Source organism: Vibrio sp. bablab_jr001, assembly GCF_016464285.1.
Classification (GTDB): Bacteria; Pseudomonadota; Gammaproteobacteria; order Enterobacterales; family Vibrionaceae; genus Vibrio; species Vibrio fluvialis.
Window position 1 is genome coordinate 57,672 of record NZ_JACDWZ010000004.1, and the last position, 44,881, is coordinate 102,552.

The 44,881-nt window shown below is 49.2% G+C and carries 39 protein-coding genes and 1 pseudogene (1 of these 40 running past the window's edge); 22 read left to right on the top strand and 18 right to left on the bottom strand.

Annotation, left to right across the window (positions count from 1 at the left end; genetic code table 11):
* From JIG40_RS00440 to JIG40_RS00480, 9 genes are all read left to right on the top strand, one after another.
* Nucleotides 1-160 carry the 3' end of a glycosyltransferase family A protein gene (locus JIG40_RS00440; protein ID WP_199464594.1) on the top strand. Its footprint begins 632 nt before the window's first position, so only the last 160 of its 792 coding nucleotides appear in the window; the start codon falls outside the window, past its left edge; the stop codon is at nucleotides 158-160.
* 8 nt (nucleotides 161-168) lie between these two features.
* On the top strand, nucleotides 169-738 hold the full coding sequence (locus JIG40_RS00445; protein ID WP_199464595.1) for an acyltransferase: 570 nt from the start codon (nucleotides 169-171) through the stop codon (nucleotides 736-738).
* Nucleotides 739-748: 10 nt separating this feature from the next.
* Complete coding sequence (locus tag JIG40_RS00450; protein WP_199464596.1) at nucleotides 749-1,885, top strand: NAD-dependent epimerase/dehydratase family protein; 1,137 nt, start codon at nucleotides 749-751, stop codon at nucleotides 1,883-1,885.
* Between the two features lie 24 nt (nucleotides 1,886-1,909).
* The gene (locus tag JIG40_RS00455) at nucleotides 1,910-2,944 is read left to right on the top strand and encodes a lipopolysaccharide biosynthesis protein (RefSeq protein WP_199464597.1); all 1,035 of its coding nucleotides are present in this window, start codon (nucleotides 1,910-1,912) and stop codon (nucleotides 2,942-2,944) included.
* On the top strand, nucleotides 2,919-3,875 hold the full coding sequence (locus JIG40_RS00460) for an SDR family oxidoreductase (protein WP_199464598.1): 957 nt from the start codon (nucleotides 2,919-2,921) through the stop codon (nucleotides 3,873-3,875). Before JIG40_RS00455 ends, JIG40_RS00460 begins: the two co-directional genes overlap by 26 nt.
* On the top strand, nucleotides 3,872-4,426 hold the full coding sequence (locus tag JIG40_RS00465; RefSeq protein ID WP_199464599.1) for a sugar transferase: 555 nt from the start codon (nucleotides 3,872-3,874) through the stop codon (nucleotides 4,424-4,426). Before JIG40_RS00460 ends, JIG40_RS00465 begins: the two co-directional genes overlap by 4 nt.
* 28 nt (nucleotides 4,427-4,454) lie before the next feature.
* Nucleotides 4,455-6,392 (top strand): nucleoside-diphosphate sugar epimerase/dehydratase, encoded by a 1,938-nt coding sequence (locus JIG40_RS00470; RefSeq protein ID WP_199464600.1) that lies wholly within the window; start codon nucleotides 4,455-4,457, stop codon nucleotides 6,390-6,392.
* Between the two features lie 386 nt (nucleotides 6,393-6,778).
* Nucleotides 6,779-7,894 carry a Wzz/FepE/Etk N-terminal domain-containing protein gene (locus JIG40_RS00475; RefSeq protein WP_348541330.1) on the top strand — a complete coding sequence of 372 codons (1,116 nt, stop codon included), beginning with the start codon at nucleotides 6,779-6,781 and terminating at the stop codon, nucleotides 7,892-7,894.
* Between the two features lie 147 nt (nucleotides 7,895-8,041).
* On the top strand, nucleotides 8,042-9,361 hold the full coding sequence (locus JIG40_RS00480) for an MBL fold metallo-hydrolase (RefSeq protein ID WP_199464601.1): 1,320 nt from the start codon (nucleotides 8,042-8,044) through the stop codon (nucleotides 9,359-9,361).
* Nucleotides 9,362-9,372: 11 nt separating this feature from the next.
* Here the strand turns inward: JIG40_RS00480 and JIG40_RS00485 are convergent, their stop codons facing one another.
* Entirely contained in the window at nucleotides 9,373-9,951 is a 579-nt protein-coding gene (locus tag JIG40_RS00485; RefSeq protein ID WP_199464602.1) for a uracil-DNA glycosylase family protein, read from the bottom strand.
* Nucleotides 9,951-10,877 carry a D-2-hydroxyacid dehydrogenase gene (locus JIG40_RS00490; protein ID WP_199464603.1) on the bottom strand — a complete coding sequence of 309 codons (927 nt, stop codon included), beginning with the start codon at nucleotides 10,875-10,877 and terminating at the stop codon, nucleotides 9,951-9,953. Before JIG40_RS00490 ends, JIG40_RS00485 begins: the two co-directional genes overlap by 1 nt.
* Nucleotides 10,878-10,949: 72 nt before the next feature.
* On the opposite strand from JIG40_RS00490, the gene JIG40_RS00495 reads away from it, so the two are divergent.
* Entirely contained in the window at nucleotides 10,950-11,555 is a 606-nt protein-coding gene (locus tag JIG40_RS00495) for a DUF416 family protein (RefSeq protein WP_199464604.1), read from the top strand.
* Between the two features lie 178 nt (nucleotides 11,556-11,733).
* Nucleotides 11,734-12,975 carry a mechanosensitive ion channel family protein gene (locus tag JIG40_RS00500; protein WP_165881415.1) on the top strand — a complete coding sequence of 414 codons (1,242 nt, stop codon included), beginning with the start codon at nucleotides 11,734-11,736 and terminating at the stop codon, nucleotides 12,973-12,975.
* Between the two features lie 53 nt (nucleotides 12,976-13,028).
* Here the strand turns inward: JIG40_RS00500 and JIG40_RS00505 are convergent, their stop codons facing one another.
* Nucleotides 13,029-14,105, bottom strand: a complete 1,077-nt coding sequence (locus tag JIG40_RS00505; protein WP_024374124.1) for a hemolysin family protein — start codon at nucleotides 14,103-14,105, stop codon at nucleotides 13,029-13,031.
* Nucleotides 14,106-14,456: 351 nt separating this feature from the next.
* On the opposite strand from JIG40_RS00505, the gene hupA reads away from it, so the two are divergent.
* Together hupA and JIG40_RS00515 are read left to right on the top strand one after the other, a co-directional pair.
* Complete coding sequence (gene hupA, locus JIG40_RS00510; protein ID WP_004728324.1) at nucleotides 14,457-14,729, top strand: nucleoid-associated protein HU-alpha; 273 nt, start codon at nucleotides 14,457-14,459, stop codon at nucleotides 14,727-14,729.
* Nucleotides 14,730-14,771: 42 nt separating this feature from the next.
* Nucleotides 14,772-15,464 carry a DUF1481 domain-containing protein gene (locus JIG40_RS00515; RefSeq protein ID WP_020332389.1) on the top strand — a complete coding sequence of 231 codons (693 nt, stop codon included), beginning with the start codon at nucleotides 14,772-14,774 and terminating at the stop codon, nucleotides 15,462-15,464.
* A gap of 78 nt (nucleotides 15,465-15,542) precedes the next feature.
* Here JIG40_RS00515 and purD read toward each other — a convergent pair whose 3' ends face one another.
* The 3 genes and pseudogenes from purD to JIG40_RS00530 all read right to left on the bottom strand — a co-directional run.
* Nucleotides 15,543-16,835 (bottom strand): phosphoribosylamine--glycine ligase, encoded by a 1,293-nt coding sequence (gene purD, locus JIG40_RS00520; RefSeq protein ID WP_158151549.1) that lies wholly within the window; start codon nucleotides 16,833-16,835, stop codon nucleotides 15,543-15,545.
* An 87-nt stretch (nucleotides 16,836-16,922) separates the two neighbouring features.
* Nucleotides 16,923-18,515: a bifunctional phosphoribosylaminoimidazolecarboxamide formyltransferase/IMP cyclohydrolase gene (purH, locus tag JIG40_RS00525; protein ID WP_020332387.1), complete on the bottom strand. Its 1,593-nt coding sequence runs from the start codon at nucleotides 18,513-18,515 to the stop codon at nucleotides 16,923-16,925.
* 121 nt (nucleotides 18,516-18,636) lie between these two features.
* A pseudogene (locus JIG40_RS00530) lies at nucleotides 18,637-18,762 on the bottom strand (phosphoribosylamine--glycine ligase); the annotation flags it as partial.
* Nucleotides 18,763-18,764: 2 nt separating this feature from the next.
* Here JIG40_RS00530 and zntR point away from each other — a divergent pair.
* Nucleotides 18,765-19,163, top strand: a complete 399-nt coding sequence (gene zntR, locus JIG40_RS00535) for a Zn(2+)-responsive transcriptional regulator (protein ID WP_020332386.1) — start codon at nucleotides 18,765-18,767, stop codon at nucleotides 19,161-19,163.
* 38 nt (nucleotides 19,164-19,201) lie between these two features.
* Here the strand turns inward: zntR and JIG40_RS00540 are convergent, their stop codons facing one another.
* The 10 genes from JIG40_RS00540 to JIG40_RS00585 all read right to left on the bottom strand — a co-directional run bounded on the left by JIG40_RS00540 (nucleotide 19,202) and on the right by JIG40_RS00585 (nucleotide 30,876).
* Nucleotides 19,202-20,842 carry a methyl-accepting chemotaxis protein gene (locus JIG40_RS00540; protein ID WP_158148005.1) on the bottom strand — a complete coding sequence of 547 codons (1,641 nt, stop codon included), beginning with the start codon at nucleotides 20,840-20,842 and terminating at the stop codon, nucleotides 19,202-19,204.
* 251 nt (nucleotides 20,843-21,093) lie between these two features.
* The gene (gene fis / locus JIG40_RS00545; protein ID WP_000462885.1) at nucleotides 21,094-21,390 is read right to left on the bottom strand and encodes a DNA-binding transcriptional regulator Fis; all 297 of its coding nucleotides are present in this window, start codon (nucleotides 21,388-21,390) and stop codon (nucleotides 21,094-21,096) included.
* A 23-nt stretch (nucleotides 21,391-21,413) separates the two neighbouring features.
* A complete protein-coding gene (gene dusB, locus JIG40_RS00550; protein WP_038130037.1) occupies nucleotides 21,414-22,382 on the bottom strand; it encodes a tRNA dihydrouridine synthase DusB in 969 nt (322 codons plus the stop codon).
* Between the two features lie 139 nt (nucleotides 22,383-22,521).
* Nucleotides 22,522-23,409 carry a 50S ribosomal protein L11 methyltransferase gene (prmA, locus tag JIG40_RS00555; RefSeq protein ID WP_032081850.1) on the bottom strand — a complete coding sequence of 296 codons (888 nt, stop codon included), beginning with the start codon at nucleotides 23,407-23,409 and terminating at the stop codon, nucleotides 22,522-22,524.
* A 138-nt stretch (nucleotides 23,410-23,547) separates the two neighbouring features.
* Nucleotides 23,548-24,891, bottom strand: a complete 1,344-nt coding sequence (gene accC / locus JIG40_RS00560) for an acetyl-CoA carboxylase biotin carboxylase subunit (protein WP_020431203.1) — start codon at nucleotides 24,889-24,891, stop codon at nucleotides 23,548-23,550.
* A 15-nt stretch (nucleotides 24,892-24,906) separates the two neighbouring features.
* Nucleotides 24,907-25,368, bottom strand: coding sequence for an acetyl-CoA carboxylase biotin carboxyl carrier protein (gene accB / locus JIG40_RS00565; protein ID WP_020332376.1), 462 nt, complete (start codon nucleotides 25,366-25,368; stop codon nucleotides 24,907-24,909).
* 61 nt (nucleotides 25,369-25,429) lie between these two features.
* The gene (gene aroQ, locus JIG40_RS00570) at nucleotides 25,430-25,879 is read right to left on the bottom strand and encodes a type II 3-dehydroquinate dehydratase (RefSeq protein ID WP_199464605.1); all 450 of its coding nucleotides are present in this window, start codon (nucleotides 25,877-25,879) and stop codon (nucleotides 25,430-25,432) included.
* Between the two features lie 366 nt (nucleotides 25,880-26,245).
* The gene (gene acs / locus JIG40_RS00575) at nucleotides 26,246-28,195 is read right to left on the bottom strand and encodes an acetate--CoA ligase (RefSeq protein WP_032081851.1); all 1,950 of its coding nucleotides are present in this window, start codon (nucleotides 28,193-28,195) and stop codon (nucleotides 26,246-26,248) included.
* A 215-nt stretch (nucleotides 28,196-28,410) separates the two neighbouring features.
* A complete protein-coding gene (locus JIG40_RS00580) occupies nucleotides 28,411-29,049 on the bottom strand; it encodes a 3'-5' exonuclease (protein ID WP_020332372.1) in 639 nt (212 codons plus the stop codon).
* Between the two features lie 3 nt (nucleotides 29,050-29,052).
* A complete protein-coding gene (locus tag JIG40_RS00585) occupies nucleotides 29,053-30,876 on the bottom strand; it encodes a DUF294 nucleotidyltransferase-like domain-containing protein (protein ID WP_199464606.1) in 1,824 nt (607 codons plus the stop codon).
* 208 nt (nucleotides 30,877-31,084) lie between these two features.
* Here JIG40_RS00585 and JIG40_RS00590 point away from each other — a divergent pair, with 208 nt between their 5' ends.
* Entirely contained in the window at nucleotides 31,085-32,266 is a 1,182-nt protein-coding gene (locus JIG40_RS00590) for a 3-phenylpropionate MFS transporter (protein ID WP_044364070.1), read from the top strand.
* A 112-nt stretch (nucleotides 32,267-32,378) separates the two neighbouring features.
* Nucleotides 32,379-35,813, top strand: coding sequence for a PAS domain-containing hybrid sensor histidine kinase/response regulator (locus tag JIG40_RS00595; protein WP_199464607.1), 3,435 nt, complete (start codon nucleotides 32,379-32,381; stop codon nucleotides 35,811-35,813).
* A gap of 43 nt (nucleotides 35,814-35,856) precedes the next feature.
* Here JIG40_RS00595 and gppA read toward each other — a convergent pair whose 3' ends face one another.
* Together gppA and rhlB are read right to left on the bottom strand one after the other, a co-directional pair.
* Nucleotides 35,857-37,350, bottom strand: a complete 1,494-nt coding sequence (gene gppA / locus JIG40_RS00600; protein WP_020431195.1) for a guanosine-5'-triphosphate,3'-diphosphate diphosphatase — start codon at nucleotides 37,348-37,350, stop codon at nucleotides 35,857-35,859.
* 7 nt (nucleotides 37,351-37,357) lie between these two features.
* Nucleotides 37,358-38,671, bottom strand: coding sequence for an ATP-dependent RNA helicase RhlB (gene rhlB, locus JIG40_RS00605; protein WP_199464608.1), 1,314 nt, complete (start codon nucleotides 38,669-38,671; stop codon nucleotides 37,358-37,360).
* 111 nt (nucleotides 38,672-38,782) lie between these two features.
* Here rhlB and trxA point away from each other — a divergent pair, with 111 nt between their 5' ends.
* From trxA to fre, 6 genes are all read left to right on the top strand, one after another.
* Complete coding sequence (gene trxA / locus JIG40_RS00610) at nucleotides 38,783-39,109, top strand: thioredoxin TrxA (protein WP_004728344.1); 327 nt, start codon at nucleotides 38,783-38,785, stop codon at nucleotides 39,107-39,109.
* Between the two features lie 197 nt (nucleotides 39,110-39,306).
* Nucleotides 39,307-40,566, top strand: coding sequence for a transcription termination factor Rho (rho, locus tag JIG40_RS00615; RefSeq protein ID WP_024374422.1), 1,260 nt, complete (start codon nucleotides 39,307-39,309; stop codon nucleotides 40,564-40,566).
* Between the two features lie 102 nt (nucleotides 40,567-40,668).
* A complete protein-coding gene (locus tag JIG40_RS00620; protein WP_199464609.1) occupies nucleotides 40,669-41,658 on the top strand; it encodes a hypothetical protein in 990 nt (329 codons plus the stop codon).
* Nucleotides 41,659-41,759: 101 nt separating this feature from the next.
* On the top strand, nucleotides 41,760-43,613 hold the full coding sequence (gene ubiD / locus JIG40_RS00625) for a 4-hydroxy-3-polyprenylbenzoate decarboxylase (protein WP_199464610.1): 1,854 nt from the start codon (nucleotides 41,760-41,762) through the stop codon (nucleotides 43,611-43,613).
* On the top strand, nucleotides 43,610-43,879 hold the full coding sequence (locus JIG40_RS00630; protein WP_020332361.1) for a 2Fe-2S iron-sulfur cluster-binding protein: 270 nt from the start codon (nucleotides 43,610-43,612) through the stop codon (nucleotides 43,877-43,879). Before ubiD ends, JIG40_RS00630 begins: the two co-directional genes overlap by 4 nt.
* Nucleotides 43,880-43,894: 15 nt before the next feature.
* Nucleotides 43,895-44,608, top strand: coding sequence for an NAD(P)H-flavin reductase (gene fre / locus JIG40_RS00635; protein WP_172571173.1), 714 nt, complete (start codon nucleotides 43,895-43,897; stop codon nucleotides 44,606-44,608).
* The last annotated feature ends 273 nt before the right edge of the window (nucleotides 44,609-44,881 follow it).

The window sequence follows — 44,881 nt, forward strand, 5'->3', positions numbered from 1 at the left end:
TGGGCTTTCTGGTAATCTATCCGCAATGTATCGAGGAAATACATACATTATAGATAAGCTGTATAAAAATAAAAAATTATCGAAACTTACATCTTTAATATTTAAGTTATTTTATTATTTCAAACACATTAGACGTATAACTATCGTAAAGTTACGGTGAAATTACTTATGCTATTTAAAATAAAATGGATGCTAAGTGCTCTGTTCTTGGCATTTTTTTTAAAAAAGATTCAGTTCCCTACTTATTTTTCTTTCCCTATTTTTTTTATGGGATTGAATAAAGTGTCAATAGGTAAGCGTGTGCGAATATTTCCAAATTCTAGAATTGAAGTACATGGGGATGGGGAGATAATAATTGAGGATAATGTTGCAATCGGCCAATCCTTTCATATAACCTCTGCATCACGGTTGGTTATTGGGAGCGGTACAGTTATATCAGCTCGTGTTTTTGTGACAAACATCGATCATGAATATGAACAAATTGGCACTCCTATCCTAGAGCAGAATAATAAAATTTCTCATACGCAAATAGGTAAAAACTGCTTTATAGGTATGGGCGTTGCTATTCAAGCTGGAACTACATTGGGTGACCATGTAATAGTTGGTTCGAACAGCGTAGTTAGAGGATGCTTTCCATCCTATTGCGTCATTGCAGGGGCTCCCGCAAAAATAATTAAGCGTTATGATCCAAATGATTCACTTTGGAAAAGAACTGACGCTTTTGGTAATTTTATTTAGGTATGTATGAATGAGTAAAAATATATTGATTACAGGTGGTGCTGGTTTTATTGGCTCTAATTTAGCACTGAGATTGATTGAACTAGGGCATGCAGTCACGGTTTTAGACAATTTATCACCCCAAATTCATGGTGAAAATCCTGAAGCTTCCCCACTGTATAGATCGATCAAAGGCAAAGTTAAGTTTATTCATGGGACTGTTGAATCTCGAGCTGATTGGGAGTCTGCTTTAGTCGATGTTGATACGGTTGTTCATTTGGCGGCAGAGACAGGTACTGGTCAATCTATGTACCAGATAAAAAAGTATTCAGATGTTAATATTGGTGGTAGTTCAATTTTCTTAGATTTAGTGACAAATACTCCACATAGTCTTACTAAGATAATAATTGCTTCTTCGCGTTCAATTTATGGGGAGGGAAAGTACCTCTGTCAGCAGCATGGTGTCGTCTACCCTACTGCACGAAATGAACAAGATATGAAGCTTGGGGATTTTAATGTTAAGTGTCCTATTTGTTCAAATGACGTTGAGTTACTAGCTACAGACGAGAATAGTAAAATTCATCCTTCTTCAATTTATGGCGTTACCAAGCAAGTACAAGAACAGATGTTTATGATAACAGGCAAGAGCATTGGTGTACCAACGGTATCGTTAAGATTTCAAAATGTTTATGGCGCTGGCCAATCTTTATCAAATCCTTACACTGGTATTTTGTCAATTTTTTCAACTAGAATAAAAAATAATAATGATATAAATATATTTGAAGATGGACTTGAAAGTCGCGACTTTGTTTACATTGACGATGTTGTTGACTCTATTGTTTTATCTATATTTAAAGAAGAGGCAAACTTTCAAGTTTTCAATGTTGGCTCCGGTGTTTCCACAGATGTTATTAAGGTTGCTACAACATTAAAAAATATTTATCAGTCAAGTTCCAATATATTTATTGGTGGTAATTTCAGGCTTGGAGATATACGTCATAATTTTGCTGATTTGACGTTGATTAATTCCAAGCTTGGTTTTGAGCCAAAAATTAGTTTTGATGCAGGGATAAAGAAATTTACTTCTTGGGTAAATCAGCAGGAAGTTAAGTCTGATTTATATGACAGTTCTATTGCTGAAATGAAAGAGAAAGGTTTATATAAATGATAGTTTTCTTGCTGGGTTAAATGTATGACTGAACTGTATGGTAAAAAGATTCTATTTATAAGCCCTATTTTTTTTGGATACCAAGATAAAATACGCAGTGAACTCATAAGTCAGGGGGCGCACGTTGATTTTTTTAATGAAAGACCTTTAAATTCCTCGATCGGAAAAATCCTTCTCAGATTGAAAATTAGCTTTCTTATCTCATTTTTCGTTAAGAGTTATTATGATCGTGTTATTAATTTTTCATCTGATAAAAACTACGATTATTTATTTCTGTTGATACCAGAAACTATTGATGAAAGCCATGTAAATAGAATTAAGTCTCTTAACCCTAATATTAAAGTTGTTATTTATATGTGGGATTCTATTCGTAATCGCCCTCATGCGAAAAGCTTGATCGATGTTGCAGATCGTTTTTGTACATTTGATCCTAAGGATTCTAGAGAAAATAATAGCATTTCTTTTGTTCCTCTATTCTATATAAATGATTATATACTTGATTCTTCGAATGAGAACAATCCTCATTATAACTCTTGTTTTATAGGTACTATTCACAGCGATCGTTTTTTTCTGATAAAAAATATAGCCAAGCAATTGAAGGCGTATGATAAACCAGATTTTCTATTTTTTTACTGTCCTAGCTACTTGCTCTTTGTATTAAAGAAAATTTTTACAACCGAACTTAACGGTGTTCCATTTAAAAGTATTTCATTTAAACCACTATCGCAGGCTGAGATACGATCTGTAATTGCAATGTCAAAATATGTCATAGATGTTGAGCATCCTATGCAAGTTGGTTTAACAATGCGCACCATCGAAATGATTGGAGCTAGGCGAAAGTTAATAACAACAAATGTAGATGTTAGAAACTATGATATTTTTAATACTAGCAATATCTGTTTTGTCGACCGAAGTGATCCAGTAGTATCCAGCGAGTTTACTTCATCTGAGTACAACGATTTGCCCGACAATGTTTATGAAAAGTATAGTATTCATAACTGGGTTTTGAGAGTGTTTGATATAGAGGGTCGATATGAATCTATTACTTACCGGTGCTAGTGGTTTTATAGGTGGTTATTTAATAGACTATTTAAATGAGCGTCCTAATTTTAATTGTATAATTTTAAGTCGTAGCCACATTGAGTTAGTTGACAATATTGTAAACGTTGATTTGTTAAGTGACTTTGATTTGCGGGATGTCCTAAGTGCTCAAGATGTTGTTATCCATATTGCTGCAATGTCGAATGCAAATGGGGTGGATGATAGCGTTGATCTGTTTAAGATGAATGTCGATGCAACTTTAAGATTGGCGGAACAATCTGCGTCAGCAGGTGTAAAGCGTTTTATTTTTATTAGTTCCATAAAAGTAAATGGCGAGTCAACTGCTCCTGATGAACCTTTTGGTACAAATGCACCCTTAACCCCAGAAAATTTGTATGGGGAAAGCAAGTTTCGTGCTGAGAATGGCTTAAAAAAAATTGCTTCTGAAGCGGGGCTAGATTTAGTAATTATTCGTCCTCCATTAGTCTATGGACCTGGCGTAAAAGCCAATTTTTCCTCGCTGATGAGCTTAGTTTCAAAAGGTATTCCACTGCCATTTGGTTGTATCACCCAAAACAAGCGCAGTTTGGTTTCTACAGATAATCTGGTCGATCTCATTATTACTTGTATCGACCACCCTAAAGCAGTAAATCAAGTTTTCTTAGTCTCTGACGATCATGATATTTCGACTTCTGAAATGGTGCGTGAAATGGCCATTGCTTTAAATAAACCCACTTGGCAGCTCCCAGTCCCCGTTTGGTGCTACAAGTTAGCGGGGAAACTCTTCAACAAGTCAGCGGTCGTGGATAGATTAACTGGGTCATTGCAGGTTGACATTTCTCATACGAAAGAGACATTAGGGTGGAAGCCACCCCAGTCTCTACGTGATGGCTTTAAGCAAACCGCTGAAGCCTTTTTACATTCAAAGAAAAACAGTGGTAAAGCATGATTCGTCTATTAGATTTTTTTGCAGCCTTTTTGGGCTTACTGCTCTTATGGCCTGTGTTGCTAATCGTCACCATTATTGGCTTGTTTGATACAGGCTCTCCAATTTTTATTCAAGAGCGCGTCGGGCGTAACAAAAAACCGTTTAAGTTGGTTAAGTTTCGTACGATGTCAATCAATACTCAATCAGTGGCTTCTCATCTGGCGAGAGCGAGCTCAATTACTAAGCTCGGCGCTTTTTTGCGTAAAACCAAGCTTGATGAACTGCCACAGCTCATTAATGTTTTGAAAGGTGAGATGAGTTTAGTTGGACCTCGTCCGAACCTTTTTAACCAAGAAGAGTTGATTGCGGAACGTGACGCTTTGGGAGTCTATGATGTCTTACCAGGGATCACTGGACTGGCTCAAATTCAAAATATTGATATGTCTACCCCAAGACTTCTAGCTCAAACCGACAAAAAGATGATTGATACACTGACATTGAAGGACTACTTTCGTTATATCCTCAAAACAGTAACGGGGAGTGGTGCTGGTGATGCAGTAAATAAAAAATAGACTAATTAGAAAGTGTGAAGCGATTATTATGGCTAGGCTGAACTTTATCTGGAATCTTTCGCGTGTAAATAAGCGCATCATCAGCGTTTTGGTGGATGCGTTTTTTATCATTTTTTCATTTTACAGTGCCTATTGGGTTAGAGTTGGGAATTTTGAGATCATTCACTCAGATACCATTCCCTATCTGCTTGGTTCTGTAGTTATTGTTACGATCTTGGCTTTTACGAAGCTAGGACTCTATCGAGCTATCCTGCGCTACCTCACTTTCCATGCTTTGGCGGTGGTGAGTGTAGGTACCCTAATCTCTACTGCGTCAGTTGCTATCGCCGCTTTCTACTTTAATGCGCCAGTCCCTCGTTCTCTCCCAATTATCTATGGTACTTTTTTGTGTCTGTTATGTGGTGGATCTCGTCTGATTGTGCGTGTATTGGTTTCTGGGATTAATGGCAAAGGTCGCAAAGTAGTACTGATTTATGGGGCGGGTTCGGCTGGGCGTCAACTCGCTATTGCTTTACGTAATTCAGAAAACTACAAGGTGGCAGGTTTTATCGATAATGATAAAACCCTTGAGAACACCGTGATTATGGGGATGCAGGTACATGATATTAGTCGTGCTGCTTACTTGGTTGAGAAGTATGGTGTTACACAAGTGTTACTTGCAGTGCCGAGTGCTTCTAGAGCGCGCAGAAAGAAAATTCTCGAATCATTGATGGAGTTGTCTGCTGAGGTACTGACTGTGCCTGACATGAAAGATATCGTCGAGGGAAAGGCGTCTATCGATCAATTGAAAGATGTGGCTATAGAAGATCTGCTAGGTCGTGATCCTGTTACACCTCAACAAAGCCTGATGGAAGCTAATATTTTAAGTAAAGTTGTCATGGTTACAGGTGCAGGGGGGTCTATTGGTTCTGAACTTTGTCGCCAAATTGTGCGGTATAAGCCAAAGGCATTAGTCTTATTTGAACTTTCAGAATTTGGTTTGTATCAAATCGATCGAGAGCTCAATCAGCTTATCCAAGATGAGGGGCTATCAGTAGAAGTTATTCCTTTACTTGGTTCTGTTCAGCGAATTAATCGCTTAATGGTGACTATGAAAAGTTTTAACGTACAGACCGTTTATCATGCAGCCGCTTATAAGCATGTACCTTTGGTTGAATACAATGTTGTTGAAGGTGTTAGAAACAACGTCTTCGGTACTTACTACACGGCTCAGGCAGCTATAGAGGCTGGTGTGGAATCTTTTGTTCTGATTTCAACAGATAAAGCAGTGAGACCAACCAATGTAATGGGCACGACTAAACGTATGGCTGAACTTGGTTTGCAGGCTTTAGCGGAACAGGAAAAGAGCAAAAGCAAAGGTACACGCTTTTGTATGGTGCGTTTCGGCAATGTGCTTGGTTCGTCAGGGTCGGTTGTTCCTCTATTCAAACGCCAAATTGAAGCCGGAGGGCCGATTACGGTTACTCATCCTGATATTATTCGTTATTTCATGACTATTCCTGAAGCTGCTCAGTTAGTGATTCAAGCTGGTGCAATGGGTAAAGGTGGTGATGTTTTTGTGCTTGATATGGGCGACCCCGTACGGATTACAGATCTGGCTGTGAACCTCATTCAGCTTTCGGGATTGGAAGTAAAGGATGAACAGCATCCTTACGGAGATATTGCTATAGAGTTTACTGGTTTACGTCCGGGTGAAAAGTTGTATGAAGAGTTGTTGATAGGGGATAACGTAGAAGAAACGGCGCATGAAAGAATCATGACGGCTAAAGAGCGTTATTTGACACTTGTAGAGTTTGAAAAACATTTGAATGACTTAGATAAAGCGTGCCACGAATTTAATCACGAACGTATTAGAGAACTGTTGCTCGAAGCTCCAACAGATTTTAATCCTACCGATGGAATTGGAGATCTTGTATGGTGCCGTTTACATGATGACAACCAAGTGGCCACTTCAGTTCTTTATTAGAGATGTTTATATCCATCTCTTGACCTATGCTTGAGTTGTTTTATCTTCTTTATGTATTGAGTTCTATATTTTTGATGGTGTCGATAAATGGCGCGTAGTCAGTATAAAGTGATAGCTAACAATTTTGATGTGCATTTAATTGTGTAATGGCTGATTTTAGGCAGTTAGTCAAATTAACTATTATATGGTAAGTTTTGTCTGTAAAGCCATAGATGATGAAATTAACTACACCATCCATGACGTTTTAGTTTTTCACCGATATATTGGTTTCACTATCTAAAAATATCATGAGAGCTCCACAAGCCATTCTTTACTTTAGATTACTGTGATAGAGTTATAAAAATTACCCGTTAATCGCAAATGTATTAATAACTAAAAGGTTTACTGTGTCTGAGCATCGCTTTTCTCAATTTCCTAACACTTCGCAACCCGTCGATGAAATCGATTTTAGGTATCTGTTCGCTGCACTATGGTCAGGTAAGCTCACCATCGTTGTGTCTACGTGTGTAATCGCGATGCTAGCCGCAGCCTACGCTTTAACGGCACAACAATGGTGGTCATCTACAGCCAAAATAGCTGGGCCTCAGCCACAAGATATTGCCGCATATCGACAACAAGTGAAACAGTTTCAACCGGTATTTGATATTTATCAAGAAGATGGGACAGTTCTTGTGAGTAAAGAACTTGATGACTTGATTGATTCGGAGATTCTATTTAGACGAGCTGTCGACGCCTATAACTCAAACAATAATAAGCGAGAGTTTTTAGATTCAAGCGAAGAGTTTCAACAGTATAAGTCCGCTATTGGTGTTGCGAACTCTGAGACTGATGAAGGAAAGGATGCGAGTCGTCGGCTTTACGCGACCTGGTTCGAAAAGATAGTGGCACAAGCTGAAGATAAAAAGGCAGAGCTGTCACCTTATAATCTGAGTTTTCAGTCAACTACGAAGGAAAGTAGTTATTCTTTACTTAACGAATACCTTGATGACATCAGCCAGAAAGAGCGAGAAGGTGCGCTAAACAACTTGCAAGCTATTGTTGCCTCAAAACGCAATGAGCTAGTGCAACAAAAGAAAATCCTAGAGTCACAAGCGAAGAACCGCCTTGAAGTAGAAGCCGAAAGAGCAAAGTATGCGTTAGATATTGCCAAAGCGGCAGATGTGACGACACCAATCCAGAGTAACAATGGTTCTGAAATTTTCTCAATAGATATGGGTACCAAGGCGCTATCAGAAAAAGTGAAGGTGCTGGAATCCATTAAGAACCTAAGCGTAATTGAACCGCGTTTGCAACAAATCGACGCTAAGCTGGATATGTTGAATAATCTACATATTGATCGCAATGTTAAGTTCCAAACGTTCCGCTTTTTGGAGAATGTTGAACAGCCTATTTCTCGTGATAAGCCGAAACGCGCTTTGATTGTTGTCTTGGGTACACTACTTGGTGGAATGTTTGGTATAGCGATAGTATTGATTAGATTTGCCTTCAGAAAAGAAAGCTGATTCGAAAGAGCAGAGATTGAAAGTCTCTGCTCTTTTCATATGTAAACTTGGTGCTATTTCTCATCTATTCTCCTCAGCGCTTTTCCTTCTTCATTTTCTGTGTCTTACTCCTAAATGTGTTTACTTTTAAAGACATGGGAGTAGGACATGCAACTCATACATCATGGTGGCAAACAGACGGTGACTGGTTCTTGTCATGAACTGGTTGTTGATGATCTGGCGATTCTTGTCGATTGTGGTCTGTTTCAGGGCAAAGATGTACAGGATATCGAACCGGATTTTCCGATTGAACACATCCAGGCGCTTATTCTGACACATGCGCACATCGACCATATCGGTCGGTTGCCTTGGTTGATTGCAGCGGGTTTTACCGGACCAATCTATTGCACACCGGCTACGGCAGAATTGGTTCCTCTGATGCTGGATGATGGTATGAAGTTACAATCCGGATTCTCGCGTGCGCAGCGGGAGGTGGTACTGGATAAGATTGACCACCTGATTGAGCCGATTGAATACGAACAGTGTTTTCGGATTGAGTCCGATTCCGGCGTCATGTTGCGGTGCCAGTTTGTACCTGCCGGGCATATTCTGGGTTCCGCCTATCTTGAAATTCAACTCCCGAATCAGGAAGTGATTGTCTTCTCTGGTGATTTAGGTCCGAGCAACACGCCGTTACTGCCCGATCCGGTGCCGCCAATGCATGCAGATTATCTGGTCATTGAGACGACGTACGGCGATACCCATCATGATGGCGTTGAAGAGCGCGCCAACAAATTGCGTGAAATCATCGATCGTTCATTGGCCGATGGTGGCACGATTCTCATCCCCGCCTTTAGTATTGGCCGCACGCAAGAGCTGCTGTTCGATATTGAGCAATTGGTGTATGAACATCAGATCAACGCTGATTTACCTATCATTCTCGATTCTCCAATGGCACAAAAAGTCACCGAGTCTTATCGTCGATTCAAACAGCTCTGGGGTGAAGAAGCCAAAGAGCGTTTAGAAATGCATCGTCATCCGCTGGCGTTCGATCAGTGTGTACTGGTTCAGGATTATCGCTCGCATGAAGCCTTGGTGAACCGACTGGCTTCGACCGGAGAGGCATCGATAGTGGTGGCCGCGTCCGGTATGTGTGAAGGCGGGCGAATTGTTGATTATCTTAAAGCGTTGCTTCCTGATCCTCGAACCGACGTTATTTTCGCTGGCTTTCAGGCTGAAGGGACTCTGGGGCGTGCCATTAAGCAGGGCGACAAAGTGGTGATGATTGAAGGGGAAGAGGTTGAAGTTAATGCTCAGATTCATGTCATGTCGGGTTATTCCGCGCACGCAGACCAGGATGATCTGCTGGCATTTATCGAAGGTATTGATGAGAAGCCAAAAGAAGTGCACCTAATCCACGGTGAACAAGAGGCCAAGCAAGCGTTCGCTCAACTGCTGCGTGACAAAGGCTACAACGTCATCGAATAACACCCGAACCGCTAGTGAGCGCTGAGCTGAGTATGGAAATGTTGGCGGATATACGTCACCACTTCTTCTTCAAACCACGGGTTTTTCTTTAACCACAAGGTATTGCGTGGTGAAGGATGCGGCAGAGGAATGTAGTGTGGCGCCCAGCGTTGCCATTGACGGACAGTGTCAGTCAGGGTGGATGGTTTATCTTTCAGGTAGTAGTTTTGCGCATACTGACCAATCAGCAGCGTTATTTCGATGTTGGGCAGTTGCGCCAGCACTTTCTGATGCCATAGCGGCGCGCACTCTTTACGTGGCGGCAGATCGCCGCTCTTACCTTTGCCCGGATAACACAGCCCCATCGGCATGATGGCAATCTGCTTCGGATTGTAAAACGTCTCTTTGTCCACGTTCAGCCATTGGCGCAGGCGATCGCCACTCGGGTCATTCCACGGTATCGAGCTTTCATGTACGCGAATACCGGGTGCCTGACCGATGATCAAAATCCGCGCCTCTTCATGCGCCTGAATCACCGGATTGGCACCCAGTGGCAGTGCGGGCTCACATACCCGGCATTGACGAACTTCTCGCAGCAGATCACAGAGCATCAGTACCCCTTGGCAAAATCAATGCGGTTATTGAGCTGGAAGCCATTGCGCCATAACGCGTAATTTTCGGCAAAGATTTCCACCACCTGATGCGGAAAGCTCAGCGCAGCAATGTGCGGCGTGACGGTGATCGCCGCATGTGTCCAGAATGGATGTGATTCGGCGAGCGGTTCAGCGACAAAAACATCTAAAAACGCGTGCTGAATATGACCAAGTTCAATCAGTGGAATCAGCTCATCTTCGACTAAGGTTTTGCCCCGACCGACGTTGAACAGCAGCGCCTGCTGGCAATGGCTCAAGGTCTCTTGGCCCAACAATCCAATCGTGCTTGGCGTATTGGGCAATGTGTTGACCACGATATTCGCCTGAGCGAGTGCGGCAGGTAATTCATTAATGTGATACGTCTGACTGAAGGCGCCTTGCTTGGGCGGAATGCCGGAGCTGTTGACGCCAATCACCGTTAGGCCAAATGCGGCAGCCACATCAGCCAGATGGGCACCGATTGAGCCCGTGCCGAGAATGGTCATCACCTGGCCAGTCAGCGATTGATATAAGTGCGGCTGCCACTGCGCATGCTGCTGTTGCTGCTGATAACGCGCGAAATGGCGATAGTGACCGATGGTGTAACCGAGCACGTATTCCGCGATTTGTTGGCCGAAGATGCCCTTCACGTTGGTGAGCTCGTAATCCTGGCGCAGTGCCGGGGTGATAAGGGCGTCGACGCCAGCGTAAGCCGATTGCAACCACTCTAAACGCGGAAATTCCTCCAGGCAGCGAGCGGCCATAGGCGGTGCGGCCAGTAACAAGTCTGCCTGACTGCGATCTTCGGTAATCACCAGATCGGGCAGCTGCAGCGCTTCAATGGCGTCGCGATAGAGGTCATTGTGCTCCGTTAAAATGTACAGCTGATGAGTGAAATTGTTCATAGATGCGCCTTTTTTCCCTGCTGGTTATCCAGTACACTTCCGCTGTCTTTATCCGCAACGAATTGAGTGACCATGTTACAGACATCAAATGGGTTACAGAACCCTTTGCAACTTCGCCTTGAGAAGTTTGAACCTTGGCAACAGATTACCTTTATGGCGTGTCTATGTGAACGCATGTATCCGAATTACGCCATGTTCTGTGAACATACCCAATTCGCTGAGCCACGCCGTTACCGTGAAATTCTCGACAGTATTTGGGAATTGATGACGGTGAAAAACGCCAAGATTAACTTTGAGCGTCAATTGGAAAAGCTGGAAGAGCTGATCCCGACCTCAGACGAGTTTGATCTGTACGCGGTTTATCCTGCGATTGATTCGTGTGAAGCGCTCGCAACGGCGCTGCATGGCCTGCTGGATCGCGATGATTTGTACGAATCGATGCAGAAAGTCAGCCAGATTTCGGTGCAAACCGTCGCGCAACTGGAAGAAGCGCAAACCGGTGAAACCATCACCAACGACAATCAGAAAGAGAACGAAGCCGTGTGCGAAGAGTGGGATGTGCAATGGGCCATCTACCGACCACTGCGTGAAGCAAGTGAGCGCGATATCGATCTGATCAAAGATCTGCGTCAGGAGCTGCGCGACGACTGCATCAGCAATATCGGCGTGTCATTGTAATATTTCCCAAGGCAGGAGACTCTCTCTTGCCTTTTCTTTATCCGTTCCCTTACCCACAACATCCTTCAGTCACCGCCTCATTGCGTCCGAATATTGTCATAAATTGTTGCCGCCGCAGTTCTGCAGTGCAGAATGCGTTACGATGCGTATCACGTTGTTCCCAATGCAGGAGTTAAACATGTTGCAGTCTCTGGAGACTTGGCTGAGTCAGTTTGGTATTGAGATGTCTCAGTTTCTTAAGATTTCAGAAGCATTAGGCTTAATTGTTCTGATTGCCGTAGTGGTGCATCTCGTATTGCATCGCGGAGTGGTCGCGTGGTTGAAACGACGCGCAGCCAAATCTGAGGCGGTGTGGCGTCATGCGCTGTTTGCCGGCAAGTTGTTCAGCCGGATTGCTTTGGTCATTCAAGGCATTTTGATTGCGGTTCAGACCAGCATGTGGCTGTCACCGGAGAGCGCAATCCGTGATTGGATTCTGACGTTGGTGGCGCTGTGGATCGTGCTGTTTGCCTTGCTGGCGATGTTTTCGCTACTTGACGTGGCGGATACGCTGCTGTCACGCACGCCGCTTGGCCGCAACATGCCCGTGCGCGGCATTGTGCAGAGTCTGAAGATCGTTTTCTTTGTGATTGCGGCGCTGCTGGCCACATCGATTCTGGTGGGTAAATCGCCGCTCATTCTGTTGAGTGGGGTCGGTGCTCTTACCGCGGTCATCATGTTGGTGTTCAAAGACCCGATCCTCGGGCTGGTGGCTGGAATTCAACTCTCGGCCAATAAGATGCTCAGCGTTGGCGATTGGCTGGAAATGCCGAAGTATGGTGCCGACGGTGACGTGATTGATATCAGCCTGACCACTGTGAAAGTGCAGAACTGGGACAAAACCATCACTACTATTCCCACTTATGCACTGATTTCCGATTCGTTTAAAAACTGGAAAGGGATGCAGGATTCGGGCGGGCGCCGCATCAAACGCAGCGTGCTGATTGACGCGACCAGCGTACATTTTCTGTCTCAGCAGGATATTGGCCATTTAACCCGGGCCAAGTTGCTGGAACCTTACATCAAAACCAAACTGGAAGAGATCACGCAGTACAATCATCGCCAGCAGTTTGATGAAGAGTGTCTGATCAACGGCCGCCGGCTGACCAATCTGGGCAGTTTCCGAGCCTATCTGGAGCGTTACCTGCGTGCGCATCCGGAAATCCATCAGCGTATGACGTTGATGGTGCGCCAACTGGCACCGACTCATGAAGGCATCGCGTTGGAGTTGTACTGCTTTACCAATACCACCGCGTGGGTCGAGTACGAGCGTATTCAGTCCGATATCTTTGACCACTTGTATGCCGTGTTGCCAGATTTTGGCCTGCGGGTTGCTCAGGCGCCGACAGGGCACGACTTCCGACAATTGCACGCGAACTAGCCAATCAAAAACGCCCCTCTTATCGAGGGGCGCTGTCTTTGCAAGCAGAGGGTTTATTTACGGTTCTCTTGCGGGTCATCTTCGTCACGGCTTTCAATCACACCGTGTTGCTTTTTCCAATTTTCCCAGCGTTCTGTCGCCAGTTTCTGCATGTCGGTGGTCTTATCGGCTTCATCGATAATTTCCTCACCGAGCAAGTGTTCAAACACATCTTCCAGCGTCAGCAGACCTTGTACGGTGCCATATTCATCCACCACTAAGGAAAGCTGCAGACGGTTTTTCATCATCTGAGCAAAGGCTTTGGGTAGGGTTTGAGTATTAAGTAACACATGGATCGGTCGCATCACAGCGCCAAGTTGTTGCTCGCCCAAGCCGCTTTGTTGCAGCTTGAACAGCTCTAAGCGATGCACAAAGCCGATGATGTTATCGCTGTCCTCACTATAGACTAACGGGCGGGAAAACGGCGTATCGCGGTGTTCAAGCAGGAACTCGTTGATGCTCAGTTCTGCATTAACACGAAACAGCACGGTACGCGGTGTCATGACCTGAGTGACGGGCACGTCGCTGATGGCCAGCAGGTTGTTGAGTATCTTCGATTCGCCTTCGGCCAGTTCACCACTTTCGTTGGCCAGCAGCGCCATGGCAGACAGTTCGTCACGCAGACGCGGCACTTCAATGTTGCGTGCCAGACGTTTGGTGATTTGCTGCGAGAACCACACAAACGGCGTCAAACACCACACCATCCAGCCAAGGATCACGGCGCTGGCTGGTGCGAGCTGGCGCCAATAGGTTGCACCAATAGTTTTCGGCACGATTTCAGACAACACCAGAATACCGAGCGTCAGCACGGCAGAGAAAACCCCCAGCCACTGGCTGCCAAAGACAACGGCGGCTTGCGCACCGGCGCTTGCGGCACCAATGGTGTGAGCAATGGTGTTTAAGGTCAGAATAGAGGCCAGTGGGCGGTCGATGTCGCCTTTCAGTTGGGCCAGTTTCTCGGCCGACGGGTGTGACTGCTGGCGGAGCTGGGCGAGATAGCTGGGCGTCAGGCTGAGTAAAACGGCTTCGAGTACAGAACAAATAAACGATACGCCAATCGCCACAGTGACGTATATCGTAAGCAAAAACATGCTGGTTCCTTAATGGTGTTATCCAACGATTAAACATTCAGATTGATGACGTTTTTCCGCAAAAAAGTGTGCTGGATTTGTTACGCATCGGTATTGATTGTGAACAATCTTATTTCCGAAACACCTTGATATATCAGGCTTAGCGGGTGTTTGACCGGAAATATTTGGAGACATTTTGCGTTAAAAGCAAGTCAGGCGCCTCGTTCAATCGGTAACAAATTGTGAGTTATTACTCATATTATGGTTAAAAGTACGTCAGAGAGGCACAAGTTACGCGACAAACCTTTGCCAGACGGGGCATTTATGCTTTAGAGTGAACTGAATTCGATAACCTATGAGAAGGGAAACCTAATGAACAAGACCCAATTAATCGACTTTATCGCAGAGAAAGCAGATCTATCTAAAGCTCAGGCTAAAGCTGCTCTTGAAGCTACTCTTGGCGCGGTTGAAGGCGCACTGAAAGAGGGTGACCAAGTTCAACTAATTGGTTTTGGTACATTCAAAGTAAACCACCGTGCAGCACGCACTGGTCGTAACCCAAAAACTGGCGAAGAGATCAAAATTGCAGCAGCTAACGTACCTGCATTCGTCGCTGGTAAAGCACTGAAAGATTCAGTGAAGTAATCTATACTACGCCGAGATATGTATCTCGGCGTTTTTCCCTTTATGAAAAAACTTCTGTTTCCTATTTTTGCGTTTGGCCTGCTGGCCGGATGCTCATCTTCTCTCCCGACGGCTAATCTCGAGCAAATTAATGACTACACGGGTGGTCAGAGTATGGGAGACGCCACCAGTTTCTATTGGTACACCGAACGTCAGAATCAACCCAGCAGCGCCGCCGACTATGTTTCGTCTGAACGCTTTGGCTGGTATCAATCCAGCTATCGCTGGGATGAAGGCCAGGTGCGAGAAGTGGTGCGTGAAGGCGTTCAGCCCAAGAACCAAACTTTAGTCCCTTATCGTGTGCAGCTGCGCTTCAATAAAGATGGTGAGGCGGTGTATCAGCAATACCGTGTCGACGGTAAAGTGCTGCCACTTAATCAGGATCAGTTGTCGCACTATCAGCAGCAGGCGAGTGCTCTGGCAGAGATGACCAAATCTCAGGATGCACAGGGTCTGGAATTGATTCAGGGTGTGTGGGATGGTGAGGTTTTCGAAACCTGTACCGGGCGAGAATATCGCAGGATTGAATTTAATCAAACCTTACCGAATTTTGTAGTCAACCGTCTCTCATCGCTCGACAGCTATGTCGCCTTTCTGGGCAAAATCCGTAACGACAAAGTGTATGTCGAAGAGTTACTGATGCTGGCTGATGATAACCACGACTGCATTAGTCGTCCGAATCTGATCAGCGAATAATCACGTTCTCATTTGAACGGACACTACGAATAGAAAAAAGGCGCCTAACGGCGCCTTTCTGCTAATCAACTTTGGAAGTTATTGGTTTTCCTGCTCGCGAGCGATCGCGCGGTAACCGATGTCGTTGCGGTGGAACATGCCATTCCAACTGATCTGTTTCGCCAGTTCGTACGCACGTTGCTGCGCTTCTGAAACGGTATTGCCGAGTGCAGTCGCACACAGAACGCGGCCGCCGTTAGTGACGACGTGGCCATCTTTGTCGGTGGTGCCGGCGTGGAACACTTTCTGACCTTCCACTTCAGTGGTTGGCAGGCCGGAAATGATGTCGCCTTTGGCGTAATCACCCGGGTAGCCGCCCGCGGCCAGTACGATACCGATGGACGCGCGCGGATCCCATTTCGATTCCACTTGGTCCAGTTTGCCGTCAATCGCCGCCAGACACAGTTCAACTAGGTCAGACTGCATGCGCATCATGATCGGTTGAGTTTCTGGGTCACCAAAGCGGCAGTTGTATTCAATCACTTTTGGCGCGCCGGTGCTGTCGATCATCAGGCCTGCGTATAAGAAACCAGTGTATGGGTTGCCTTCGGCCGCCATGCCTCGCACGGTTGGGTAAATCACTTCCTGCATCACGCGATCGTGGATTGCTTGGGTCACCACTGGTGCTGGTGAGTAAGCGCCCATACCACCGGTGTTCGGGCCGGTGTCTTGGTCGCCGACACGTTTGTGGTCTTGGCTGGTGGCCATTGGCAAAACGTTTTCGCCATCGACCATCACGATGAAGCTGGCTTCTTCGCCATCCAGGAACTCTTCAACCACAACACGGCTGCCTGCATCACCAAACGCGTTGCCCGCCAGCATGTCTTTGATGGCCTCTTCTGCTTCTTCCAGCGTCATGGCGACAATCACGCCTTTGCCTGCGGCCAGACCGTCGGCTTTCACGACGATCGGTGCACCTTGTTCACGCACATAAGCCAGTGCAGGCTCAATTTCAGTGAAGTTGGCATAAGCGGCGGTTGGAATGTTGTGACGCGCCAGAAAATCTTTGGTGAACGCCTTAGAGCCTTCCAGCTGTGCAGCGGCTTGAGTCGGGCCAAAGATTGGCAGACCAGCGGCGCGGAATGCGTCCACCACGCCAATCACGAGCGGCGCTTCAGGGCCAACGATCGTCAGCTCAATTTCGTTGTCTTGTGCAAAGGCAACCAGACCCGCGACATCTTCAACCGCAATGTTGACGTTTTGCAGTTTCGCTTCCAGCGCGGTACCCGCGTTCCCCGGAGCGATAAATACGGTTTCAATGGCAGGATTTTGCGCGACTTTCCAGCCCAGCGCGTGCTCGCGACCGCCAGAACCAATAATTAAAACTCGCATAAATGAATTCCTTAATTTTAAATTCGGATCTCTTAATCATTAGGAGCTCGGCCAAGCTGACGGGCTCCCAAGTGACGGCTCGAAGAATTAGTGACGGAAATGACGCATGCCAGTGAAGATCATCGCCATGCCGTGTTCGTCCGCAGCGGCGATCACTTCATCGTCACGCATTGAACCACCTGGCTGAATCACGCATTTGATGCCCGCTTCTGCGGCGGCATCGATACCATCACGGAATGGGAAGAACGCATCGGATGCCATCACGCTGCCAGCCACTTCCAGACCTTCGTCGGCAGCTTTAATACCAGCAATTTTCGCGGAATAGACGCGGCTCATCTGGCCAGCGCCAACACCGATGGTCATGTCGCCTTTGGCGTACACAATCGCGTTTGATTTGACGTATTTCGCGACTTTCCAGCAGAACAGCGCATCTTTCAACTCTTCTTCGGTCGGTTGACGTTGAGAAACCACTTTCAGGTCGCTTAGTGTCACCATGCCTTGATCGCGGTCTTGAACCAGCAGGCCACCGTTGACGCGTTTCACATCAAAACCAGTGGTCTTGCTGTGCCATTCGCCGCATTCCAGCAGACGCACGTTTTTCTTCGCTGCCACCACGTCAATCGCTTCAGCTGAGACGCTTGGTGCGATGATCACTTCAACAAACTGGCGTTCCACAATGGCTGTGGCCGTTGCTGCATCGAGTTCGCGGTTAAACGCAATAATGCCGCCGAATGCGGAGGTTGGGTCGGTTTGGTAGGCGCGGTTGTACGCTTCCAGAATGTCGCCGCCCAATGCCACACCACACGGGTTGGCGTGTTTGACGATCACACACGCTGGTTCTGCGAACTCTTTGACGCATTCCAGCGCAGCATCGGTATCGGCGATGTTGTTGTAAGACAGAGCTTTACCTTGAATCTGACGTGCGGTAGACACCGATGCTTCTTCTGGGTTTGCTTCCACATAGAAAGCCGCGTCTTGGTGGCTGTTTTCGCCGTAACGCATGTCTTGTTTCTTGATGAACTGTTGATTGAAGGTGCGTGGGAATTTTGATTCCTCATCGCCTTCTTTGTTCTCGCCGTAGCTCGGGACCATGGTGCCGAAGTAGTTGGCAATCATGCCGTCGTAAGCCGCGGTGTGTTCAAACGCAGCAATGGCGAGGTCAAAACGTGTGTCCAGCGTCAGTGATTGGTCGTTTGCATCCATTTCGGCGATCACGCGGTCGTAATCGCTCGCGTTCACGATGATGGTCACATCTTTGTGGTTTTTCGCCGCAGAGCGCACCATGGTCGGGCCGCCGATATCGATGTTTTCCACCGCGTCTGCCAGGGTGCAGTTCGGATTGGCCACGGTTTGCGCAAATGGGTAAAGGTTCACTACCACCATGTCGATTGGATTAATGGCGTGCGTGTTCATGACATCGTCGTCCTGACCACGACGGCCAAGAATGCCACCATGAACTTTCGGATGCAGCGTTTTCACGCGCCCGTCCATCATTTCTGGGAAACCGGTGTAGTCAGAGACTTCGGTTACTGCAATGCCTTGCTCGGCAAGTAGGCGAGCGGTACCACCAGTAGACAGGATGTCGACACCGCGCTCAGAGAGCGCTTTTGCAAACTCAACAATGCCAGTTTTATCTGATACGCTGATGAGTGCACGGCGAATTGGACGAGCGTTATTCATGCTTCCATTTTCCTTAAATTCACGGAGTTAATGACGAAAGATGTTTGCCAAAATTGTTCATGGGTGATGGCATAGCATCACAACTTGGCCAGTTTTGGTAAAGACCTTTTTCTCCAGGAGTTTGGATGGCGCGTATTCTAACCAATTTATTACAAAAGATCTCGCGCAATCGTTTGGCATGGGAAAAATAATAGCTAAAAACAGGTTTTTCAAGCGAAAAAAGTAACCAAAGAGTAAATAGGCACAATTATGTTTCAGATAGGTGAATTGGCGAAACGGTGCGGAGTTTCCACCGATACGCTGCGTTTTTACGAGAAAAATGCGCTGATCTCGCCAGCCGGTCGCAGCGATTCGGGTTACCGTTTGTATGATGAAGAGAATCAGAAACAGGTGAGTTTTATCCTCAAAGCCAAAGAGCTGGGGCTGAGTCTGGAAGAAATTAAGGAACTGCTTGAGATTCGGTTGGAAGCGACTGAGCACAGCTGCGCGGAGGTCAAATCGATTACTTCCGCTAAGCTGGCGTTAATCGATGAAAAAATTGCTGAGCTGACGCGTATTCGCAGCGCCCTGAAAAAAATCAATGATGCCTGCTGTGGCCATCGAGATGACGACGCCAGCCATTGCTCCATTCTGGCAGCGCTGGAATAACAAAGGGCCTTTCGGCCCTTTGAACTCATGACTTCCTGTTACACCTTAAACGTTGAGAAGCTGTGGATCAGTTGCTGGCCGTTTTCCATCAATAGTTCGCTGGCAGCCGCGACTTGCTGGGCTTGTGCGGCGGATTGAGTGCTGTGATCGGCAATTTGCGTCAGGTTGCGGCTGATTTCATCGGTGGCAAGCGACTGTTGGTTACTCGCCTCAGCAATGTGCTGATTGAGAGTCAGAATGGTGCTGACCTGCTGATCAATCGCATTGAGAACCTGCTGAGCCAAATCCGCTTGCTCTTGCGTGGCTTTCGATTGCTGCTGTGTTTGCTCCATCGACGCGCTCACATCGCGAGTGCGCTGCTGCAAGCTGGCGATGATCTGTTCGATTTCATTGGTGCTGCTTTGCGTGCGGGTCGCGAGTGTGCGTACTTCATCGGCCACCACCGCAAAGCCACGTCCTTGTTCACCGGCGCGGGCGGCTTCAATGGCGGCATTGAGCGCCAGTAAGTTAGTTTGCTCGGCGACGCCACGAATCACTTCCAGCACTGCGCCCACTTCTTCTGTTTCTCTGGCCAGAGCCTGAGTGTCGCGATCGGTTTTACTCAGCAGCTCAGACAGAGAGCCCATATAGCCGGAGGCTTTGGCGATGACATGACTGCCTTCCTGACCCTTGGCACTGGCAGTTTGCGCGGCTACTGCAGCTTCCTGCGCCGCATTTGCCACTTCCTGATTGCTGGCGTGCAGCTGGTTCATGGCCGAAGCAACGGTATCGACAGACTGCTGCTGCTCCATCGCTTTACCGGAGGCACTTTGTGCCACTTGCGTCAGCTCCTGAGCGCTGCCGGTAACACTCTCGGTGATTGGTGCGATGTCTTGAACGATATGACGAATCTTGCCGGTAAACTGGTTGAAGGCGCGTGCGATGCGCGACAGCTCGTCACTGCCGCTGGTATCGAGTTGACGGGTAAGGTCACCTTCGCCCTTGGCAATGTCTTCCATCGCATACAGCGTTGCCAGACAGGGTTTCGTAATGCTTCGACCGATGGTGTAGGCGAGGGTAAACATTACCGCAATGGCCATCGCCAGTTGTAGCAGCACGGTCTGCATCCGTGTCGCGACCAGCGCTTGCACATCATCAATATACACACCGGAACCGACCACCCAACCCCAGGGTTTGAACAGTTTGACGTAGGAGACTTTCTCGACAGCGACTTCGGCACCCGGCTTCGGCCACAGGTAATAGACAAACCCTTCTCCCTGGTCACGGGCGAGATTGGCCATATCGACAAACAGTGCTTTGCCGTTGGGATCTTGAATGCCAGATAAGGCTTTGCCATCCAACTGCGGTTTAAATGGGTGCATTACCATGGTTGGAGTCAGATCGTTGATCCAAAAGTAATCATCAGCACCATAGCGGGCACTGGCAATGGCCTGTTTGGCCTGTTGCTGCGCTTGTTGTTCGGTGAGGGCGCCACTGGTTTGCTGCTGATAAAAGTAGTTGAGCAAAGAGGTGGTGCTTTCAACCAGATGGCGGGTTTTGGTTTGCTTGGCATCCATCAGGTCATCCTGATAGTCCTGCACGAGCAGTGTGAATGGGATCAGCAAAAGTAATGTAATCGTACCACCCAGCAAGTAGAGGCGGGCGCGGATACTGATCTGACGCAGACTGGAAAAATTCATGAGCATCACTCCTTGTAATGCAGGCTGTTAAACAGAGGCGATGTTGTTATTGAAGAATTATTAATCGCACTGTGCACTGTAACAAAAGGAGGAAATGAGCGTAAATGAGACTTAAGGTGAACAATCAATAACTTGCAACTTGGGTCTTGTTTTCAACGAAATCATGGTGTGTTTGCATCAGAAGGCGTGCAGTTTGTAGGCAATAAAAAACCGAGCCAGAGGCTCGGTTTATAAAAAAGGGTCAGAACGTATTAGTTCATGCCGTATTTTTTCAGTTTCTTGCGAAGAGTACCGCGGTTGATACCCATCATCGTTGCTGCGCGAGTTTGGTTACCGCGAGTGTACTGCATGATGGTGTCCAGTAGTGGTTGTTCAACTTCAGCTAGAACTAATTCGTATAGTTCTGTCACTTCCTGACCATTCAGTTGAGCCAAGTAGTTTTTAAGAGACGCTTTAACTGAATCACGTAGTGGCTTTTGCGTGATTTGATCTTGTGAAGTTACGGTTGTTACTGTTAAAGCTTCTGAAGTCAGATTTTGTTCGAACATATTCGGTCTAGCTCTTCTCTTAATTATGATGCAACGTTATCAAAATAACCCTCTAATGCTTCGATTTGCATTGCTGCAAGGTCGATGGCATTGAAGGTACGGCGAAACTCACTTGCCTGTTCATGTTCTTTGAGATACCACCCAACGTGCTTACGCACGATGCGAGGGCCTAAATACTCTCCATAAAATTGATGCAGAGCGTTCACATGACCAAGCAGGATGTCTTTCACTTCCGAAGTCGGGAGATCAGGCATCGTGGTGCCGTTTTCCAAATAGTGTTGGATTTCCTGGAAAATCCATGGACGTCCTTGGGCAGGTCGTCCAATCATTAAAGCGTCAGCGCCGGTGTACTCCAGCACATGTTTGGCTTTCTCCGGAGAATCGATATCACCGTTAGCGATGACCGGAATTTGAATAGCCGCTTTGACCGCTTTAATGCTGTCGTATTCCGCCTCACCCTTGTACATGCAGGTACGGGTTCGCCCATGGAGCGCCAGTGCCTGAATGCCGCAGTCTTCGGCAAGTTTAGCGATTTGGACACAGTTTTTGTTTTCTGGGTCCCAGCCAGTGCGGGTTTTGAGTGTTACAGGAACATTCACTGCATTCACTACAGCTTTCAGGATGTCTTCAATGACATCCGGATAGCGCAGCAGCGCAGAACCGGCCAGCTTTTTATTCACTTTTTTCGCTGGGCAGCCCATGTTGATGTCGATGATTTGCGCACCGTTTTCAACGCTGAACTGGGCCGCATCGGCCATCAGCTGTGGATCGGAACCAGCAATCTGTACAGAGCGAATGCCCGATTCGCCTTCATGTACCATGCGGTTTCTGGACTTGTCTGTTTTCCACAGCGCAGGATTGGAGGACATCATTTCACTGACGGCCATCCCCGCGCCATAGCGGAGGCACAACTCTCGAAACGGTCTGTCGGTGACACCGGCCATCGGTGCAACGATGAGATTGTTCTTAAGTTGATAATTTCCGATTTTCAAAACGTCTTCACAGCTTCATACCAGCAAGGGCGCGCATTTTACGCATTTTTTCGATGCGTGAAAAGACTAATATTTGAGCATTTACAAAAACATTTTGTAAATGGTCTATTTTTCAGTCAATTAGCACGCAAAGTCTTATCTAGCCTTGCTTGCGACCCGTGATACGGCACCATTCTTCCTTCTCTTTGATAGGATCAACGTGCAGTTCGTCACGGTAGTAATCCGCCACATCTTCAGCTTGGGTGTTGAGGACACCAGACATCGCCAGCAGGCCGTCTGGTTTCATCAGACTCTTGATGACGGGTGAAAGTTCACGCAGTGGACCGGCCAGAATGTTAGCCACGACCACGTCAGCCACTAAGCCTTCAGGTTGGTTTTGTGGTAGGTAGACTTCGATTTGATCTTCGACGCCGTTGCGCGCTGCGTTGTCTTTCGACGCCAGCAGGGCTTGTGGGTCGATATCAATACCGATCACTTTCGCTGCGCCCAGCTTGATTGCCGCGATGGCCAGAATGCCTGAGCCACACCCAAAGTCGATCACTGTCTTGCCGGACAGATCGAGAGAGTCCAGCCACTCTAAACACAGCGCTGTGGTTGGGTGGGTACCAGTACCAAACGCCAGACCTGGGTCGAGCATAACGTTAACCGCATCTGGATCAGGCACATCGCGCCAGCTTGGGCAGATCCACAGACGCTGGCCAAACTTCATCGGGTGGAAGTTATCCATCCATTCGCGTTCCCAGTCTTTGTCTTCAATTTGCTCAACTTTGTAGGCAAAATCGTCCGCCAGCAGGTTACTGGCGCGAATTTGGCTCAGAACCCATGAGGTGTCGGCTTCGGCATCGTAGAGGGCAAGAACATCGGTATCGCCCCACAAACGGGTTTCACCCGGCAGGGGTTCAAACACAGGCGTATCCTTCGCATCCAGGAAAGTAATGGATAACGCGCCGGTCTCTTCCATCAACATGTCGCTGATGCGTTCAGCGTTTTCGTTGGTCGCGTTAAGTTTAATTTGAATCCAAGGCATTGCTCTTGCTCTCTTCAGTTCGTTCAATTGGCGCAAAGTGTAGCAGATTTGGCCCGTTTTTATAGGGCTAGTCCGTTTGAGCGTCGGGGGGAAACAAAAATGCCCACCGAAGTGGGCATTTGCGATAAGAAGACCGGGTTAGTGAATGCCCAGTTTTTTCTCCAGGTAGTGGATGTTGGTGCCACCGTGCTGGAAGTTCTCATCTTTCATAATGACTTGCTGTAGTGGAATGTTGGTTTTGATACCTTCCACAATCATCTCATCCAGCGCGTTACGCATACGTGCGATTGCGACGTCACGGTTTTCACCGAAGGTGATCAGCTTACCGATCATTGAGTCGTAGAACGCTGGTACGGTGTAGCCAGAGTAGATGTGCGATTCCCAACGAACGCCCATACCACCTGGTGAGTGGAAACGGGTGATCTTGCCTGGACAAGGCAGGAAGCGCTCTGGGTCTTCCGCGTTGATACGACATTCCATCGCATGGCCGCGGATTTTGATGTCATCCTGAGTGAACGACAGTGGCTGACCCGCCGCAATGCGCAGTTGCTCTTTGATCAGGTCAACGCCAGTCACCATTTCAGTCACTGGGTGTTCAACCTGAATACGCGTGTTCATTTCGATGAAGTAGAACTCGCCGTTTTCATACAGGAATTCAAACGTACCTGCGCCGCGGTAACCGATTTCGATACATGCACGAGTACAACGTTCACCGATGTACTTACGCATCTCTTCAGTAATGCCTGGTGCCGGAGCTTCTTCCACCACTTTCTGGTGACGACGCTGCATTGAACAGTCACGCTCACCCAGGTGAATGGCGTTGCCCTGACCATCAGCCAGAACTTGCACTTCAACGTGACGAGGGTTTTCCAGGAATTTTTCCATGTAAACCATGTCGTTGTTGAACGCCGCTTTCGCTTCTGCACGGGTCATGCTGATAGCATTGACCAGTTCCGCTTCGCTGCGAACCACACGCATACCACGACCGCCGCCGCCACCAGAGGCTTTGATGATCACTGGGTAGCCAATGCGTTTCGCGTGCGCTTTGTTTTTCGCTTCGTCATTGTCCAGAGGACCGTCAGAACCTGGTACACAAGGAACGCCTGCTTTCTTCATCGCGGTGATCGCTGACACTTTGTCACCCATCAGGCGAATGGTGTCGGCTTTCGGGCCTACGAAGATAAAGCCGCTGCGCTCAACTTGCTCAGCGAAGTCCGCGTTTTCAGACAGGAAGCCGTAACCCGGGTGGATTGCCACTGCGCCGGTTACTTCTGCTGCAGAAATGATACGTGGAATGTTTAGGTAGCTGTCGATGCCTTTCGCAGGACCGATACACACGGTTTCGTCCGCCAGCAGCACGTGTTTCAGATCGCGGTCTGCAGTGGAGTGAACGGCAACAGTTTTGATGCCCAATTCTTTACATGCACGAAGAATACGAAGCGCAATTTCGCCTCGGTTCGCGATGACTAACTTATCTAGCATAACTACGCGCCTCGATTATTCGATGACAACAAGTGGCTGGTCGAATTCAACTGGCTGACCGTCTTCAACAAGGATCTCGGTAACAACACCAGATTTGTCTGCTTCGATTTGGTTCATCATCTTCATCGCTTCAACGATGCACAGAGTGTCACCCGCTTTCACAGTTTGGCCCACTTCGATGAACGCTTTTGAATCTGGACTTGGAGAGCGGTAGAAAGTACCAACCATTGGAGAAAGAACCATGTGGCCCGCAGGAGTTTTAGAAGCTGCTGGCGCTTCAGCTGCTGGAGCCGCCGCAGGTGCAGCTACTGGAGCTGGCGCTGCGATTGGAGCAGGTGCTGCGTAATGAATCGGTGCAACCGGTGCGACACCGTGACGACTGATGCGTACCGACTCTTCACCTTCAGAAATTTCTAGCTCAGCAATGCCAGACTCTTCAACCAATTCGATAAGCTTCTTGATTTTACGAATATCCATTGTTTCTTTCTCTTTTATCTTGTGAGTAAGACAGCTCAAGTGAGCTGCAGAGTGTTTGGGGTTACTTTGTTTGCAGCGCGCGAATGGCCGCCGACAAAGCGAATTCATAGCCTTGTGCACCAAGACCGCAAATCACACCTTGTGCCTTATCAGACAAGTAGGAGTGATGACGGAACGGCTCACGAGCATGTACATTTGATAAATGCACTTCGATAAATGGAATAGCAACCCCCAGCAAAGCATCACGTAACGCCACACTCGTGTGAGTGAATGCTGCCGGATTAATAATAATGAAGTCCACCTTGCCGTATGAACGGTGAATGGCTTCAATCAGCTCGTATTCGCGATTTGACTGAAGATGTTCCAACTCAATGCCAGCGCTTTCTGCTTGTTGTTGTAGATTCGCTACAATTTGGTCCAAAGTTTGTGAGCCGTAGTGTGCCGGTTCACGTAAACCTAATAAGTTTAAGTTTGGACCATTTAAAACCAGAATGCGTAATTTTGCTGCCATTGTGTTGCTATCTCCCTTTATTATGTAGTTATTGCGAATATTCCCATATTATCGCTTATTCGACACAACTTTTTTGTCAAAAGTTCGCGGTTTTTATTAAATTGACCAAGATTATAGCTAATTCATAGCAAATGGCAGCAATTTACTGGTCTTATCACTTTGTTTGACTCTCGTAGCATCACGATAACATTTCTTTCGCGCGAAAACGGCGATAGAAGGATAGCGGCAGAGCAGACGGGGCTTTCTCCGTGCTGGTGCTAACGACAGAGGGCATTCAGTCAGGCTTTGGTGGCAGGGTAATAACGCGCAGAAACAAAAGCACCTTCCAGAGGAAGGTGCTTGGTCATCAAGAGATTTGCGGCAGAGTTAGGCTAACTGTGCTTTCTCGGCAATCAGTTTGTCGACCACACTTGGATCGGCGAGGGTGGAGGTGTCGCCCAGATTGCTGGTATCACCCGTGGCAATCTTACGCAGAATACGGCGCATGATCTTACCTGAACGGGTTTTTGGCAGCGCGTCTGTCCAGTGCAGCACATCCGGTGTGGCGATCGGGCCAATCTCTTTACGCACCCAATCTTTCACTTCTTTGTGCAGCTCTGCGCTTGGATATACGCCATCATTGAGGGTGATGTAGGCATAAATCGCCTGGCCTTTAATATCGTGCGGCACACCCACCACAGCGGCTTCGGCAATCTTATCAAACGCTACCAGAGCGGATTCGATTTCGGCGGTACCCATACGGTGGCCAGAGACGTTCAGTACGTCATCCACGCGGCCAGTGATCCAGTAGTAACCATCTTCATCACGGCGCGCGCCGTCACCGGTAAAGTACATGCCTTTAAAGGTCGAGAAGTAGGTCTGTTCGAAACGTTCATGGTCGCCGTACACAGTACGCATCTGGCCCGGCCATGAATCGAGAATGACCAGATTACCTTCTGCTGCGCCGTCAATGACTTCGCCCATGTTGTCGACCAGGGCTGGCTGCACACCAAAGAACGGACGTGTCGCCGAGCCAGGTTTCAGCGCGGTTGCGCCTGGCAGTGGCGTGATCAGAATGCCACCTGTTTCGGTTTGCCACCAGGTATCGACGATCGGTGATTTTTCATTACCGATGGTTTTGTAGTACCACTCCCACGCTTCCGGGTTAATCGGTTCGCCCACTGAACCCATAATGCGCAGACTGCTGCGCGAGGTACCTTTCACGGCTTCATCGCCTTTCGCCATCAGGGCGCGGATCGCGGTGGGTGCGGTGTACAGAATGTTGACTTGGTGTTTATCGACCACTTCGCTCATGCGCGCCGTGCTCGGGTAGTTCGGCACACCTTCAAACAGAATGGTTTTTGCGCCGTTCGCCAGTGGTCCGTAGATCAGGTAGGTGTGACCGGTGATCCAACCCACGTCCGCGGTACACCAGAAAGTTTCGCCTGGCTGGTAGTCGAATACGTATTTAAAGGTCATGGTCGCGTAAACCAGATAACCGCCAGTGGTGTGCAGGACACCTTTTGGCTTACCGGTTGAGCCAGAGGTGTACAGAATGAACAGCGGATCTTCCGCTTTCATCTCTTCTGGCGGGCAGATATCAGAGGCTGCAGCCACAGCATCGTGCCACCAGACATCGCGATGTTCGTGCCATGCGACGTTGCCGCCAGTACGTTGGAAGACGATCACTTTGCTGATCGTTTTCACTTCCGGGTTGGTCAGTGCTTCATCGACGTTTTTCTTCAGTGGCACGGCACGGCCGCCACGCACGCCCTCATCGGCGGTGATCACAATCTTGGAATCCGAATCGATGATGCGGCCCGCCAGTGCCTCTGGAGAGAAGCCACCAAACACCACGGTATGAACGGCGCCGATGCGGGTACATGCCAGCATAGCCACAGCCGCTTCCGGTACCATCGGCATGTACAGACACACCACGTCGCCTTTGCGTACGCCCTGAGCTTTCAGCGCGTTAGAAAAACGGCACACTTCACGGTGCAGTTCTTTGTAAGTCAGCGTTTTATCATCGGCCGGGTCATCACCTTCCCAGATGATGGCGACATCGTCGCCACGCTCCGCCAGATGGCGATCAAGACAGTTGGCCGACACGTTCAGGGTGCCGTCTTCAAACCAGCGAATATCGACGTGGCCAGTATCAAAAGAGGTGTGTTTCACTTTGGTGAATGGCTTAATCCAATCCACAATCTTACCGTGTTCGCTCCAGAACCCTTCCGGATCGGATACTGACTGTTGGTACATCGCCAGGTAGGTATCGTTGTCGGCATGGGTGTGCGCTTTAATGTTTTCTTTAACCGGATAAATGTGGGCTTCACTCATTGCATATTCTCCTTGTGAATACAGCAAATTTCCCTTTCACACCGCGTTTCAAACACGAGGGAGGAAATTCGATATGCCTATAACTCTTAGTCAGGGGAGGTTTTTTCACAATTAGACTTTAGGATGAATGGTCGATTTGTTGTGCGAAAATAGGCAGTTAAGCTGGTTTTTGAGAAGTGGATCTAAGCTTGCACAACACAATTTGTGTGTAAGGGTTAAGACACATGGTGAGATGAGGATCTAAACGTGGGCAAATCACCATTGGTCAGACGGACATACACCAGAGCGGCGGCAATCGCATCCTGCAGCGCATCGTGTTTGTCCTGCAGTGGTAAATCCAGATGACGGCAAATCGCATCCAGACTGAGGTCGAAATAGGCATTCGGCAGATGTTTTTCCAGCTTGTCATGATAAATCTGGCTGACTTCGATTAAAGAATTGGGTAGCGGGAAGCCAAGATGGCGCCGACAGGCAATATCGAGAATCTTTTTGTCGTAGCGGATGTGATAGCCGACCAGCGGACGATTACCGATGAAATCGAGCAATCGGGTTAATGCCTCGCGCTCGCTGATGCCATCGATAAGATCCTGATGACGCATGCGGTGAATACGCACTGAGCCTGAGTCGAGCGATTGTGGTGCGCGCAACCGCACTTCAAACGGCTGGCTGGTCAGAATGCGGTTGCCGATGATTTTGGTGGCGGCGATCGTGACCAGCTCCGCGCGGTTGGGATCTAGGCTGGTGGTCTCACAATCGAGCGAGACATATTCCTGTTCGCCAGGCGCGGTGAACAGTGCCTGATAGGGTGAACCGCGAAGCTTGTAATGCCAGTACTGGCGGGCAATCCAGTTCATCGCTCAGTCCCGAATCTGATAGTGGTAACCCAGCCACTGCTTGAACTTCTTCACCACATGCAGGCTGTGGCGCAGTAAATCGCGTTCTGCCCGATCCAGCTGTTTTAAATCAAGCGTGTTGGCGCTGTGCTGGTTGCTGAGTTGCTGGGCGAGACGCAACTTAAAGAACTGCTTGAGTGCTTCACTGAGATTATCGCCAGTCTCTTGTTCTAACACCTTACGTTTGACCAGAGTTTCGATGCGTTCAAACGTGTTGTTGACCTCAATGTTGTGTTCGAGGCTCAGAGCACGAATGCCGTGCACGATGGGGAAGATTCCTCCCTGTTTGATATCGAGGCCAGATTTAGAGTTCTTCACATTACCAAACAGGGTCAGCGGCACTGAGAAGTTGAGCGCCGGACGCGTAAACTCGGTCAGAATCAGCTCCTGATCGGCCATCAGATGATGGAGGTGTTGTTTGACCGGGGTCAGTAGCTCTTTGTTGCCCGCAACGGCATGGGCATCGGCCATGATGGCGATGTCCATCACTTGCTCGGATCGGGCGGCCTTGACCCAGTCGGTTAAAGTCTGCTTCCAGGCCGCTTGCGACATAACCCATTTCGGGTTGTTGACCATCACTTTGCCGGGGCAGAGTGGGTATCCCAGTTGCAATAAGGTGTGAGACAGCTCGTTCATGATCGGTTGGCACTGATGCCATTCCAGCCCGTCTTTGATGATCAGGGCATTATCCTGATCGGTTTTGAGAATTTGTTCCCCGCGTCCTTCCGAGCCAAGCACAATCAGGCAACAGTGATCATGCAGCGCAGGGGGCACCACCAGTTCAAATGCCTTTTCGATGATTTGTTCGTTCACCGCCGAGATCAGTTCCATCACAAAACGGGTGCGTACGCCACGACTAAGCAGGCTCTCCACCAGTTGGCGCTGCTTGTTGGATGCCAGCGCCAACTCCTCAACACTCGAAGCACGGGCGATCGCCAGTGTCAGAACATGGGAATGGGTTGAGAAAGCACTGAGGATCTGAATCATGTCCAGGATGCCGACCGCTTGGTTGCCTTCGCACACCATCAGGCGTTTGACGCGCTGGCGGGTCATCATCACCATGGCATTGAACAGGAAGTCCCCTTCATCGACATGCAGGACCGGAAACGTCGCGATCTGCCCCACGGGAGTATCGAGGGCAAATCCGTCCAGCATCACCGCATGCAGCATGTTAGTCCGGGTGACGATGGCGTAGGGATGGGCATGGCTGTTTTGCAGTCTGGGGTCGCCTTCGGCTAGTTGCACTAAAGCGGCATCTACCCCGTTGTCTTTCATCATTTGAGTGACGGCCTGCAGCGGCTGATCCGGAGTGAGCAGCATCGGCGACAGGTAAATCGATTGATCGACTTTGGTCAGAATGAACTCGGCGATATTTTTCTGTTGTTGCGCCGCTTCGATTAATTCCTGACGTTTGGCCAGATTATTATCGAAGTACGCCGCAAATTGACCATTTTCATTGTACAGCTCGAGAAATACGCTTTGGGGCAACAGGTAACTGAGAGTATCTTCCAGCGCGACATAATGATGCTTGGTGTTGCCTTCAAAGATCGCCCGGACATCAAACAGGTCATCGTTGGCGTAATGAGCGTAAATCTCTTTGCCGTCAGCGGAGCGTTCTTCCACGGTTCCCTTGATTAACACATGCAGATGCGCACACGGCTGGCCGCTGTGCAGAATCACTTCACGCTCACGAAAATAGGCGACGTCCAACGAGGCGCGCAGGTATTGCTGTTGACTGGCCGTCAGGCGGTCAAATGGCGGGGACTGCATGTTGAATTTATCCGGCATGACGCAAGCTCACCTTAGAGAATCATCTATGGTAAGTGTGACGAATTTCTTTCCGGCCTCCAGACGACTTTGGTCTAATGGAAGCGACCGCCAAACGGATTACGTGTGAATAGGGAAACAGTGCGTTGAACAAAGATCCCTTTTTCGCCAACGGGACTCATTGCATAATACCCACGCTTTTAACGACGGTTTCATTTTAGGATCACTAATGCTAAACCCTTCACCTTTTGGATGGATATCCCAGTATTTTATCGGTTTCTTCTTTGCTTACGGCGTGTATCTGCCGTTCTGGTCGCTGTGGTTTGCCGACCAGGGCGTGTCAGCGACCGATATCGGTGTGTTGGTCGGCATTGGTTTTGCGACCCGTTGTGTCGCCAATCTGGTGATCACGCCGCGCGTGCACAAAGCGGAGCTGCTGCTCCCTGCGCTACGCTGGCTGAGTCTGGCTGCGCTGCTGTTTGTTGCGTTTCATTTCTTTACCGGCGGCAGTTTCTGGTTGATGGCATTGGCTACCGTGCTGTTTAACCTCTGTTGTGGTCCGGTGGTGCCGCTGTCGGATGCGATGGCTAACTACTACGCCAAACGTAAAATGCTCGACTACGGCCGTACCCGTCTGTGGGGCTCGGTGGCGTTTATCGCCGGTTCAACCGTGGTGGGCTTTCTGGTTGCGCATTACGGCGCGACCATGATTCTGTATACCGCGCTGTTTGGTGTGTTTGTCTCGCTCATTATCAGTTTGCGTAATCCCAATCCGATGCCGGTGACCGAGCATCATGAGCATGCTGAGCGTCTCAAACTGATGTCATTATTGCGTGAATGGCCGGTGCTGAAGTTCCTGTTGCTGGTGGCCCTGATTCAAGGCAGTCATGCGGCGTATTACAGTTTCAGTTCAATCTACTGGAAACAGGCGGGTCACTCGGAAGATGTGATTGGCTATCTGTGGAGCCTGGGCGTGGTGGCGGAAGTGCTGGTGTTTGCATTCAGCAAGCGTCTGTTTTCCGGCTGGAGTCTGCGTACGCTGTTTGTGATTGCCTCACTGGGCGTGATGGCGCGTTGGGGCATGACGGCTTCGACCACGGCGATTGTTGCGCTGGTAGCGATTCAACTGCTGCACGGCGTGACGTTTGCGATGGCGCACATTGCCGCCATTCAGTACATCCAGCACGCACCGCAGAACAAAATGGTGGCGTTGCAGGCTCTGTATAACGCTATTCCATTGGGGGCCGTCATTGCGCTGATGACAACACTCAGTGGCTGGGGATACGAACACTGGGGTGCATCAGTGTTCTGGGCGATGGCGGCGATGGGACTGCTGGCGCTGCTGGTGAAAGTCGAACAGCCGCAAACCTCGGTCTCAATGCAGAAAGCGGAGCCTGAAGCACAGATTTAATGCTGGCTGATTGAGCAATTCGCTAATCCTTTGTTTAATAAAAGTCTCTTCACTATGCCTTGCGCTGGGAAGGGACTTTTTTGTCACTGCGGTGCAGCAACAAGGATAAGCAATGCAAGGATGGTTAGTGATACCCGTGTCGCTCATGTATCTGGGCGTACTGTTTTTAATTGCCTGGTATGGTGACCGGCAGACCCGCTGGCTGGCGAAATGGCGTCCGTGGATCTACAGTCTGTCGATAGCGGTGTACTGTACATCGTGGACCTTTTACGGCACGGTCGGCCAGGCAAGTGCCAACCCTTGGTCATTTCTGCCCATCTATATTGCCCCTATTTTAGTGTTCGCCTTTGGCTGGCGTATTCTGGCCCGGCTGATTCTGATCGCCAAGCGCGAACACATCACTTCCATTGCCGACTTTATCGGTGCGCGTTACGGTAAATCCCAAGGCCTGGCGGTTGCGGTCACACTGATTGCGGTTGCAGGGATCCTGCCTTACATCGCGTTGCAGCTGCGCGGCATCACTATGGGGCTCAACATCGTTGCTCCGGATCTGCGTGAGCAGTTTGGGTATCAGGACGATCATGTTTCCTGGTTTGTGGTACTGGCGCTGGCGCTGTTCACCATGCTGTTCGGTACCCGCCATATCGATAACACCGAACATCACCGTGGCATGATGATGGCGATCGCGTTTGAGTCGATCGTCAAGCTGGTGGCTTTCTTGGTGGTCGGGCTGTTCATTCTGTTTCTGGCGTTCAGCAACGACAGTGTCAACCTGATTGAGACAGCACGGGCAACTTACCAAGCGCCAAACTGGCCGACCCTGTTTATCCACACGGTGCTGACGATGATCGCGATCATCTGTCTGCCGCGTCAGTTTCACACCATGGTGGTGGAAAACGAGCGAGCTCAGGATTTACATACTGCACGCTGGCTGTTTCCGATTTATCTGATCCTGATGGGGCTGTTTGTATTGCCGATTGCCTGGGTCGGGCAAAGCCTGCTTGGCGGCACGTCACCGGATACGTTTGTGATTAGTGTACCGATGTCGGTCGGCGCTGAAGATATTGCGCTATTGGCGTTCCTCGGAGGCACGTCGGCGGCATCAGGCATGGTGATTGTTTCCACCATCGCGTTGGCAATCATGGTGTCCAATGATTTGGTGATGCCGTTATTGCTGCGCCGCATGCGGCTGTCTCAGCGCAACCACCGTCACTTTTCCGGGTTGCTGGTGATCATTCGCCGCACGTTGATCCTGCTGTTATTGCTGGGAGCGTGGGGCTTTTACCTCGCTCTGGATACCATTCCGTCATTGTCGGCAATTGGTTTTCTCTCCTTTTCGGCGATCACTCAGTTTGCGCCGGCGCTGATTGGCGGGATGTACTGGCGCGAAGGGAACCGTAAAGGGGTGTATGTCGGCCTCGCGGTTGGTTTTACGCTGTGGCTGATTACCCTGATGACCGCCACCAACATGTTGGCCGGAGATGAACAGAGCAACATCTTGTTATGGTTGATCACACCGCTGGATGTGCTGGGCAGCATGGGGCTGAAAAATTCCGACTGGGGGATGATCCTCAGCGTATCGCTCAATGCGCTGTGTTACGTGCTGGTGTCGTGGGGAACACGCTCAAGCCTGAGTGAACGGCTGCAATCGGCGGCGTTTGTCGGTACGCCGCTGCCTGAAAATGAAAACATGAGCCTGTATCAGAGCCGAGTGACGGTGGGCGAACTGGAAATGCTCGCGTCGCGGTTTGTCGGTCGTACTCGGGTGCGTGCTGCCTTCACTCAATACTGGGGACAGCAACGTGAAACCCTGATGCCCAACCAGCAGGCGCCATCTACGCTTATTCGACATACCGAACGGGTACTCGCCGGGGTGTTTGGTGCATCTTCGGCCAAACTGGTGCTGACTTCGGCGCTGCAGGGCCGCAACATGCAGCTTGAAGAGGTCGCCACCATTGTTGATGAAGCCTCGGAGCTGTACGACTTTAGTCGCGGACTGTTGCAAGGGGCGATTGAACACATCGGACAGGGCATCGCCGTGGTGGATAAACAGCTGCGCCTGGTGGCGTGGAACCAACGTTATCTTGAGCTGTTTGATTTCCCGCTCGGCCTGATTCAGGTCGGCCGGCCAATCGCAGATGTGATTCGCCATAACGCAGAGCAAGGGCTGTGCGGCCCCGGCGACCCGGAAGACCACGTGCGCCGCCGCGTGTACCACCTTGAGCAGGGCTCTCGTCATACTTCATCGCGTGTGCGTCCCGATGGCCGTGTGATTGAAGTGCAGGGTAACCCGATGCCCGGCGGCGGATTCGTCATGAGCTTCACCGATATTACTGTGTTCCGCGATGCCGAGCAGACGCTCAAAGAAGCCAATGAAAATCTCGAAGAACGGGTACTCGAACGAACCCGTGAGCTGGAAAAACTCAACAAACAGCTGGTCTCCGCCACGCAACGTTCGGAACGAGAATCGCAGTCCAAATCGCGTTTTCTGGCTGCGGTCAGTCACGATCTGATGCAACCCCTCAATGCTGCGCGCCTGTTTGCCTCGTCTCTGGCCGAAGTCGCCAGAGACGATGAAGTGAAACGCCTGTCGCACCATATCGAAAGTGCGCTGAGTGCGGCGGAAGACTTAATTGGCGATTTGCTGGATATCTCCCGCCTTGAATCGGGCAAGCTGGAGATTCATCCGCAGAGCTTTGCGATTAAAGATGTGCTGGCCAATCTCAATGCCGAGTTCAGCGCGCTGGCGCGCCAGCAAGGTGTCGACTTTTGCATGGTGCCCTCTTCTTTATATGTACGCTCAGATCCTAAGTTGCTGCGCCGTGTGGTGCAGAATTTCCTGACCAATGCGTTTCGCTATAATCCGAAAGGTAAAGTGTTGCTCGGCGTACGCCGCATTAATGGCAAAGTACGGATTGACGTGTGGGACAACGGCATCGGCATAGAAGAAGACAAACAGCAGGAGATTTTTGAAGAGTTCAACCGTGGCGGTCAGGTGCGTTCCGACCAAGGACTTGGGCTGGGGTTGGCAATCTCTAAAGGTATCGCCCATGTGCTGGGACATGAGATCTCCATGCGCTCCTGGCCGGGACGCGGCAGCGTATTTTCGCTGACGCTGGAACAATCACAGCCAGTGGTACAAGAAGCGCCGATTGTGGCGGTGGCCGAGGCTGTGTCTGATCTCAGTTATCTGCGTGTGCTGTGCGTGGATAATGAAGAAGACATTCTGGTGGGCATGCGGGATTTACTTGAGCGCTGGGGCTGCGAAGTGAAAACCGCCACCGATCTGGTGAGCAGTTTGAAAGCGCTCGATAATCAGTGGATTCCGGATGTGATTTTATCCGATTACCGACTCGACAATGGCCGCACAGGATTAGAAGTCTTGCAGCAATGCCGTTTGCGTTTGGGCGACTGCTTTGAGGGCATTATCATCAGTGCTGATCGCAGCGCGGATATTCTTGATGGGATTAAATCCAACGGCTTTGGCTTTATTGCGAAACCCGTTAAACCGATAAAACTGCGCGCGATGCTCAATCGTGTCGGATAAGCCTATGAGTGCGAAATAAAAAACGCCCTGAATGGGCGTTTTTTTACAGCGTATTGATGGTCAGCGGCCAGCCAATATCAGTTTGGCGGTTGGCTTCCAACTCCAGTTCCGCGTGGGTGAGCGGATTTTGCTCCAGCCAATCGGCATCGAGACTTAACGTCAGCTTGTCGCCTTCCGCAACCAAGGTTACCTGAGGCTCCAGCGCGGCGTTGCGGCGATGGCTGAGCAAAACGGCAAGACGGAACAGACGCAGTACGCGTTTACCACTGGTGCCGGACAGGGCGTATTGCTCTGGCAGCGAAGTCAGTTGTTCACGATAGCGACGTGCCAGTTCCGCGATAAAATGCTTCTGCGCGCGGGTGTAGCCTGGTAGCTCAAGATGTTGGAGCAGATAAGCACTGTGTTCGCCGCCTTTTTTGTAATCGATAGACAGCCCGATTTCATGTAGCTGCGCCACACTACTCAGCAACATTTCCGCCTGCGGTTCGCTAATCCACTCTTCACCACCGCATTGAGCCAGCAGTTTGGCGGCCAACGTAGCCACTTGTTCCCCGTACGCGGTATCGAGCTGGTAGCGGTTCTGAATGCTGGCGATGGTGCGGGCACGAATATCGTCCTGACGCAGACCTTCGACCATTTCATACACCAAACCTTCACGCAGCGCGCCGCCGGCCAGTGTCATTGCATCAATATTGAGTGATTCGAAAATCGCGATCAGAATAGACAAGCCGCTTGGAAAGACTAAGGCCCGTTCCAGCGTCAGCCCTTCAATTTCCAGTTCTTCCAGGTGATCGGCCAGCATGGCTTGCTTTTGCAAACGCTTGAGCTTGGCTAGCGTGATCACCTCATCCATGCCTTGCGCCAACATGATCTCTTGCAGCGCTTGTACCGTTCCGCTGGCGCCAACGCACACATTCCAGCCTAGTTGCGTGTACTGTTCCAGAATGGGATCCAGCATCTGCTTGGCAGCATGAATGGCGTTATTGAAGTTGGTCGCATTGAGCTGACGGTCTTTAAAATGACGTTCCAACCAGGTAACGCAGCCCATTTTCAGGCTGGTCAGGGCTTTGGCTTCAAAACCTTCACCGATAATCAGCTCGGTGCTGGCGCCGCCAATGTCCACCACCAGTCGACGGCCCATGCCTCCGGAGGTGTGGGCGACCCCTTTGTAAATCGTGGCCGCTTCCTCTTCGCCGGAGATCACCTCTATCTGGTGACCAAGAATGGCGTTCGCTTTGTTAAGAAACGCATCGACATTCGTAGCTGTGCGCAGTGTGGCAGTACCGACAATGCGGATATTCTCATCAGGAATATCTTGCAGGCGCTCAGCAAACAGACTGAGACAGTCCCAGCCACGCTGCATCGCTTCGAAGCTCAACGCATTGTTTTCATCCAGACCAGCGGCTAAACGCACTTTGCGTTTGATTTTTGCCATAGTCTGAACGCTGCCATCAATATGGCGCACAATCAACATGTGAAAACTGTTCGACCCGAGGTCGATAGCAGCATACAGCGGTGAAGAAACGGCTTGACTCATAGACGGCTTACGAATCCTTGTTCTGACGCGGACGAGGTGAGCGCGGACGACGTTGAGATTTACGGTTGCCGTTATTGTTGTTGCGTTGACCGCCGGTGTTGGTGCGGCGTTGCTGCGATGAACGCATAGTCAGCGCTTTCGGCAGATCGGTCAGCAGAGCTGACGGGTCGTACTCAGACGTTGGAATCGCATGCTCGATGTACTCTTCGATGCCTGGCAGGTTAATCGCGTACTCTTCACAAGCGAAGCTGATTGAGTGACCGCTGGCACCTGCACGACCAGTACGGCCGATACGGTGAACGTAGTCTTCACAATCGTCTGGCAGGTCGTAGTTAAATACGTGTGTTACCTGAGGAATGTGCAGGCCGCGAGCCGCGACGTCGGTAGCTACCAGAACGTCCACTTCGCCTTTTGTGAACTGCTCAAGAATACGTTCACGTTTTTTCTGCGGAACGTCACCAGTCAGCAGGCCTACGCGATGACCATCGGCAGCCAGATGGCCCCAGATTTGTTCACAACGGTGCTTGGTGTTGGCAAATACAATCGCGCGATCCGGCCATTCTTCTTCAAGTAGAGTTTGCAGCAACGCCATCTTGTGTTCATTCGATGGGTAGAACAGCTCTTCTTTAATACGGTGACCGGTTTTTTGCGTTGGCTCCACCACCACGTGCTCAGGATTGTGCATGTGTTCAAACGCCAGTTCCTGTACGCGGTAAGACAGCGTCGCTGAGAACAGCATGTTGAGACGGTCTTTCGGCTCCGGCATACGACGGAACAGGAAGCGGATATCTTTAATAAAGCCAAGGTCGAACATGCGGTCGGCTTCATCCAGTACCACAGCCTGAATGTTGTTGAGGTTAAAGACGCGCTGTTTGTAGAAATCGATGATACGGCCAGTGGTGCCGATCAGCACGTCTACGCCGTCTTGCAGTTTCGCCAACTGTTTGTCGTAGCTTTCGCCGCCATAAGCAAGCGCTGCTTTAATACCGGTGCTGGCAATCAGAGGCTCGGCATCGTTATAGATTTGAATCGCCAGTTCACGGGTCGGAGCCATAATGATCGCACGAGGTTGCGTTGGCTGACGGCCCTCAATTTCTGGTGTAGTCAATAAATGGTGGAAAGTAGCAGTAAGAAACGCGAGCGTTTTACCAGTACCCGTCTGGGCCTGGCCTGCGATGTCTTGGCCGGTGAGCAGTACCGGCAGCGCCAAGGCTTGGATAGGGGTGCAGTATTCGAACCCTTTTTTTCCCAATCCTTCAATGACTTGCGGATGTAAACCGAAGTCGGCGAACTTTTGCTCTGTGATATGCGTCTTTTTCATAGGTATAGAATATCAGCTTAGGCTTGCAATACGGAAGTAAATACATTCCAATAGAGCATCTATTTACTGGTTAGTATGCAACCAGTTCAGAAAAACACATTGGAGTGGATGATGAGTGATAAAATTTTGCAGCTTTCTGATGAAGGTTTTGAGAACGATGTGATCAAAGCTGCAGGCCCGGTTCTTGTTGATTTTTGGGCAGAATGGTGTGGTCCTTGTAAGATGATTGCGCCGATTCTTGATGAAATCGCAGACGAGTACGAAGGCAAACTCACTATCGGTAAACTGAATATCGACCACAACGCGGGAACTCCGCCTAAGTTTGGTATTCGTGGCATTCCAACGCTTCTTCTGTTTAAAGATGGTAGCGTTGCAGCAACCAAAGTTGGTGCGCTATCTAAGACTCAACTGAAAGAATTCTTAGACGCGAACCTATAAGGGAACGCCCAGAAACCGTACATAGCAATATGTGCGGTTTTGTTTTTGGTAAAAAACATTTTCTAGACTAGGCTAATATTTAGTGCTAGTTTATCGCACGTTAATTAAACAAATGTTCACTTCTTGGTCAATCCTGCGACCAAATCCATCTTAACTAGAAAACAGATCCTATTTTGACTAAACAAGTATCCACCACAATGAATCTAACAGAATTGAAGAACAGACCTGTGTCTGATCTTGTGAAACTTGGTGAGAGCCTGGGCCTTGAAAACCTTGCGCGTCTGAGAAAACAAGACATTATCTTCTCCATCCTCAAAGCACATGCAAAAAGTGGTGAAGACATCTTTGGTGACGGGGTCTTGGAAATTCTTCAAGACGGTTTTGGTTTCCTACGCAGTGCAGACAGTTCATACCTGGCTGGTCCTGACGACATCTATGTGTCACCGAGCCAGATTCGTCGCTTTAACCTGCGCACGGGTGACTCGATCGCCGGGAAAATCCGTCCGCCTAAAGAAGGTGAGCGTTACTTTGCACTGTTAAAAGTGAACACAGTTAACGACGACAAACCAGACAACGCCCGCAATAAAATCCTTTTCGAAAACTTAACTCCTCTGCATGCCAACGAACGTATGGTGATGGAACGTGGTAATGGTTCTACTGAAGACATTACGGCGCGAGTTCTCGACCTGGCGGCACCCATTGGTAAAGGTCAGCGTGGTCTGATCGTTGCTCCGCCAAAAGCGGGTAAAACCATGCTGCTGCAAAACATTGCGCAAAGTATCGCCAGCAACCACCCTGAGTGTGTGTTGATGGTTCTTCTGATTGACGAACGTCCGGAAGAAGTGACTGAGATGCAGCGTTTGGTGAAAGGTGAAGTGGTTGCTTCGACTTTCGATGAGCCGGCATCACGTCACGTTCAAGTGGCTGAAATGGTGATCGAGAAAGCGAAACGTCTGGTTGAACATAAGAAAGATGTGGTGATCCTGCTGGATTCGATTACTCGTCTGGCTCGTGCTTACAACACGGTCGTGCCTTCATCAGGTAAAGTACTGACCGGTGGTGTGGATGCGAACGCACTGCATCGTCCTAAGCGTTTCTTTGGTGCGGCGCGTAATGTTGAGGAAGGCGGTAGCCTGACGATCATCGCCACTGCGCTGGTCGATACCGGTTCGAAGATGGATGAAGTCATTTACGAAGAGTTCAAAGGTACAGGTAACATGGAACTGCACCTGAACCGTAAGATTGCTGAAAAACGTGTTTTCCCAGCGATCGACTTCAACCGCAGTGGTACTCGTCGTGAAGAGCTACTGACTAAGCCGGATGAACTGCAGAAGATGTGGATTCTACGTAAGATTGTTCACCCTATGGGCGAAACTGATGCTATGGAATTCCTGATCGACAAACTGGCCATGACCAAAACCAATGACGAATTCTTTGACGCGATGCGCCGTCAGTAAGATTTCAGCGAATTAAAAAACACCACCCTCTGGGTGGTGTTTTTGTTTGCATTCTCGCCATGAACCGCCCACAATGGCTAAGAATGTTAACAGGAGGTTAATATGCAACAAGGAATGTTGTTTACACTTCTCCTATCTCTTTCACTCTGGATGACACCCGCTTCGGCGGTGGAAATGGCTCCACAGGAACGCCAGCAACTGTTGCAGGACCATCAACTGCAGCAAAAAGTGGCAGAACTAATGGAACTGGCGGTGAAAGATGATATCGATGCACTCCGTTTTGCGTTACAGCGTTTAGCTCTGCCGCAGCAGGAAGCGGTGCGCTACCTGCTATTACAACATTTGGATCAAAGCCGTTTGGTGTTGTCTCCGAGAATGGTCAATTTTGTTGATGCGCAGCGTCAAATCACGCCCGTTTATCAAGTGATGGAAAAAGGGGAAGGCTACGAGTTTTCTGTTCCTGCCTTTGATTATCTCGGTATCGCCAATCGACTGATTAAACAATGGAATCAGGATCAGAGTGTGCTGGACTTTGTTCTCAAAGCGGAACGTTATGAGCTTAATCTGCGTCAATGGCTGTCAGGCAATGAGCATCAGGTTCAGGCTCGTGAAGCGCTGTTAATTCGTGAGTTTGACAGTTTGTCGGCGGAGGCGGTGAAGGCGTTGACGGACCAACTCACTCAGGCTTCTGTGACCAGTTGGCTACCTTCTTCTTCCGTCATGGTGCGCATGGCCCAGGTCAGTGAAGATCCGCAGGTATATAAGTTACTGTGGTTGATGCGCGCTGACTTTCATGTCGAGCAGGAGCTAGACCGGCTCGCCAAGCAAGGAGATGAATTCGCGCTGCAACAGATGATGGTGGCCGTGGATAATCCACGTCTGAAAAATCAGGCCCTCAAAGAGCTGGCCCGTTCTAAACCGATGTCGGAAAAAGTGAAAACATTTCTGGTCGAGCGATTGGGCAATTCTGAGGAAGCGCCGATTGTCGCGCAGGCACTGGCCGATCAGGGATACCAATCATGGCTGAAGGAGATTCTGGCCAGTAATCGTCAGGTGAAGAGTCACGCCATTTTGCAGGTACTGGCGCAATAACGTATTGGTATGCCACAAAAACAGCAAAAATAGCAAAAGAGGGACCGAGAGTCCTTCTTTTTGTTATACTGCGCGCAGATTAACCAATCATCAGAAGACCTATGAGTTTTAAGGATTTACGTGAATTTCTCGATCATCTGGACAAACATGGCCAGTTGAAACGCATTACGCACCCAATTGACCCTCACTATGAAATGACGGAGATCAGCGATCGCACCTTACGTGCTGGTGGCCCGGCTCTGTTATTTGAAAACCCGATTGGTTCTGACATTCCCGTGCTCACCAATCTGTTTGGTACGCCAGAGCGTGTCGCCATGGGGATGGGGCGAGATCAGGTTCAGGAATTGCGTGAGGTCGGCAAATTATTGGCTTACCTGAAAGAGCCCGAGCCACCGCGCGGTTTTAAAGATGCAATCGACAAACTGCCTGTATTCAAACAGGTTCTCAATATGCCGGCCAAAAGATTACGCCGCGCCCCGTGCCAGGATATTGTTTGGCAGGGCGAGGATGTTGATCTCGATAAAGTACCTGTGATGAGCTGCTGGCCGGATGACGTTGCGCCACTATTAACCTGGGGATTGACCATCACGCGTGGTCCCAATAAGAAGCGCCAGAACTTAGGCATCTACCGTCAGCAAAAAATCAGCAAAAATAAAATTGTCATGCGCTGGCTTGCTCATCGTGGTGGCGCATTAGATTTTCGTGACTGGATGGAAACCCATCCGGGCGAACCTTTCCCGGTCTCTGTTGCATTTGGTGCTGACCCGGCCACCATTCTGGGGGCGGTCACTCCGGTACCGGACACCTTGTCGGAATACGCATTTGCCGGTTTACTGCGTGGCAGCAAAACCGAAGTAGTGAAGTCCATCAGTAATGATCTGGAAGTGCCTGCCAGCGCGGAAATCGTCTTGGAAGGATATATCGACCCTAACGAGTACGCTGATGAAGGCCCGTATGGCGATCACACTGGCTACTATAATGAAGTCGAACGCCACCATGTGTTCACGGTGACGCATGTTACTATGCGCAATCAACCGATCTATCACAGTACCTATACCGGACGTCCACCTGATGAACCTGCGGTACTGGGTGTGGCACTCAACGAAGTGTTTGTGCCGATTCTGCAAAAGCAGTTTCCCGAAATTACTGATTTCTATCTGCCACCGGAGGGATGCTCTTACCGCATGGCGGTGGTGACGATGAAAAAACAGTACCCGGGGCATGCGAAGCGCGTCATGATGGGTGTTTGGTCTTTCCTGCGTCAGTTTATGTACACCAAATATGTCATTGTCTGTGATGAATCGGTGAATGCCCGAGACTGGGGCTGTGTGATTGCAGCCATGACTGAGCATATGGATCCGGTACGCGATACCTTGATGATAGAGCACACGCCGATTGATTCGCTGGACTTTGCTTCACCCGTGGTAGGGCTAGGTTCGAAGATGGGCATGGATGCGACCACCAAGTGGGCGACTGAGCTGGCGATGTCTGAACCAGAGGACAGCACTGATCAGGTAGTCGTTGCAGAAGCCGATATCGAGGCATTCAAATCGCAGAACCCCTTGGTATGCGATCTGTACTTACCGCCTTCAGCGAATAATTGCTTCGCGCTGGTCAAAATGGAGAAGACGCAAGCGGGCCAGTCTCAGCCAGTGATGGAGGCAGTATTGGCATTTTTAGCGCCATACGCTGATGTGAAGTTTGTGGTGCTGTGTGACGACGATGTCAATATCCGCGACTGGCATGACATTATCTGGGCCATTACTACCCGAATGGATCCTGCCCGTGATACTGTGCGTATGCATGCACAAGGCGGCCGAGCATCTAAGCTCGTCATGGATGCCACCAATAAGTTTGAAGGTGAGGTCCAACGCGAGTGGGGCACGCCGATTAAGAAAGATCCTAAACTGGTCGCGAAAATCGATGCGATTTGGGATGAGTTAAGTATTCTATGACCCACACTGTCCGTTTGCTTCCGAGCAATATTCAGTTTGAGGTAGAAGAAGGGCAAACGGTGTTGGACGCTGCGCTCAACCAGCATATTTCATTTCCACACCGTTGCCAGGTCGGTGCTTGTGCCGCCTGCCTATGCCGCAAAGTCGAAGGTGAGGTCAGTTACCATCTTGAACCTATGCTTACAGAGAAAGAGCAAGCTCAAGGATGGATATTTCCCTGCCAAGCCTTCGCAGAAAGTCATTTAGTACTTACTTTTGAAGAGTAAGTAAGAAGGAAGCTCATGACCATTAAATGTAAAGTAAAGTCTATTCAGCCATTAGCCAGCAATACGTTTCAGATTCTGCTGCATCCGGAACAACTGGTCGCATTCCACGCAGGTCAGTATCTGATGGTCGTAATGGGCGAGAAAGACAAACGTCCGTTTTCCATTGCCAGCAGCCCATGTCGTCATGAAGGCGAGCTGGAGCTGCATATCGGCGCCGCCGAACATAACGCTTATGCGTTGGAAGTCGTGCAAGCCATGCGCCATGCGCTGGAACAGGGATCCGACATTATTATCGATGCGCCGCATGGCGATGCGTGGGTAAAAGAAGACAGTGACCGTCCGTTGCTGCTGATTGCCGGCGGTACAGGCTTTAGTTACGTGCGTTCTATTCTGGATCATTGTGTCGCTCAACAGATGCCTAACGCTCTTTATCTCTACTGGGGTGGGCGCGATGAGAGTCAACTGTATGCAAAAGCCGAGTTAGAAGCGATTGCTGCTCAGAATGAGAATGTTCACTTTATTCCTGTTGTCGAAAACCCAGCACCTCAGTGGACGGGTAAAGTGGGTAACGTACTTCAGGCGATAGAGCAGGATTTCGATTCACTGGCAGAGTTTGACATTTATATTGCTGGCCGTTTTGAAATGGCAGGTGCCGCACGTGAACAGTTTACGCAAAACAAACAAGCACGTAGCGAACGAATGTTCGCGGACGCGTATGCCTTTATCTAGTATCTAAATGGCGTTAAATAAGAAAAAGAGGGCAAAAATGCCCTCTTTTTCGTCTTTTTGCTGATTTATTCATCGAACGGTCTTTTTTTTAAAGTTTTTTTAAAAAAGCACTTGCGCTGTTTTAATTCCTCCCTATAATGCCGCCTCACTGACACGGCAGACGCCACAAGGCTTCAGCGGTTGTCATCGAGGTGAAAGCTTCTGAAAAAGAAAATTGAAAAAAGTGTTTGACACTCTCAGTTATCTCGCTAGAATGCACCTCCGCTTCGAGAA

Excerpts from the sequence above, each read along its gene's own strand:
- JIG40_RS00445 (WP_199464595.1), top strand. The coding sequence starts at position 169 with ATGCTATTTAAAATAAAATGGATGCTAAGTGCTCTGTTCTTGGCATTT.
- JIG40_RS00540 (WP_158148005.1), bottom strand. The coding sequence starts at position 20,842 with ATGAATTTTTCCAGTCTGCGTCAGATCAGTATCCGCGCCCGCCTCTAC.
- purH (WP_020332387.1), bottom strand. The coding sequence starts at position 18,515 with ATGAATAACGCTCGTCCAATTCGCCGTGCACTCATCAGCGTATCAGAT.
- JIG40_RS00580 (WP_020332372.1), bottom strand. The coding sequence starts at position 29,049 with ATGAACTGGATTGCCCGCCAGTACTGGCATTACAAGCTTCGCGGTTCA.
- accB (WP_020332376.1), bottom strand. The coding sequence starts at position 25,368 with ATGGATATTCGTAAAATCAAGAAGCTTATCGAATTGGTTGAAGAGTCT.
- JIG40_RS00585 (WP_199464606.1), bottom strand. The coding sequence starts at position 30,876 with ATGCCGGATAAATTCAACATGCAGTCCCCGCCATTTGACCGCCTGACG.
- fis (WP_000462885.1), bottom strand. The coding sequence starts at position 21,390 with ATGTTCGAACAAAATCTGACTTCAGAAGCTTTAACAGTAACAACCGTA.
- fre (WP_172571173.1), top strand. The coding sequence starts at position 43,895 with ATGACCATTAAATGTAAAGTAAAGTCTATTCAGCCATTAGCCAGCAAT.
- JIG40_RS00495 (WP_199464604.1), top strand. The coding sequence starts at position 10,950 with ATGTTACAGACATCAAATGGGTTACAGAACCCTTTGCAACTTCGCCTT.
- JIG40_RS00500 (WP_165881415.1), top strand. The coding sequence starts at position 11,734 with ATGTTGCAGTCTCTGGAGACTTGGCTGAGTCAGTTTGGTATTGAGATG.
- JIG40_RS00630 (WP_020332361.1), top strand. The coding sequence starts at position 43,610 with ATGACCCACACTGTCCGTTTGCTTCCGAGCAATATTCAGTTTGAGGTA.
- JIG40_RS00490 (WP_199464603.1), bottom strand. The coding sequence starts at position 10,877 with ATGAACAATTTCACTCATCAGCTGTACATTTTAACGGAGCACAATGAC.
- hupA (WP_004728324.1), top strand. The coding sequence starts at position 14,457 with ATGAACAAGACCCAATTAATCGACTTTATCGCAGAGAAAGCAGATCTA.
- ubiD (WP_199464610.1), top strand. The coding sequence starts at position 41,760 with ATGAGTTTTAAGGATTTACGTGAATTTCTCGATCATCTGGACAAACAT.
- JIG40_RS00515 (WP_020332389.1), top strand. The coding sequence starts at position 14,772 with ATGAAAAAACTTCTGTTTCCTATTTTTGCGTTTGGCCTGCTGGCCGGA.
- JIG40_RS00505 (WP_024374124.1), bottom strand. The coding sequence starts at position 14,105 with ATGTTTTTGCTTACGATATACGTCACTGTGGCGATTGGCGTATCGTTT.
- JIG40_RS00470 (WP_199464600.1), top strand. The coding sequence starts at position 4,455 with ATGGCTAGGCTGAACTTTATCTGGAATCTTTCGCGTGTAAATAAGCGC.
- JIG40_RS00595 (WP_199464607.1), top strand. The coding sequence starts at position 32,379 with ATGCAAGGATGGTTAGTGATACCCGTGTCGCTCATGTATCTGGGCGTA.
- JIG40_RS00465 (WP_199464599.1), top strand. The coding sequence starts at position 3,872 with ATGATTCGTCTATTAGATTTTTTTGCAGCCTTTTTGGGCTTACTGCTC.
- rhlB (WP_199464608.1), bottom strand. The coding sequence starts at position 38,671 with ATGAAAAAGACGCATATCACAGAGCAAAAGTTCGCCGACTTCGGTTTA.
- acs (WP_032081851.1), bottom strand. The coding sequence starts at position 28,195 with ATGAGTGAAGCCCACATTTATCCGGTTAAAGAAAACATTAAAGCGCAC.
- JIG40_RS00620 (WP_199464609.1), top strand. The coding sequence starts at position 40,669 with ATGCAACAAGGAATGTTGTTTACACTTCTCCTATCTCTTTCACTCTGG.
- JIG40_RS00590 (WP_044364070.1), top strand. The coding sequence starts at position 31,085 with ATGCTAAACCCTTCACCTTTTGGATGGATATCCCAGTATTTTATCGGT.
- zntR (WP_020332386.1), top strand. The coding sequence starts at position 18,765 with ATGTTTCAGATAGGTGAATTGGCGAAACGGTGCGGAGTTTCCACCGAT.
- accC (WP_020431203.1), bottom strand. The coding sequence starts at position 24,891 with ATGCTAGATAAGTTAGTCATCGCGAACCGAGGCGAAATTGCGCTTCGT.
- JIG40_RS00460 (WP_199464598.1), top strand. The coding sequence starts at position 2,919 with ATGAATCTATTACTTACCGGTGCTAGTGGTTTTATAGGTGGTTATTTA.
- JIG40_RS00480 (WP_199464601.1), top strand. The coding sequence starts at position 8,042 with ATGCAACTCATACATCATGGTGGCAAACAGACGGTGACTGGTTCTTGT.
- JIG40_RS00450 (WP_199464596.1), top strand. The coding sequence starts at position 749 with ATGAGTAAAAATATATTGATTACAGGTGGTGCTGGTTTTATTGGCTCT.
- purD (WP_158151549.1), bottom strand. The coding sequence starts at position 16,835 with ATGCGAGTTTTAATTATTGGTTCTGGCGGTCGCGAGCACGCGCTGGGC.
- prmA (WP_032081850.1), bottom strand. The coding sequence starts at position 23,409 with ATGCCTTGGATTCAAATTAAACTTAACGCGACCAACGAAAACGCTGAA.
- JIG40_RS00455 (WP_199464597.1), top strand. The coding sequence starts at position 1,910 with ATGACTGAACTGTATGGTAAAAAGATTCTATTTATAAGCCCTATTTTT.
- JIG40_RS00485 (WP_199464602.1), bottom strand. The coding sequence starts at position 9,951 with ATGCTCTGTGATCTGCTGCGAGAAGTTCGTCAATGCCGGGTATGTGAG.
- rho (WP_024374422.1), top strand. The coding sequence starts at position 39,307 with ATGAATCTAACAGAATTGAAGAACAGACCTGTGTCTGATCTTGTGAAA.
- trxA (WP_004728344.1), top strand. The coding sequence starts at position 38,783 with ATGAGTGATAAAATTTTGCAGCTTTCTGATGAAGGTTTTGAGAACGAT.
- aroQ (WP_199464605.1), bottom strand. The coding sequence starts at position 25,879 with ATGGCAGCAAAATTACGCATTCTGGTTTTAAATGGTCCAAACTTAAAC.
- gppA (WP_020431195.1), bottom strand. The coding sequence starts at position 37,350 with ATGAGTCAAGCCGTTTCTTCACCGCTGTATGCTGCTATCGACCTCGGG.